General features: G+C 71.6%; 46 protein-coding genes. 19 read left to right on the top strand and 27 right to left on the bottom strand.

The genetic code is table 11. The features are described 5' to 3' along the window. Positions 1–83 precede the first annotated feature (83 nt). Positions 84–872 (top strand): glycine zipper 2TM domain-containing protein, encoded by a 789-nt coding sequence (locus tag JNL41_RS08445; RefSeq protein WP_293473965.1) that lies wholly within the window; start codon positions 84–86, stop codon positions 870–872. Positions 873–915: 43 nt separating this feature from the next. Here JNL41_RS08445 and JNL41_RS08440 read toward each other — a convergent pair whose 3' ends face one another. Both JNL41_RS08440 and JNL41_RS08435 read right to left on the bottom strand, forming a co-directional pair. Then, positions 916–1,857, bottom strand: coding sequence for a site-specific tyrosine recombinase XerD (locus JNL41_RS08440; protein WP_293473963.1), 942 nt, complete (start codon positions 1,855–1,857; stop codon positions 916–918). Further along, positions 1,854–3,047 (bottom strand): hypothetical protein, encoded by a 1,194-nt coding sequence (locus tag JNL41_RS08435; protein ID WP_293473961.1) that lies wholly within the window; start codon positions 3,045–3,047, stop codon positions 1,854–1,856. Before JNL41_RS08435 ends, JNL41_RS08440 begins: the two co-directional genes overlap by 4 nt. Positions 3,048–3,115: 68 nt before the next feature. Between JNL41_RS08435 and JNL41_RS08430 the strand changes: the two genes are divergently transcribed. The 3 genes from JNL41_RS08430 to JNL41_RS08420 are packed head-to-tail and all read left to right on the top strand — an operon-like array spanning position 3,116 to position 6,079. Next, positions 3,116–3,664: a shikimate kinase gene (locus JNL41_RS08430; RefSeq protein WP_293473959.1), complete on the top strand. Its 549-nt coding sequence runs from the start codon at positions 3,116–3,118 to the stop codon at positions 3,662–3,664. Beyond that, the gene (gene aroB, locus JNL41_RS08425; protein WP_293473957.1) at positions 3,661–4,773 is read left to right on the top strand and encodes a 3-dehydroquinate synthase; all 1,113 of its coding nucleotides are present in this window, start codon (positions 3,661–3,663) and stop codon (positions 4,771–4,773) included. The genes JNL41_RS08430 and aroB overlap by 4 nt, the downstream gene beginning before the upstream one ends. A 13-nt stretch (positions 4,774–4,786) precedes the next feature. Beyond that, entirely contained in the window at positions 4,787–6,079 is a 1,293-nt protein-coding gene (locus tag JNL41_RS08420; RefSeq protein WP_293473956.1) for an HlyC/CorC family transporter, read from the top strand. Here the strand turns inward: JNL41_RS08420 and JNL41_RS08415 are convergent. Both JNL41_RS08415 and JNL41_RS08410 read right to left on the bottom strand, forming a co-directional pair. Continuing rightward, positions 6,076–6,327: a DUF3297 family protein gene (locus JNL41_RS08415; RefSeq protein WP_293473954.1), complete on the bottom strand. Its 252-nt coding sequence runs from the start codon at positions 6,325–6,327 to the stop codon at positions 6,076–6,078. The genes JNL41_RS08420 and JNL41_RS08415 overlap by 4 nt on opposite strands. 31 nt (positions 6,328–6,358) lie before the next feature. After that, positions 6,359–6,712 (bottom strand): hypothetical protein, encoded by a 354-nt coding sequence (locus JNL41_RS08410; RefSeq protein ID WP_293473952.1) that lies wholly within the window; start codon positions 6,710–6,712, stop codon positions 6,359–6,361. A gap of 141 nt (positions 6,713–6,853) precedes the next feature. Between JNL41_RS08410 and JNL41_RS08405 the strand changes: the two genes are divergently transcribed. Next, on the top strand, positions 6,854–9,076 hold the full coding sequence (locus tag JNL41_RS08405) for a S9 family peptidase (protein WP_293473950.1): 2,223 nt from the start codon (positions 6,854–6,856) through the stop codon (positions 9,074–9,076). 35 nt (positions 9,077–9,111) lie between these two features. On the opposite strand, the gene JNL41_RS08400 is transcribed toward JNL41_RS08405, so the two are convergent. Continuing rightward, positions 9,112–9,861: a class I SAM-dependent methyltransferase gene (locus JNL41_RS08400; protein WP_293473948.1), complete on the bottom strand. Its 750-nt coding sequence runs from the start codon at positions 9,859–9,861 to the stop codon at positions 9,112–9,114. A 119-nt stretch (positions 9,862–9,980) separates the two neighbouring features. Here JNL41_RS08400 and JNL41_RS08395 point away from each other — a divergent pair, with 119 nt between their 5' ends. Then, complete coding sequence (locus JNL41_RS08395) at positions 9,981–10,808, top strand: hypothetical protein (protein ID WP_293473946.1); 828 nt, start codon at positions 9,981–9,983, stop codon at positions 10,806–10,808. Here the strand turns inward: JNL41_RS08395 and JNL41_RS08390 are convergent. Continuing rightward, positions 10,805–12,202, bottom strand: coding sequence for a PEPxxWA-CTERM sorting domain-containing protein (locus tag JNL41_RS08390; protein WP_293473945.1), 1,398 nt, complete (start codon positions 12,200–12,202; stop codon positions 10,805–10,807). The genes JNL41_RS08395 and JNL41_RS08390 overlap by 4 nt on opposite strands. Before the next feature lie 880 nt (positions 12,203–13,082). On the opposite strand from JNL41_RS08390, the gene JNL41_RS08385 reads away from it, so the two are divergent. Further along, complete coding sequence (locus JNL41_RS08385) at positions 13,083–13,910, top strand: thioesterase family protein (RefSeq protein ID WP_293473943.1); 828 nt, start codon at positions 13,083–13,085, stop codon at positions 13,908–13,910. A gap of 77 nt (positions 13,911–13,987) precedes the next feature. Here JNL41_RS08385 and JNL41_RS08380 read toward each other — a convergent pair whose 3' ends face one another. Beyond that, complete coding sequence (locus tag JNL41_RS08380) at positions 13,988–14,389, bottom strand: glycine zipper 2TM domain-containing protein (protein ID WP_293473941.1); 402 nt, start codon at positions 14,387–14,389, stop codon at positions 13,988–13,990. Positions 14,390–15,175: 786 nt separating this feature from the next. Between JNL41_RS08380 and plsY the strand changes: the two genes are divergently transcribed. The 5 genes from plsY (at position 15,176) to JNL41_RS08355 (ending at position 18,024) form a co-directional block, all read left to right on the top strand. Continuing rightward, positions 15,176–15,829, top strand: coding sequence for a glycerol-3-phosphate 1-O-acyltransferase PlsY (gene plsY, locus JNL41_RS08375; protein ID WP_293473940.1), 654 nt, complete (start codon positions 15,176–15,178; stop codon positions 15,827–15,829). A gap of 151 nt (positions 15,830–15,980) precedes the next feature. Continuing rightward, positions 15,981–16,292 (top strand): hypothetical protein, encoded by a 312-nt coding sequence (locus tag JNL41_RS08370; protein ID WP_293473939.1) that lies wholly within the window; start codon positions 15,981–15,983, stop codon positions 16,290–16,292. An 86-nt stretch (positions 16,293–16,378) separates the two neighbouring features. Further along, complete coding sequence (locus JNL41_RS08365; RefSeq protein WP_293473937.1) at positions 16,379–17,323, top strand: hypothetical protein; 945 nt, start codon at positions 16,379–16,381, stop codon at positions 17,321–17,323. Between the two features lie 97 nt (positions 17,324–17,420). Then, complete coding sequence (locus JNL41_RS08360; RefSeq protein WP_293473935.1) at positions 17,421–17,543, top strand: hypothetical protein; 123 nt, start codon at positions 17,421–17,423, stop codon at positions 17,541–17,543. Between the two features lie 79 nt (positions 17,544–17,622). Then, complete coding sequence (locus JNL41_RS08355; protein ID WP_293473933.1) at positions 17,623–18,024, top strand: YciI family protein; 402 nt, start codon at positions 17,623–17,625, stop codon at positions 18,022–18,024. Between the two features lie 7 nt (positions 18,025–18,031). Here the strand turns inward: JNL41_RS08355 and JNL41_RS08350 are convergent, their stop codons facing one another. From JNL41_RS08350 to JNL41_RS08330, 5 genes are all read right to left on the bottom strand, one after another. Continuing rightward, positions 18,032–18,967: a phytanoyl-CoA dioxygenase family protein gene (locus tag JNL41_RS08350; RefSeq protein WP_293473931.1), complete on the bottom strand. Its 936-nt coding sequence runs from the start codon at positions 18,965–18,967 to the stop codon at positions 18,032–18,034. Positions 18,968–19,240: 273 nt separating this feature from the next. Next, positions 19,241–21,889, bottom strand: a complete 2,649-nt coding sequence (gene metH, locus JNL41_RS08345) for a methionine synthase (RefSeq protein WP_293473929.1) — start codon at positions 21,887–21,889, stop codon at positions 19,241–19,243. A gap of 104 nt (positions 21,890–21,993) precedes the next feature. Further along, a complete protein-coding gene (locus tag JNL41_RS08340; protein ID WP_293473927.1) occupies positions 21,994–23,055 on the bottom strand; it encodes a homocysteine S-methyltransferase family protein in 1,062 nt (353 codons plus the stop codon). Next, positions 23,052–23,987, bottom strand: a complete 936-nt coding sequence (gene metF / locus JNL41_RS08335) for a methylenetetrahydrofolate reductase [NAD(P)H] (protein WP_293473925.1) — start codon at positions 23,985–23,987, stop codon at positions 23,052–23,054. The genes JNL41_RS08340 and metF overlap by 4 nt, the downstream gene beginning before the upstream one ends. Further along, positions 23,984–24,955: a metalloregulator ArsR/SmtB family transcription factor gene (locus tag JNL41_RS08330; protein WP_293473923.1), complete on the bottom strand. Its 972-nt coding sequence runs from the start codon at positions 24,953–24,955 to the stop codon at positions 23,984–23,986. Before JNL41_RS08330 ends, metF begins: the two co-directional genes overlap by 4 nt. A gap of 111 nt (positions 24,956–25,066) precedes the next feature. Between JNL41_RS08330 and JNL41_RS08325 the strand changes: the two genes are divergently transcribed. The 3 genes from JNL41_RS08325 to JNL41_RS08315 all read left to right on the top strand — a co-directional run bounded on the left by JNL41_RS08325 (position 25,067) and on the right by JNL41_RS08315 (position 27,786). Then, on the top strand, positions 25,067–25,804 hold the full coding sequence (locus JNL41_RS08325) for an alpha/beta fold hydrolase (RefSeq protein WP_293473921.1): 738 nt from the start codon (positions 25,067–25,069) through the stop codon (positions 25,802–25,804). A gap of 86 nt (positions 25,805–25,890) precedes the next feature. Then, a complete protein-coding gene (locus tag JNL41_RS08320; protein WP_293473919.1) occupies positions 25,891–26,394 on the top strand; it encodes a hypothetical protein in 504 nt (167 codons plus the stop codon). A 126-nt stretch (positions 26,395–26,520) separates the two neighbouring features. After that, the gene (locus tag JNL41_RS08315; RefSeq protein ID WP_293473917.1) at positions 26,521–27,786 is read left to right on the top strand and encodes an MFS transporter; all 1,266 of its coding nucleotides are present in this window, start codon (positions 26,521–26,523) and stop codon (positions 27,784–27,786) included. Here JNL41_RS08315 and JNL41_RS08310 read toward each other — a convergent pair. From JNL41_RS08310 to ettA, 6 genes are all read right to left on the bottom strand, one after another. Next, complete coding sequence (locus tag JNL41_RS08310; protein WP_293473915.1) at positions 27,763–28,938, bottom strand: calcium-binding protein; 1,176 nt, start codon at positions 28,936–28,938, stop codon at positions 27,763–27,765. The genes JNL41_RS08315 and JNL41_RS08310 overlap by 24 nt on opposite strands. A gap of 64 nt (positions 28,939–29,002) precedes the next feature. Then, positions 29,003–34,246 carry a calcium-binding protein gene (locus JNL41_RS08305; protein WP_293473914.1) on the bottom strand — a complete coding sequence of 1,748 codons (5,244 nt, stop codon included), beginning with the start codon at positions 34,244–34,246 and terminating at the stop codon, positions 29,003–29,005. 112 nt (positions 34,247–34,358) lie between these two features. Continuing rightward, positions 34,359–36,227, bottom strand: a complete 1,869-nt coding sequence (locus JNL41_RS08300; RefSeq protein ID WP_293473912.1) for a calcium-binding protein — start codon at positions 36,225–36,227, stop codon at positions 34,359–34,361. Positions 36,228–36,230: 3 nt separating this feature from the next. Further along, positions 36,231–38,870: a calcium-binding protein gene (locus JNL41_RS08295; RefSeq protein WP_293473910.1), complete on the bottom strand. Its 2,640-nt coding sequence runs from the start codon at positions 38,868–38,870 to the stop codon at positions 36,231–36,233. A gap of 119 nt (positions 38,871–38,989) precedes the next feature. Beyond that, positions 38,990–40,834, bottom strand: coding sequence for a calcium-binding protein (locus JNL41_RS08290; RefSeq protein WP_293473909.1), 1,845 nt, complete (start codon positions 40,832–40,834; stop codon positions 38,990–38,992). Between the two features lie 106 nt (positions 40,835–40,940). Beyond that, positions 40,941–42,605, bottom strand: coding sequence for an energy-dependent translational throttle protein EttA (gene ettA / locus JNL41_RS08285; RefSeq protein ID WP_293473908.1), 1,665 nt, complete (start codon positions 42,603–42,605; stop codon positions 40,941–40,943). Positions 42,606–42,745: 140 nt separating this feature from the next. Between ettA and JNL41_RS08280 the strand changes: the two genes are divergently transcribed. Continuing rightward, the gene (locus JNL41_RS08280) at positions 42,746–45,127 is read left to right on the top strand and encodes a PAS domain S-box protein (protein WP_293473907.1); all 2,382 of its coding nucleotides are present in this window, start codon (positions 42,746–42,748) and stop codon (positions 45,125–45,127) included. Between the two features lie 96 nt (positions 45,128–45,223). Here the strand turns inward: JNL41_RS08280 and JNL41_RS08275 are convergent, their stop codons facing one another. Then, positions 45,224–45,574, bottom strand: coding sequence for a hypothetical protein (locus JNL41_RS08275; RefSeq protein ID WP_293473906.1), 351 nt, complete (start codon positions 45,572–45,574; stop codon positions 45,224–45,226). A gap of 94 nt (positions 45,575–45,668) precedes the next feature. Between JNL41_RS08275 and JNL41_RS08270 the strand changes: the two genes are divergently transcribed. Further along, a complete protein-coding gene (locus tag JNL41_RS08270; RefSeq protein ID WP_293473904.1) occupies positions 45,669–46,265 on the top strand; it encodes a TetR/AcrR family transcriptional regulator in 597 nt (198 codons plus the stop codon). A 1-nt stretch (position 46,266) separates the two neighbouring features. On the opposite strand, the gene JNL41_RS08265 is transcribed toward JNL41_RS08270, so the two are convergent. After that, positions 46,267–47,292, bottom strand: a complete 1,026-nt coding sequence (locus JNL41_RS08265; protein ID WP_293473902.1) for an alkaline phosphatase family protein — start codon at positions 47,290–47,292, stop codon at positions 46,267–46,269. Between the two features lie 152 nt (positions 47,293–47,444). Between JNL41_RS08265 and JNL41_RS08260 the strand changes: the two genes are divergently transcribed. Beyond that, the gene (locus JNL41_RS08260; RefSeq protein ID WP_293473900.1) at positions 47,445–47,627 is read left to right on the top strand and encodes a CsbD family protein; all 183 of its coding nucleotides are present in this window, start codon (positions 47,445–47,447) and stop codon (positions 47,625–47,627) included. Between the two features lie 14 nt (positions 47,628–47,641). On the opposite strand, the gene JNL41_RS08255 is transcribed toward JNL41_RS08260, so the two are convergent. From JNL41_RS08255 to JNL41_RS08245, 3 genes are read right to left on the bottom strand one after another with little or no spacing between them, the layout of a single operon-like run. Then, positions 47,642–48,949, bottom strand: coding sequence for an MFS transporter (locus JNL41_RS08255; protein WP_293473898.1), 1,308 nt, complete (start codon positions 48,947–48,949; stop codon positions 47,642–47,644). Then, positions 48,946–49,806 carry a hypothetical protein gene (locus JNL41_RS08250; RefSeq protein ID WP_293473896.1) on the bottom strand — a complete coding sequence of 287 codons (861 nt, stop codon included), beginning with the start codon at positions 49,804–49,806 and terminating at the stop codon, positions 48,946–48,948. The genes JNL41_RS08255 and JNL41_RS08250 overlap by 4 nt, the downstream gene beginning before the upstream one ends. After that, the gene (locus JNL41_RS08245; protein ID WP_293473894.1) at positions 49,803–50,954 is read right to left on the bottom strand and encodes a DUF3089 domain-containing protein; all 1,152 of its coding nucleotides are present in this window, start codon (positions 50,952–50,954) and stop codon (positions 49,803–49,805) included. Before JNL41_RS08245 ends, JNL41_RS08250 begins: the two co-directional genes overlap by 4 nt. A gap of 137 nt (positions 50,955–51,091) precedes the next feature. Here JNL41_RS08245 and JNL41_RS08240 point away from each other — a divergent pair, with 137 nt between their 5' ends. Next, complete coding sequence (locus JNL41_RS08240; protein WP_293473892.1) at positions 51,092–51,688, top strand: DUF882 domain-containing protein; 597 nt, start codon at positions 51,092–51,094, stop codon at positions 51,686–51,688. A gap of 61 nt (positions 51,689–51,749) precedes the next feature. Here the strand turns inward: JNL41_RS08240 and JNL41_RS08235 are convergent, their stop codons facing one another. The 4 genes from JNL41_RS08235 to JNL41_RS08220 form a co-directional block, all read right to left on the bottom strand. Next, complete coding sequence (locus JNL41_RS08235; RefSeq protein ID WP_293473890.1) at positions 51,750–52,040, bottom strand: hypothetical protein; 291 nt, start codon at positions 52,038–52,040, stop codon at positions 51,750–51,752. A 9-nt stretch (positions 52,041–52,049) separates the two neighbouring features. Next, positions 52,050–53,609, bottom strand: a complete 1,560-nt coding sequence (locus JNL41_RS08230; protein WP_293473888.1) for a L,D-transpeptidase family protein — start codon at positions 53,607–53,609, stop codon at positions 52,050–52,052. Positions 53,610–53,786: 177 nt separating this feature from the next. After that, the gene (locus JNL41_RS08225; protein WP_293473991.1) at positions 53,787–54,812 is read right to left on the bottom strand and encodes a lysine-2,3-aminomutase-like protein; all 1,026 of its coding nucleotides are present in this window, start codon (positions 54,810–54,812) and stop codon (positions 53,787–53,789) included. Positions 54,813–54,929: 117 nt separating this feature from the next. Continuing rightward, positions 54,930–56,141: an acyl-CoA dehydrogenase family protein gene (locus tag JNL41_RS08220; RefSeq protein ID WP_293473886.1), complete on the bottom strand. Its 1,212-nt coding sequence runs from the start codon at positions 56,139–56,141 to the stop codon at positions 54,930–54,932. Positions 56,142–56,421: the final 280 nt, after the last annotated feature.

The raw sequence follows: 56,421 nt of genomic DNA, 5'->3' as shown, positions 1-56,421 counted from the left end.
CCAGCCCCGGACCGCTGTTTCGCGAGGTCGGAACGCTCAAGCCTGCGGATCGTTTGGGCCGACTGAGGGAGACCCGGAGAGACATGATGCTGAAGTCCCTGAACATCGCGATGGCGTCGTCGCTGGCGATCGCCACCGCGGCCACGCCCGCCCTGGCCCAGCAGTACCGGCCGACGGAAGAGTACCAGCGCCAGCAGCGCGAATACGACGCCCAGCGCGACCGCTACGAGGATCAGCGCGGCCAGTACGAGGCGAGCCGCGAAGCCTATCGCGAGTCCCGCCGCGACTACGCCTCGGCGCGCCGCGACTACGACCGCCGCCTGGCCGAGTGGGAACGCGCGCGGACGATCTACGACCGCCGCTACGGCTACGGCGCCTACGCGCGCCTCTACCCGCGTCCCGTCTGGGACACGACCACCTGGACCCGCTATGAGCCGCCGCCCTACGCCGGCTATTACGGCCGCAACACCTCGTCCACGAGCGTCCCGTGTTCGGCGTCGAGCGGCAACACGGTGGCGGGGGGCCTGATCGGCGCCCTGGCCGGCGCGGTCCTGGGCAGCCAGGTGGCCTCGCGCGGCGCCCGCACCGAAGGCGCGGTCCTCGGCGGCGTGGCCGGGGCGGTGATCGGCGGCTCGATCGGCAACGCCAGCGACCGCAGCTACAAGTGCGACGGCCGCGGCCCGTACTTCAGCTACGACGACACCGTGCCGTACCGCGAGGGCCGCCAGCGGTACTCCAGCGCCTACGACTACGGCTACTACAACCGCCAGCGCTGCCGTCTGGCCGCCGCGCCGGTGGACGCCTACGGCCGCGACCTGCGCTACGTCCGGGTCTGCCCGGACGACCAGGGCCGCTACCGCATCACGGGCTGAGTCCGGAGGGGCCGCGAAAGCGGCCCCCCGGATCACCCGTTGCCTACTTCTTTCGGGCCAGCGGGTGCTTCGACTGCACGACCTCGCGCAGGCGGTCCGAGGCGACGTGGGTGTAGATCTGGGTCGTGGCGATGTCGGCGTGGCCGAGCAGCTTCTGCACGACCCGCAGGTCGGCGCCGCCCTCCAGCAGGTGGGTGGCGAAGGCGTGGCGCAGGACGTGCGGGCTCACCCGCTGGGGGTCGATGCCGGCGCCGGCGGCCGCCTCGTCCAGCACCTGCGCGAACCGCCGCGGGGTCAGCCGCCCGGCCTTGCCGCGTGACGGGAACAGCCACGGATTGGCCTTCTCGACCCCCCTCTCGCCCTTGGGCAGGAACCCCGGGCGCGCCGCGAGGTAGGCCTTCACCGCCGCGCGGGCCCTGTCGTTCAACGGCGCGAGCCGCTCCTTGCCGCCCTTGCCCCTGACGATCAGATAGGCCGGGTCGCGCGCCAGCGCCGCGAGCGGCAGGGCCGTCAGTTCCGAGATCCGCAAGCCCGAGGCGTAGGCCAGTTCCACCATGCAGCCGAACCGCAGGCCCTGCGCCCCGTCGCGGGCGCCGGCCGCGGCGATCAGCCGGTCCATCTCCTCGCGCGAGAGCACCCTGGGCAACGGCCGGCCCTTCTTCGGCGCCTCGACGCGCCGGCTGGGGTCGTCGTCGCGCCAGCCCTCGCCCAGCACGAAGCGGTAGAACTGCCGCACCGCCGCGCGCCGGCGCGCCGCCGTGGCCGGCGACAGCCCCCGCGCGCCCAGCGCCGCGAAATAGGCCTCGACGTCCTCGGCGCGCGCCGCCGCCAGGCCGCAGCCCCGCGCCGCCAGGAAGCCGCCGGCATCGGCGAGGTCGCGGGCATAGGCGGTGAGCGTGTTGCGCGCGGCGGCGCGCTCGACGGCCATCATCTCGAGGAAGGCGTCGGCCCAGTTCTCCCCTTGGCCGGCGGCGCCTGCGGTCATTTCAGGCCCGCCAGGCCTTCCAGCACGAAGAGCCGCGCGTCGTCGAGCAGGCCGGCGCGGGCCAGCGTCCGCACGATCCGCACGCGGTCGCCGACAGCCGGTCCCGCCGCGCCGGCGTCGGCGCAGGTCCACAGCGCCAGCAGCGCCGCCTCGCCCATGCGCCGCGTGTCGGAGGCCGCGTCCAGCGCCGCGTTGCGGCCGGCCGGCGCCTTGCCGTCCGGGACCGCGAAGCCGGCGATTCTCGCCCGGTCGGGCCCCGGCAGGTCGTTGGCGAGCGACGCGACCATCAGCGCCGCGGCCTGCAGCCGCGCCCGCTGCTTCGGCTCGGCCGCCGCGGCCGCCGCGGAGATCAGCGCCGAGACGCCCGCCTCCGGCGGCATCCCCTCGCGCACGGCCGCGCCCAGGCCGCCGATCTCGGTGTCGACGAGGCTGGTGTCGAACGTCGGCGTCGCGGGCTCGGCGCCCGACAGCGCCGCAGCCACCACCGGGCCGGGCTTCGCCGCCGCCAGGTCCAGGTTCAGCGACCGCGAGAGCGCAAGGTCCAGCCCGTTGCGCGCCGACGCCGCGCCGGGTGTCGCGCCCGACAGCTTCGCCGCCATCAGCCGGCCGAAGACCGCGTCGCGCGCCTGCGTCTGCGCCAGGTCGAAGGTGAGCTGGGCCTGCGCCCCCTGCCCGGCCTCGGCCTGGCAGAAGGCGCGAAGGCGCAGCCAGTACACCTCGCCGCGGTTCGTCCCGAGCCCGTCGGCGATGCCGCACGCGCGCGCCGCGTCGCCGGCCAGCAGGGCCGTCTCGGCCGCCGCACGCGCCAGCTCGGCGTTCCGCTCCAGCCCCGGCGCCCGCTCCATCAGGCGCGTGGCCGCCGCGACGTCGCCCAGGGCGATCAGCGCCGCCGCCCGCTGGCCGGCCAGCGCCTCGTCGCCCGACGAGCCCTCGGGTCCCCTTGCGCCGGTGGCCAGGATGCGCCGCGCCAGGTTCGCGGCCGCGGGCGACAGCGGCTTGGCGGCCAGCATCGGCAGCACGATGCGGGCGGTCTCGACGGGCGTCCCGGTCCAGAGCTCCGCAGGCATCCCGGTGTCGCGGCCGGGCGTGGAGAAAGCGTCGGGCGCGGCCAGTTGCACGACCTGCACCTGAGCGGCGGCGGGGGCCGCGGCGAGCGCGAGGACGCTCGCGAAGAGGGCGAAACGCAACATGGCGGTCACCTTACCCATGGCCTCCGATTGGCGCGAGCACACAGGCTCGTGTAAAGCCTCACCCGTTCATGGACCGCTACGAACCGCTTCGACGTCGCACTATCGCGCTTGTGGGCCTCATGGGCGTCGGCAAGTCGAGCGTCGGCCGTCGCCTCGCCAACACGCTGGGCCTGCCGTTCCGCGACGCCGACACCGAGGTCGAGGCCGCCGCCGGGCGCTCGATCTCCGAGATCTTCGCGGAACTGGGCGAGGCCACCTTCCGCGACGGCGAACGCCGCGTGATCGCCCGCCTGCTGGACGGCCCGCCGCATGTGATGGCCACCGGCGGCGGCGCCTTCATGAACGGCGAGACCCGGGCGCTCATCAAGGCCCGCGCCGTCTCGGTCTGGCTGAAGACCGACCTGGAGATCCTGGCCCGGCGCGTCGGCCGCAAGGACACCCGGCCGCTGCTCACCGGCAAGGACCCGATGGAGGTGCTGAAGGCCCAGGCCGAGGCGCGCTATCCGGCCTACGCCGAGGCCGACGTCACGGTCGAGACCGGCGATGCGGCGCATCACATTACCGTGGGCCAGGTGATCGAGGCGCTCTCGGCGCACCTTGGCGAGCCCGCCGAATGAGCCGCGCGATCTCCGTGGGACTGGGGGAGCGCGCCTACGACGTGCTCGTGGGCGAGGGCCTGCTGGAGCAGGCCGGCCGCCTGATCGCCCCGTTGCAGAAGCGCGGCCGCACCGCCGTCGTCTCCGACGAGACGGTCTGGGCGCTGCACGGGCCGCGTCTGACCGCCGCCCTGGCCGTTGCCGGCATCGAGGCGCTGCCGGTGATCGTGCCGCCCGGCGAGCAGACCAAGAGCTTCGAGGGTCTGGCCGACGTCAGCGACCGCCTGCTGGCGCTGGAGCTCGACCGGGGGGACATCGTCACTGCCTTCGGCGGCGGCGTGGTGGGCGATCTGACGGGCTTCGCGGCCGCGATCTACAAGCGCGGCATCGACTTCGTGCAGATCCCGACGACCCTGCTGGCCCAGGTTGACAGCTCGGTCGGCGGCAAGACCGCCATCGACACCCCGCGCGGCAAGAACCTGGTCGGCGCCTTCCACCAGCCGCGCCTGGTGCTGGCCGACCTCTCGGTGCTCGCCACCCTGGACGACCGCGAGATGCGCGCCGGCTACGCCGAGGTCATCAAGTACGGCCTGCTGGGCGACCGCGCCTTCTTCGAGTGGCTGGAGGCGAACGGGGCCGCCGTGCTGGCGCGCGAGCCGTCGGCGCTGAGCCATGCCGTGGCGCGTTCCGTCGAGATGAAGGCCGAGATCGTCGCCGAGGACGAAAAAGAGCAGGGCCGCCGCGCGCTGCTGAACCTCGGCCACACCTTCGCGCACGCGCTGGAGGCCGAGACCGGCTACGGCGCCGCCCTGCTGCACGGCGAGGCGGTCGGCGTCGGCATGGCGCTGGCCTTCCGGTTCTCCGCAGGCCTTGGCCTGACCGACGGCCAGGACGCCGGCCGCGCCGGGCGCGCCATCGCCGCCTCGGGCCTGCCGACCACGCTGGCCGACATCCCGGGCCATCCGTTCGACGCCGCCCGCCTGGTGGCCCACATGGCGCAGGACAAGAAGGCCGAGGCCGGCCGCCTGACGTTCATCCTTGCCCGCGCCCTGGGCGACGCCTTCGTCGCCAAGGACGTGGACGCCGGCGCGGTGCGCCAATTCCTGGTCGCGGAAGGTGCGGCCGCTTGAGGACCAGACCCTGATGCTCGTCGCGCTGCTCGCGACCCTCGCCCCCTCGCTGATCATCCTGCTGACCATGTCGGCGCTGCTGTCGGCGTCCGAGACCTCGATGACGGCGGCCAGCCGCGGACGTCTGCACCAGTTGGAGCGCGACGGCGACCCCGCCGCGCGCCGGATCAACCGCCTCCTGACCAACCAGGAGACGATGATCGGGGCCATCCTGCTCGCCAACAATGTCATCAACATCGGCGCCTCGGCGCTCACCACCAGCGTCCTGTCGGCCGCCTTCCCCGGCGTCTGGGGCGCGCTCATCGCGACGGCCGTCATGACCGTGCTGGTGGTGGTCTTCTCCGAGATCCTGCCCAAGACGCTGGCCATCGCCCGCGCCGACGACGTGGCGCGCACGCTGTCGATCCCGACCTACTGGACCGTGCGCATCTTCGGCCCGCTGGCCGACGGCGCGCAGTGGATCGTGCGCCAGACGCTCCGGCCCTTCGGCATCCGGCTCGACGCCGGGACCGACGTGCTGGCCGCGCACGAGGAGATCCGCGGGGCGGTCGAGTACCACCACTCGGAAGGCCTGGTGGAGACCCGCGACCGTTACATGCTGGGCGGCGTCCTGGACCTCAGCGAGATGGACGTCTCCGAGGTGATGATCCACCGCCGCTCGATGGCCACGCTGGACGGCGGCCTCGCGCCCCGCGAGATGCTGCGCCAGGCCCTGGACTCCAACCACACCCGCGTCCCGGTCTACCGCGACGAGCCGGACAACATCGTCGGCGTCCTGCACCTGAAGGACCTGCTGAACGCCCTCGTCGAGTCCGACGGCGACATCGAGAGGATCGACATCCCCGACATCCTGCGCGAGCCCTGGTTCATCCCCGAGACGACCTCGCTGAAGGACCAGCTCGCCGCCTTCCTGAAACGGCAGAACCACTTCGCGCTCGTCGTCGACGAGTACGGGGCGCTACAGGGGCTCGTCACCCTCGAGGACATCCTCGAGGAGATCGTGGGCGAGATCGAGGACGAGCACGACGTCACCGCGGTCGGCGTGAAGCCCCTGCCCGACGGCGCGGTCATGGTGGAAGGTTCGGTGACGATCCGCGACCTCAACCGCGCGATGAACTGGGATCTGCCCGACGACGAGGCGGTGACGGTCGCCGGCCTGCTGATCCACGAGGCGCAGGCCATCCCGGAGGTCGGCCAGACCTACACCTTCCACCGCCACCGTTTCAGCGTCGTCGCGCGCAAGGGGGCCCGCGTCACCTCGCTGCGCGTCGAGCCCCTGCCGCCTGCGGACGACGACGAGGATTAGCCTTCGCGGAAGTAGGGCTCGACCGGGCCCTGCAGCTTCATGGTCAGCGGGTTGCCGTGGCGGTCCTTGGAGGCGCCCACCGACAGGCGGACCCAGCCTTCGCTGACGCAGTATTCCTCGACGTTGGTCTTGTCCTGGCCCTTGAAGCGCACGCCCACGTTCCGGGCGAGGACGGCCTCGTCGTAATAGGGGCTGTTCGGGTCGACGCTGAGCCGGTCGGGCAGGGTCGGAAGGGTGTCTTCGCTCATGGGCGGGAGGTCGCACGCCGCGCCGCCCAATTCAAGGCTTGGCGCCCGCCGCGTCGGCCTGGGCTTTCTCCAGCGAAACCGCGAGCTTGGCCATGACCTCGGGCGTCAGCGCCCGGCCGTGGTCGGGATCGATCGACAGGCCCTGGATGCTGACGCCGTCGAACAGCGTGCCGACCTCAGGGTCGCGCATCCGCGCGGACATGCCGGGGAAATGCCTGTCCAGCCAGGCCAGGGTCACCGGATCCTCCATCAGCGTGTGGATCGGCGTCTCCAGCGTGTACGTCGCGTGCGGCCTGGCGGCCGGCGCGGGCGCGGGCGCCTCGGGCTGGGCCGACGCCGTCGGCGCGAGGGCCAGCAGGCCGAGCGCGAAGATCGTGATGCGCATGACGTCTCCTCCCATGACGCAGTCTGCCCGAGGCGCCGCCGACGGCGATTGCACGCTCCGTTTCAGCCCTGGCGCATGGTGACCGGCGGCCGTCACAGCGCCTGCATTGCCAAGCGCGTCGGTTCCCTGTTCAACGCCGCCATGAAGCTTCCTGCCGCCGCACTCGCGGCCCTGATCGCCGCGACACCCGCCATGGCCGCCCCCGCCCTTCCCTCGCGCCTTCCCCCGCAACGGGTCTTCGAAAGCCCCGACCTTTCCGGGCCCCGCGCCCGCGGGGTGAAGCTGTCGCCCGACGGCAAGGCGGTGACCTACATCAAGACCCGCGCCGACGACCTGCTGGTCACCGACCTCTGGATCGCCGACGTGGCGGGCGGCGCGCCGCGCATGCTGCTCGACGGCAGGACACTGGCCCCCGAAGTCCGTGAGCTCTCCGAGGCCGAGAAGGCGCGCCGGGAACGGGCCGGCGTCGCCACCCGCGGCGTGGTCGACTACGCCTGGGACGCCCAAGGGAAACTCATCCTGGCCCCGGTCGAGGGCGATCTCTGGGTCTACGACGTGGCCGCCCGGCAGGCGCGCCAGCTCACCAGGTCCGCGGCCGACGAGATCGACGCCAAGATCTCGCCGAAGGGCGGCTTCGTCTCCTTCGTGCGCGACGACAACCTGTTCATCGTCCCGGCCGCCGGCGGCGCCGAGCGCGCCCTGACCGAAGGCGGGACGGAGCTGAAAAGCTGGGGCACGGCCGAGTTCATCGCCCAGGAGGAGATGGACCGCTCCACCGGCTACTGGTGGAGCCCCGACGACCGCGCCGTCGCCGTGGCCTTCGTCGACCAGACAGGCGTCGACGTCGTGCCGCGGCCCGAGGTGAACGCCACCGGCGCGCTCGTCGTCCCGCAGCGCTATCCGCGCCCCGGCCGCCCGAACGCCAGGGTAGACCTCTACGTCCAGCCGCTTTCGGGCGCGCGCGTCAGGGTGGACCTGGGCGCCGACGCCGACGTCTACCTGGCCCGCGTCGCCTGGGCGAAGGACGGCCGGACGCTCTACGTCCAGCGCCAGAGCCGCGACCAGCGCCGCCTCGACCTGCTGGCCGTCGATCCGGCGACCGGCGCATCGAAGGTGATCCTCACCGAGACGAGCCCGCACTGGGTCGACCTCTCCAACGACTTCAGGCCTCTGAAGGACGGGACCTTCCTCTGGTCGTCCGAGCGCTCGGGCTTCCTGCACCTCTACCTCTACGGCGCCGACGGCAAGCCGATCCGCCAGGTGACCCAGGGCGACTGGCCCGTGCAGGAGATCGCCGGCGTCGACGAGGCCGCGGGCCGCGTGCTGTTCCTCGCCCACAAGGACAACCCGGTCGAAAGCCGCCTCTATTCGGTTTCGTACAAGACGCCCGGCGAGCCGAAGGCCCTGACCTCCGCCGGCGGCTCGTGGAGCGTCACCGTCGCCGACAAGGGCGGCGCCTTCGCCGGAACTTACGAGGATCCCCGGACCCCGCCGCAGACGGCGCTCTACAAGGCGGATGGGACGCGCGTGCGGTGGATCGAAGAGAACGCGCTGAAGGCGGGCCACCCGTTCTGGCCCTACGCCGAGCGGCTGCGCGTCCCCGAGTTCGGGACCGTCAAGGCCGCGGACGGCCAGGACCTGTGGTGGGAGCTGCGCACCCCGCCCGGCTTCGATCCGGCGAGGAGGTATCCGGTGATCGTCCAGGTCTATGGCGGCCCCGGCAGCGCCCGCGTGGCCAGGAACTGGCATACCCCGGAAGACCAGATCCTGCTCGACGCCGGCTACATCCTGTTCCGGCTCGACAACCGCGGCACGCCGAACCGCTCGGTCGCCTTCAAGACTGCCATCGACCGGCGCATGGGCCAGCTCGAGGTCGACGACCAGATCGCCGGGGCGAGATACCTGCAGTCGCTACCCTACGTGGACGCGGCCAACATCGGCGTCACCGGCTGGTCCTACGGCGGCTACATGACGCTGCTGATGCTCACGGCGAAGGACAGCCCCTTCAAGGCCGGCGTCGCCGGGGCCCCGGTCACCGACTGGGCGCTCTACGACACCCACTACACCGAGCGCTACATGGGCACGCCCGCCGACAACCCGAAGGGATATGCGGCGACCGAGCTCGTGGCCCGCATGCCGCAGATCGGGCCGGGCTCGCTGCTGGTGATGCACGGCATGGCCGACGACAACGTCACCTTCGACCACACGACGCGGATCCTGTTCGCGCTCCAGGCCGCGGGCACGCCGTTCGAGACCATGGTCTATCCCGGCCTGCGCCACCGCGGCGGCTGGACGCCGAACAACCGCATGCACCGCGCGATGCAGGCGCTGGACTTCTTCGACCGCAAGCTGAAGGGGCGCTGAGGCCCGCCGTTCAGCCTGCGGTCGCGGGGCCGGGCCTACTTCGGCTTCCGGAACTTCATCACGAACTGGTCGGTCTTCCCGCGGATGGACGCGTCGAACACGCCAGCCGTGTGGGGGTCGGCGGCGTCCTTGAGCAGCGGGCTCTCGGCTTCGAGCCTGAAACCGGCGGCCTCGACCTCCTGCTTCACGATCGAGGGCTCGATGCGATGCACCTTCATCGCCGCCTCCAGCCCCGAGCCGGGCGCTGCGACGTGGTCGACGATCAGGTAGACGCCGCCCGGCTTCAGCGACTTGAACACCTCGGCGTTGACCTTCGCGGCCGTGTCCTTGGGGAACGGCGTCAGGTGCAGGTCGTGGTAGTTCTGGACGGTCAGCACCATGTCCAGGCCGTCGGGCAGGTCCAGGGTCCCGAGCGAGCCCGTGACCGCCTTCACGTTGGGATAGGCGGCCGCGACCTTCTTCTGGTCCTCGCCGTAGCTCGCCTGGAACCGCACGAACTCGTCGGGCTGGTAGGCGTAGACCACGCCGGCCGGGCCCACCGCGAGCGACAGGATGCGGGTGAAGTAGCCGCCGCCCATGATCAGGTCGGCCACCTTGTCGCCGCTCTTCAGGCCGGCCCAGGCCAGGAGTTCGCCCGGCTTGCGCGCGGCGTCTCGCTTGACGTCATCGGCGCGGCCCTTGTCGGCCAGCGCCGCGGCGATGTTGCCGGGCAGCGCCGCCCAGGCCGCGCCGGCCGTTCCGACCGCTGCGGCGGCCAGCATCGAGATCCAAAGCTTGCGGGTCATGCCCGGCCTCCCTCGTGAGTCATGGCGACGGTCTAGCATCCGCGACGGTTCGGCCTCTAGCGGCCTGCGATCAACGGCCGTATCGTGGAGCTGCGTGTCAGTCGATCTGGAGCCTTCGCGTGATCAGGATGATCATCGGGGGCGCGGTGGCTGCTGCGCTCCTCCCGAACCTTGCCTCGGCCGCCCCGGCCAGACCCGTCGCGGCGCGCGCGCCGGCGCTGGCCTGGGTCATCACGCCCACCGACGCGGGCTGCCGGGTCGACCTGGACCTGCTCGCGCGCTCAGGCGCCAGCACGCCGGTGGCGCTCGTCTCCGACGGGCAGGTGACGAGCCTGCGGTTCTTCAAGGACAACCTGCCGACCCGCGCCTTCCTGCCGATCCGCATCGACAGGCAGCGGTTCTCGAACCTGATGCTGCGCGGCGACGGCAGTTCGGGCGAACTGGTGCTGTCAGAGGAGACCGAGGCCGCCATGCGGCGCGGCGGGACGCTGGGCATCGCCTGGCTGACCGAGGAGCCGCTCACCGCCTCGCTCTCGGGCTCTGAGCAGGGGATGGTCGACCTGAAGGTCTGCGGCGCCCAGATCGCGGTGCGGCACAAGGAGCGCGTCGCCGCCGACCAGGCCGCGCGCGACCGCGCCGAGGCCGAGGCGCGCGCCAGGCGCCTGAACGACGCGCAACTCGCCGCGATCCAGGCGCAGACCGCCGCCGCCGACGCCCAGCGCCGCCAGGTCGAGGAGACCGCCGAACGCCAACGCCGCGCCGAGGCCGAAGCGCGCGAACGCGCCTACGCCGAGGAGCGCCAGCGCGCCTACGAAGAGGAACGCCGGCGCGCCTACGAAGCCGCGCGTCGCGAAGAGGAAGACGATCGCCGCTGGAGTCCCGCGCCCGCCTACCCGGTGCAGCCGCGGCCGTACTATCCGCCGCGCTACGGCTACGAGCGGTATTAGCGGACCGAGGCGGCGAACCGGCGCCGGCGGATCGCGTAGCCCACCGCGCCGAAGCCCAGGATCATCATCGTCCAGGTCGCAGGCTCGGGGACAGCCGCCGACGGGCCGGGCGTGCCGGGCGTCGTCTGGTCGCCGCCGCCGGTGTCGCCACCGCCGCCGCCACCGCCCGTGTCGCCATCACCCGTGTCGCCGCCACCCGTGCCGCCACCGCCGGTGTTCCCGCCACCCGTGCCGGGAGGCGTCAGGTCGAACGGATTGTTCGTGCCGCCGCCACCACCGCCGCCCGTGGGCGTGCCCGGGACCGTGGGTTCGGTCGGCGGACCGCCCGTGGGCGGAAGCGGACCGGTCGGGTCCACGCTGGGGGGAAGCGGGGTCGTCGGGTTGAAGGGGTCTCCGCCGCCCGTGGTCGGGCCGGTGGTGTCGCCGCCGCCCGTGCCGCCGCCGGCATCTCCGCCTGCGCCACCGCCCGTGCCGCCGCCAGTACCGCCCGCGCCGCCAGCGCCACCCGCGCCGCCGCCGCCTGCACCACCGCCGCCGCCGAGGCCAACGCCCGGATCGAGGTCGCCGCTGGGATCGAAGCTGGGATCGACCACGGTCGTGCCGCCGTCGCCGGTCGGCGGAGCCGGGTCGCCGGCCGTCGGCGCAGGATCGCCCCCGGTCCCGCCACCGCTCGCGCCCTCGTCGCCGCCGTCGCCGACGCCACCGCCGCCCGAGCCGCCGCCGAAGCCGCCGCCGGGCGAGGTCGCCCCGCCGTCGCCGCCCCCGGCGCCGCCGCCAGCACCGCCACCGCCGCCGCCGGCCGTCGTCCCGCCGTCGTCACCGACCGTGGGGCCGCCCGCGTCGGGAGTCACGTCGCCGCCGGTGGGCTGGTCCGGGTTCGCCGGGCCTTCGTTGTGGAACAGGTTCAGACGACCGCCGTCGAGGGCGCCGTTGCCTTCCATCAGGGTCGGCGACGCCAGCGCGGTCGCGCCGAACATCATGAACATCACCGGCCCGTGCCGGCGCAGCTTGTGGTGCCAAGTCTCGCCCGGGCAGACCTCGGGGCGCAGCGCCGGGTGCCAGGGGGCCAGCGGGCAGATCTCGCCGTCGGGGCCCAGCACCTTGCCGGGCCACATCCAGCTCCACAGCCAGGAGAAGTGCCACCAGCGGCGCACGCCGCGGTCGGCCACGTTCGGCCACATCCAGCCGAACAGGATCGCCATCAGGCCGTGACGCCGGCCGTAGTTCTCGTCGTGGACGGCGGTGGGCCACAGCCAGCCGAGCAGCGTGCTCCAGGCCAGCAGGCCCGTGCGCTCGTCGCGCTGCTCCTTGGCCTCCGGCCACAGCCAGGCCAGGAGGCTGGTCGCCAGGCCTGCGCGCCGGCGGCCGCGGCCGTCGTCGATCGCGACCGTCACGGCTGCGTCCCCCCAAGGGCGACCGGATGTTTCAAAATCAGCCAAGAAACCGCGCTTACCGACTGTTGCCTACAACTGGACGCCGCATCCACGGGGGACCCGCCGCCTACGGTAGAGGTGCCACAAAGTTGCCGGACTGTCGTCAAGCCAGGCCGACGCGCGACGCCTTGCCGCGGTTCGGCGCGCCAGGATTGTTGCGGGCCGGAAATGCGAAAATGACCGCCCGCGCCGCCGGCGCGTCGGTCGTCTCCACCCGTATTCGCGTGGCCAAAGCCGCGCATGAGCCTGCTCCTGGTCGACCGCGCAGGGGACCGCGGCATGGTTTCATCTTCACCCTGGGACGCCGGGGGATACGTCTCAAGGCCATTCAATTTGCAGGAGAAATACTCCCGATAAGGGAAAATCCCTGCGAAACGCGCAATTCTCTGCAAGTACGAGGCCACCTTGGCCTTGGATGCACGCCGCGTCGCAACACGGTCTGAAGAGGGCTTCGCAGGTGAGGCCCGACTCGCGCAGCGCCGGCGCGGGTGCCGGGCGGCCGGCACGAAAAAGGGCCCCGAAGGGCCCTCATCCGTCGCTTGGTCGGCGGGCTCAGATGCCCAGGCCGGCCGTGGCGAGGGAGGCGATCAGACCGAGACCCAGCAGCAGGGCGGGGGCGATACGGTCGAAGGCGGTTTCGATGCGCGAGAAGGTCATTGATGTCTCCGTCAGCTTCTTCTTGTGAGGCGCCGGGGAAGCGGCGCTGTCCGTCTGGACACTGTTTAGATAGCACCATCTGAACGCTGCATAGATCAGCGATTTCACAGAGCCGCCATGCGTTTCTGTAGGGCGACGTCCGGTCCCTTCCGTGACGCCGCGGAGAGGCTGTAGACAGGCGCCCATGACCACGACGACCGAGACCCTGCAGATGCCGCTCACCCCCGTCGGCCCCGGCCGGTGGACGACGCTGGCCGGCCCCGAGTGGCGCAACCCCGGCGGCGGTCTCTGGGGCGGCTATGCCATCGGCCTCTGCATCCGGGTGATCGAATCCGAGCCCGGAGCGGTCGGCGAGGCCCTGTCGCTCACCCTGACCTATGCCGCCGCCCTGCCCGCCGGCGAACTCGACATCCGCACCCGACGCCTGCGCCAGGGCGGCTCGATCGGCGTGTGGGAAGTGGAGCTGCGCCCGGCCGGATCCGAGGAGGTCGGCGTCCACGCCATGGTCACCATGGCCAGGCGGCCGCAGACGCCGGCCTTCGCCTTCGCGTCCATGCCCGACGCGCCGGACCCGGACAGCCTGCCCAGTCCGTTGATGGTCGGCGCCTCCCAGCACTTCGGGGCCCAGGCGCTGGAGCGGCGCACGCTCGACACCTTCCCGCCCCGGCCGACCGGCGATTCGCGCACCCTGGCGTGGGTCCGCTCGCGCCGCGGCCCACTCGACAAGTCGCTGCTGGGGATGATCACCGACAACTCCGCGCCGCGCGCCTTCTACGCGCTCGGCCCCACGGTGATGACGACGACGCTGTCGCTCACCGTCTACCTGCACGCCACCGTGGCCGAGGTCGCCGAGGTGGGGCACGACTTCATCCTGGTCGAGTGCGAGGGCCGGGTCGGCGCCGGCGGCGCGTCGGACGAGCGCTCGAGCTACTGGCGGCGCGACGGCAAGCTGCTGGCCACCAGCGAACAGCTCTGCTGGTATCGCGAACACCGCCGCGAGCCGCCGGAGTAAGCGGCTCCGCCGCCTCGCTTCGTGGCCACCGGCCTTCCGCCCACAAGAAAGGGCCCCGAAGGGCCCTCTCTCCGCCTCTAGCGGCCGTAAGGGTAGCCGCTATTGCCGTAGCCGTCGTAGCGGCTGTTCCCGTAGTAGGGCTGGTAGCTGCGGCCGTTGCCGTAGTGGCCGCGGTCGTAGTTCCGGTAGCGGGTGTCGCGGCCGTAGTAGGGCTGGTTGGTCCGGTACGAGTAGCCGTTCCGGTAGTGGCGGCGGTCGTTGTCGCGGCCCGCGGCGGCCCCGAGGGCCGCGCCGGCCACGGCGCCGATCGCCACCGCCTCGCCCTTGCCGTCGCCGATGGCGGCGCCGGCGACACCGCCGATCAGGGCGCCGAGGAGGGCGCTTTCAGTCTTGGACGCGGCCGCGGCCTGACCCGCCGGGAGCGCCACGGCGCCCGCCACGGTCAGGGCCAGAACGGCCTTGGCGAAAGTCTTGGTCATGGCTCGTCTCCTTCAAGATGTTGGAGACACCCTAACGGCCCGCCCCTGAACGCCCCCGGAGCCGGTCGTTCATCTTCGCGACAGCCTGCGGCCACGGTCGGGACAAACGAAAAAGGGCCCCGAAAGGGACCCTCTGCCGTATTCGCGAGAGAATGAGGTCGGCCGCGAGGCCGGAGGAGTTGAGCGCCTCAGGCGACGCCCACCATGCCCACCGCCGCGAAGCCGCACACCAGGCCGAACATCGCCGTCAGCAGCAGGGCTGGGACGATCCGATCGACGTGGCTCCGGATCTGCGAGAGGCTCATAACTTGACCTTCAGTCTGGGGAGAAACCCGTGGGGAGCGGGCCGTCCGTGTGGACAAGCATCAGATAGCATCGCCGATGAAGATGAAGGATCGGTGAGTTCGCATGATGGCTCTGCATTTTCGCAATCGATGCGGGCCGGCCACATCTTCGCCTCCCAGGAGAGCGCGCTCCACCGTCCGGCGGGCCGCGTGCAGCCGTTCGCGGGCCGGCGAGGCCGCCGGGCGCTAGTGTGCTGGATCTGAAGTTCGCCTGCTTCCGGGTCGGAGCACCGAGCGAACTTCAGATCCAAAAAGCACACTAGAAACAGATGTTTCCCTAGTGTCCTTATCGATTCCGAAGTTCGACTGAGTTCGCCTCAGGCGCCTGCGAACTTCGGAATCGGGACACTAGGCTGCAGCGGCGAAATGTGGACTGGTCCGGGCTCGGAACTGCGTCCCGTCTTCGCGGACGTGCTGCGGGGGGCGTCGAGGCAAGTCAGGCATGGTCTTCTGGATCGCGAGCATCGCCGGCCTGGCCGTCGCCTACCTGCTGGGTTCGCTGCCCACCGGCTACATCGCCGGGCGGCTGCTCAGGGGCGCGGACATCCGCGAACTGGGCTCGGGCTCCACGGGCGCGACCAACGTCCTGCGCACCCTGGGCCCGCGGGCCGGCGCGACCGTGCTGGCGATCGACGTCCTGAAGGGCGCGGCGGCGATCCGCTTCGCCCTCTGGTTCTGGCCCTGGCTCTCGGCCCGGGCCGCCCCCGCGCCACCGCTCGACCCGCACGCGGCGCTGCCCTGGGCGGTCTGCCTGGCCGGGCTCGCGGCGCTCGTCGGCCACGCCCGGCCCGTGTGGCTGGGGTTCAGGGGCGGCAAGTCCGTCGCGACGGGCCTCGGCGTCCTCCTGGCGATGTCGTGGCCGGCGGGCGTCGGCGGCCTCGCCGTCTTCGCCGTCGCCGTGGCGGCCTTCCGGATCGTGTCGCTGGGCTCGATCCTGGCGGCGGCGACCGCCGTCGGCGTCGTCTGCGTCCTGCAGAACCCGCTGCCCTACCGGCTGATGGCGATCGCCGGCGGCGCCTACGTCGTCGTCCTGCACCGCGCCAACATCCTGCGGCTGCTGGCCGGGACCGAGCCGCGACTGGGCCGACGCGCCTAGGGCATCCGCCCCCGGACCGGCCCCACGCGCCGGCGAGTCGGGATCGCCGGCGCGGCGGACCGCGTCTTTCCGGCTTGGCCCTCGCGCCGGTGACGGCCATGATGCCACCGGGCTCCGGTTCCGGCGCCATTGTGACCGCCCGAGGGAGACGATGCTCTCGCTGATCCTGGCGACCCTGCTCCAGGCCGGCGCGCCCGCCGACCCGGCCTCGCCGCCGGCGGCGCCCGGGCAGACGGTCACCGTGGCCCCGGTCACCTCCGAAGGCCAGGCGATCACCTATGGGGTCGTCGAAGGCAAGGGCCAGCCGAAGCCGAAGAAGGTGTGCTTCAACGACGCCCAGAGCGGCTCGAAGATCCCCGTGAAGCGCTGCATGGACCGCAAGGAGTTCGAGCAGCAGAAGAACGACGCCCGCGATCATCTCTACCGGATCCAGAGCGACGTCCGCTCGCCCGGCGACGACTGAGTCGGCGATGGACGATCGCGCGCCTCATCGCCTAGCTTGACCGGAAGGGGCGCCTTCGCGCCGTGACGCAGATGGGGGTTTGCGCCATGACGACCGCGCGCAGGAAGACGTCCAACGCGATGCCGCTGATGGTGTTCGGCGCGGTGTCCGTGGTCGCGCTCGGCGGCGTCGGGATCTGGATCTTCTCGGACGTAGGCCGCGCCCGGAAGGAGGCCGAGGCCGCCGCCAGGGTCGTGCCCGCCATGCCGGACGGGAAGCTGCAGTTGGTCAGCTCGACCATGCAGGAGGCGGACTACATCTCGCTCGACGACCTGAAGCGCGGCGAGGACGGGTCCGTCTCGGTCACCCTGGTCAGGATCGGCCGCAAGGTCGATTCCATCGAGGGCGGCGCCGCGATGGTGACCCGCCGCGAAAGCGTCGACTGCGCCAGCCGACGCATCTTCGAAGGCCGCATCGGCATCTTCGACGTCGACGGCAGGCTCACGGGCGCCACCAACGGCTATTCCGGCGACCGCGGCCGGCCGGCCGACAGCGGCGACTACGAGATCCCGGCCGTTTGCGACGGCAAGAAGGGCCGCGTCGTCCAGGGCTTCCGCGTCGCCCAACGGGAGGTCCAGGCCCTGCCCGACGACGTCGCGGCGCGGGCAGAGACCCGTCCGGACGACGCGGAGGCCTGGGCCTGGCTCTGCGCCGCCGGGACGCGCAACCGCTGGCGGGACCGGACGCCCGACGACTGCGCGCATGCCCTGAAGCTGCGGCCGGACGATCATGCCACGCGGATCGACCGCGCCTTCATCCTCATGAAGATCGGCCGCGCGTCCGAGTCCGACGCGGAATTCGCCCGCGTGCTCGCCGACGATCCGCGCAACGCCACCGCCCTCTACGGGCGCAGCCTCAGCCACGCGCTGCGCGGCGACGAGGCCGCGGCCCGGAAGGACCGAGGCGCCGCCATGGACATCGAGGAAGACGTCCCCAACTGGATCGCCCGCACCTACAACCTCCAGGTCAGCCACCACTACCGGGTGCGGTGACCGGAGACGCGGCCGCAAGCTCGACCGCAGGCTTGATCTCGATCAAGTGGCCCCCGCCGCGGCGGGTCCACCTTGCGGTCATCCGAAGGAGCCCCGCGTGACCGCAGACAACGCCCCCGTCCTCATCGTCGTCATAGGCATGTTCGTGTCGCTCATGGCCGCCCTGGGCGCGGTCCAGTTCTGGAGCAACCTGCCCCACAAGACCGACCGCCGCCCCTGACCCGGACGGCCGCCGATTTGTCGGGGGGCCGCCGCCTTGTCCGTCCTAAGGTCGTTCGCGAACGATCGAAGGACCGCGCATGCTCTACGCCCTGCTGGCCTACCACGAGGAACACGTCATCCAGGGCCTCAGCGAGGCCGACGACGCGGCGCTGATGCGCGACCTGCACGCCGTCCACGGCCGCTGGGAGGCCGAAGGCGTGCTGGGCCCCGCGGCGCGCCTGGGCGCCACGACGCGGGCGAAGACCGTGCGCGGGCCCGGCCGCGGCCTGGTCACGGACGGCCCGTTCACCGAGACCAAGGAGGCGCTGCTGGGCTTCTACGTCATAGAGGCCGACAGCCTGGAGGACGCCGCCGAGAAGGCCCGCGACCTGAACGCCGCCAACCCCAGCGCCGCCTACGAGGTGCGCCCGATCGTCCTCTACCGCCCCGGCGCGCCCTTCCCGTTGACCGACACGGGCCTGGAGCACGTGCGGCCCTGAGCGCCGATCAGCCGACCGGCTTCACCTGCGCCTCGCGCCTCTCCGACGTCCGCGCGATGACCTCGGCCAGCAGCGCCGCGCCGCCCAGGCTGCCCTCCGCGTCGTCCAGCACGCCCAGCGACCATTCCGGCGGCACGGTCTCGGGCCCGGCGCCGGCCGGCAGCGGCGGGGTATAGTAGCCCAGCGCATAGTTGCTCATGGCGTAGCCCACGAGGGCGGCCAGTTGCGGATCCAGCTTGCGGGCCTCCTCCGGCGGGCACGAGAGGTACATGTTCTCCTCCTGCCGCAGCCATCCCAGCGAGTAGGTGATGTTGAGGCCCCATCGGTCGTGATCGGCGTCGTTCGCGCCGCCCGAGTGGAACACCGTGCCGGTGTAGATCAGCACCGAGCCCTTCCGCATCTCGGCGCGGCCGATCTCCTGCGGCTCGGCCTTGCGGTCGTCGGGCCAGACCTGCGAGCCGGGACAGACCTGGGTCGCCCCGTTCGCCGCGGTGAAGTCGGTGAGCGCCCAGATGGTGTTGAGCTGCGGCTCGATCCCCGGCATCTGCCGGCCCCAGGCCCAGCGGTCGCGGTGGATCGCCTGCGCCGTCTGCCCGGGCATGATCCGGATGAGCTGCGCCAGATGCAGTTGGTAGCGGTGGCAGTTTGGCTTCAGAAGCGCCTCGGCCAGCGCCAGCACCCGGGGGTCCATCACCAGGGGCCGGGTCCTCGGCGAACGGGCCACGAGGGCGCCGGTCCGCGTCGTGCGCGCGCCGGTGAAGCTGTCCTTGCCCGCCGGCGTGGCTTCGACGTAGGGCGTGAGCTCCGCGACCAGGGCATCGACGTCGGCGGCCGGGAGCGCATCGTCGAGGATCAGCGCGCCGTCACGTTCGAGCACCGCCATGATCTCGGCGCTCGGCGCATCGGCGCTCAGGTGGACCAGTTCGGGCATCGGCGTAGGCATCGCGGCACTCCTCCCCCCGCCACCTTGCGCCTTCCGAGGTCCGGCGCCTACCTCAGGAAGCTCGGCACGAAATAGGCCGCCAGCAGCAGGCCGAGCAGGATGATCATCAGCCGGCCGACCAGCTTGTTGCGCGCTTCGGGGGTCATCAGGCGGGCTCTTCCATCATGGCCGCACCCTGCCCGGTCCGGCCGCCAAGGTCCATTTGCCCGACGCGGAACGCCGGATTTCGTGAGCGATCATCGCCGGGACATATCCTTCTCCGCCCGCGACGGCCTATGCGGGCTCGTAGTTGAGGATGGGGGCGAGCCAGCGTTCGGCGGTGCGCAGGTCCCAGCCCTTGCGGCGGGCGTAGTCGTCGACCTGGTCGCGTTCGATGCGGCCGACGCCGAAGTAGTGCGCCTCCGGGTGGGCGAAGTAGAGGCCCGAGACGGCGGCGGGCGGCGTCATGGCGAAGCTCTCGGTGAGCTCGATGCCCGAGGCGGAGGTGGCGTCCAGCAATCGGAACAGCGTCGCCTTCTCGGTATGGTCGGGCTGGGCCGGGTAGCCCGGGGCCGGGCGGATGCCGCGGTAGTGCTCGCCGATCAGGGCGTCGATGTCGAAGGGCTCGTCGGGCGCGTAGCCCCAGAGTTCGGTGCGGACCTTGCGGTGCAGCGCCTCGGCGAACGCCTCGGCCAGCCGGTCGGCCAGCGCCGTGAACAGGATCGCCGAGTAGTCGTCGCCGGCATCCTTGAACGCCTTGGCCTGCGCCAGCTCGCCGTGGCCGGCGGTGACCGCAAAGCCGCCGATATAGTCGGGCTTCGTGCCCACCGGCGCCACGAAGTCGCCCAGGGCCACGTTGGCGCCGTCGCCCGACTTCAGCATCTGCTGGCGCAGCGTGTGCAGGCGGGCGAGTTCGGTCTCGCGGGCCTCGTCGGCATAGACCACCACGTCGTCGCCGTCGGTGTTGGCCGGCCAGAAGCCGACCACGCCGCGGGCCTCCAGCAGGCCTTCCTGGAGGATGCGGTCCAGCATCCGCTGGGCGTCGGCGTAGAGGTCGCTCGCGGCCTTGCCGACCACGTCGTCCTCGAGGATCGCCGGGAAGCGGCCCACCAACTCCCAGCTCGCGAAGAACGGCGTCCAGTCGATGTGGCGGCGCAGCTCCGGCAGGTCGTAGGGCGCGAAGCTGCGCGTCCCCAGAAACGACGGCTTCGGCGGGTCGTAGGTCGTCCAGTCGGGCGTGAAGGCATTGTCGCGCGCCTCCTGGAGCGTGGCCCGCGCCCGGTTGCCCTGCCCGCGCGCGAACTGCTCGCGCACCTTGACGTAGTCGGCCTCGGTGGCGGCCAGGAACTTCGGCTTCTCGGTGGACGACAACAGGTTCGAGACCACGCCCACGGCGCGGCTCGCGTCCAGAACATAGGTGGTCGACCCGGCCGGATAGCGCGGCGAGATCTTCACCGCCGTGTGGGTCTTCGACGTCGTCGCGCCGCCGATCAGCAGCGGCATCTTCATGCCGCGACGCTCCATCTCGGAGGCCACGTAGACCATCTCGTCCAAGCTGGGCGTGATGAGCCCGGAGAGCCCCACGATGTCGACGCCGTGCTTCTCGGCTTCGTCCAGGATGCGGTCGGCCGGGACCATGACGCCGAGGTCGATGACCTCGTAGTTGTTGCACTGCAGGACCACGCCCACGATGTTCTTGCCGATGTCGTGGACGTCGCCCTTGACGGTGGCCATCAGGACCTTGCCGGCGGACTGGCGCTCAGCCCCGTCCTTCTCGGCCTCCATGAACGGCATCAGGTAGGCGACCGCCTGCTTCATCACGCGGGCCGACTTCACCACCTGCGGCAGGAACATCTTCCCCGCGCCGAACAGGTCGCCGACCACGTTCATGCCGGCCATGAGCGGGCCTTCGATCACGTGCAGCGGCCGCGCGGCGGCGGCGCGGGCCTCCTCGGTGTCGGCCTCGATGAACTCGGTGATGCCGTGGACCAGGGCATGGGAAAGCCGGCCCTCGACCGGCTGCGCGCGCCACTCCAGGCTGGGCCCCTTCGCCTCGCCCTTCTGGCCCTTGTACTTCGGCGCCAGGTCGACGAGCCGCTCGGTGTTGGACACGTTCGTCCGCTGCGGCCGATTGAGGATCACGTCCTCCACCGCCTCGCGCAGCTCGGCGTCGATGTCGTCGTAGACCGGCAGGTCGCCGGCGTTGACGATGCCCATGTCCATGCCGGCGGCGATCGCGTGGTAGAGGAACACCGAGTGGATCGCGCGGCGCACCGGCTCGTTGCCGCGGAACGAGAAGCTGACGTTCGAGACGCCGCCCGAGATGCGGGCGTAGGGGCAGGCCTGCTTGATCCGCCGCGTCGCCTCGACGAAGTCGACGGCGTAGTTGTCGTGCTCCTCGATCCCGGTCGCCACCGCGAAGATGTTGGGGTCGAAGATGATGTCCTCGGGCGGGAAGCCCACCTGCTCCACCAGGACGTCGTAGGCGCGCTTGCAGATCTCGACCTTGCGGTCGGCGGTGTCGGCCTGGCCCACCTCGTCGAAGGCCATGACCACCACGGCGGCGCCATAGCGCAGGCAGGCGCGCGCCTGCTCCAGGAACTTCGCCTCGCCCTCCTTCAGCGAGATCGAGTTCACGATCGCCTTGCCCTGGACGCACTTCAGGCCGGCCTCGATCACCTCCCACTTGGAGCTGTCGATCATCACGGGCACGCGGGCGATGTCGGGCTCGGCGGCCAGCAGGTTCAGGTAGGTGCGCATGGCCGCCACCGAATCCAGCAGGCCCTCGTCCATGTTGACGTCGATGACCTGGGCGCCGGCCTCGACCTGCTGGCGCGCGACCGACAGCGCCTCGGGGTACTGCCCGTCGGCGATCAGCTTGCGGAATTTCGCCGAGCCCGTGACGTTCGTCCGCTCGCCGACGTTGATGAAGACCGGTCTCATTTCGTCCTACTTACCGCCGGTCACCCCCGCGAATGTGGGGACCCAGACTGTTTCTTCGCAAAGGCCGCAAGCCCAGGTCCCCGCCTGCGCGGGGATGAGCGGGTCTACGCCAGCTCGAACGGCTCCAGGCCGGCCAGGCGCATGGCCTTCGGCCGGTCCGGCACGGCGCGGGGCCTCAGGCCCCTCACCTCGTCGGCGACGTGGCGGATGTGGTCCGGCGTCGTGCCGCAGCAGCCGCCCAGGATGTTGACCAGGCCGTGCTCGGCCCACTCGTGCAGCATGTGGCCGGTCTGGTCGGGCGTCTCGTCGTACTCGCCCATGGCGTTGGGCAGGCCGGCGTTGGGGTAGGCCGAGACCAGGGTGTCGGCCACCCGCGCCAGCTCGGCGATGTGCGGCCGCATCAGCTCGGCGCCCAGGGCGCAGTTCAGCCCCACCGCAAAGGGCCTGGCGTGGCGCACCGAGTTCCAGAACGCCTCGACGGTCTGGCCGGAGAGCGTGCGGCCGGAACGGTCGGTGATGGTGCCCGATATCCAGATCGGCAGCGGCTCGTAGCCCTCGTCCTCGAGGTCGAGCACCGCCTTGATCGCGGCCTTGCAGTTCAGGGTGTCGGTGATCGTCTCGATCAGGAACAGGTCGACGCCGCCCTCGTGCAGGGCCCGCACCTGCTCCGAATACGCCGCGTAGACCTGGTCGAACGTCACCTTGCGCGCGCCCGGATCGTTCACGTCCGAACTCATCGACAGCATCACCGGAAGCGGCCCGACGGAGCCCGCCACGAACCGCGGCTTCTCCGGCTCCTTCGCCGTCCAGCGGTCGGCCACCTCGCGGGCGATGCGCGCGCCCTCCAGGTTGATGTCGCGCACGGCGGCTTCCATGCCGTACTCGGCCTGGCCGATAGTCGTCGCCGAGAAGGTGTTGGTCTCGGAGATGTCGGCGCCGGCGGCGAAGTACTGATCGTGCAGGTCGGCGATGATGTCGGGCCGGGTCACGCACAGCAGATCGTTGTCGCCCTTCAACTGGCCGGGCGCGTCGGCGTAGCGGTCGCCGCGGTAGTCGGCCTCGGCGAGGCCCCGCTTCTGGATCATCACCCCCCACGCCCCGTCGAGGATGAGCACGCGCGCCCGGGCGGCGGCCTTGAGGGCCGCGATGCGTTCCTGCCGGGTCATGCCGCGGCCTCCTTGGGTTCGGCGGGGAGCGTCTCGCGCACGCCCAGGACGCGGCAGATCGCGTAGGTCAGGTCGGCGCGGTTCAGCGTGTAGAAGTGGAAGTCGGTGAAGCCTTCCTCCGCGAGCTTGGCGCACATCTCGGCGGCCACCGAGGCGGCGACGAGCTTGCGGGTCTCGGGGTCGGCGTCCAGGCCTTCGAAGTGGTTGGCCAGCCAGGCAGGGATGGCCACCCCGATCCGGCCCGACATGTTGCGCAGGCCCTCGAAGCTCGAGACCGGCATGATCCCGGGCAGGATCGGCACGTCGATGCCGGCCTTCCGGATCCGATCCACGAACCGCAGGTAGCCGTCGATGTCGAAGAAGAAGTTCGAGATCGCCCGCGTCGCGCCCGCGTCCACCTTGGCCTTCAGAACTGCTATGTCGTGGTCGAGCGACGGGCTCTCCGGGTGGATCTGCGGATAGACCCCCACGCTCACGTCGAACGGCGCGATGGCCTTGATGCCCGCCGTGAGCTCGGTGGCGTTCTGATAGCCGTCGGCGCGCGGCGTGTAGGCGCCGCCCAGCGCGCCCGGCGGGTCGCCGCGGAGCGCCACGATGTGGCGGATGCCGGCGTCCCAGTAGTCGCGGATCACCTCGTCCACCTCGGCGCGGCTGGCCTCGACGCACGTCAGGTGCGCGGCGGGCTTCAGCGTCGTCTCCTTCAGGATGCGCACCACCGTGCGGTGGGTCCGCTCACGCGTCGAGCCGCCCGCGCCGTAGGTGACCGACACGAACTCGGGGTTCAGCGGCTCCAGGCGGCGGATCGCCTCCCACAGGCCCTCCTCGCTCTTCGGGCCCTTGGGCGGCGAGAACTCGAACGAGATGCGCGGACGCGGCCCCTCGCCGGCGCCGGCGCGCGCGACGGGCCCAAGCGCGGTATCGGCGGGACTCATGCCGCGCTCCTCAGGGCGGTGGGCGCGCGCTGGGCGGCCCAGATCTTCACGGTCAGCCCGTCGGCCTGGTTGGGCGGCAGGGCGGTGAGGGCCGCGGCGGGCAGGTCGGCCTCGGCCAGCCAGCGCGCCATCTCGTCGTCGGCGAAGCCCAGGCGGCGGTGCTGGTGCTGCTCGCGCAGGAACTCGTGCTTGTGCGGGGCGAAGTCGACGATGATCAGCTTGCCGCCGGGGGCCACGATGCGGCCCGCCTCCTTCACCGCCGCCGCCGGGTCGCCCAGGTAGTGCAGCACCTGGTGGACCACCACCAGGTCGGCGGCCTCGTCCGGCAGACGGGTGTCGAAGATGTCGCCGTGGCGCAGGTCGACATGGCTGAGGCCCGCCTCCGCGACCTGCTTGCGCGCGATGTTGAGCATCTGCTGGCTGAGATCGAGGCCGATCGCGTGATCGGCCTGCGGCGCGAGCAGCGTCAGCATCCGGCCCGTGCCCGAACCCAGGTCGACGAGCCGGCGAACGCGGTGCGCGCCAGCGGCCGCGACCACCTGGGCCTCGACGTCGGCGTCCGAGACGTAGAGCGAGCGCAGCCGGTCCCACTGGGCGGCGTTCTCGGCGAAATAGGCCTGGGCCGCTTCCGACCGCTCGGCCTGCACGTCGTCCAGCTTGCGCCGGTCGCGGGCCAGGACGGGGTCGTCCGGATTGATCCGCGCCAGCACCTCGCCGATCACCTCCTGCTCGCGGCCCGCGCCGGACAGGCGGTAGAAGACCCACGCGCCGTCGGGGAACCGTTCCACGAGCCCGGCCTCGGCCAGGAGCTTGAGGTGGCGCGAGACGCGCGGCTGGCTCTGGTCCAGCACGCGGCACAGCTCCAGCACCGCCAGCTCTTCCCGTTCCAGCAGCGCCAGGATACGCAGGCGCGTCGGCTCGCCCGCCGCGCGCAGCACATCGACCGTCTGTTTCGCCGAAAGCTTCATCGCACATAAAGATATCTTTATATGTGATGCCGTCAAGCCCGCGCACCGCCGGAGCCGGCCGCGACGCCCGCCCACCTTCCGCGTTTGCGTCCCCCGCGCTAGGTCTCGGGCATGGAGCGAGAGCCGATCCGCACCCGCCTGGGCGTCGTGCCCGTGACCGGCCGGCTGGGCGCGTTCGACCTCTCGCGGCCGCTGGTGTTCGTGATCCGCGGCGCCTATCCCGACCCGGAACTGATGCATCGGTTGCCGGACCTGCTGCCCGAGGCCGACGTGGCGCTGGTCGACCTGCCGGGCATGCACTCGCCGTTCTTCGCGGAGCCGGGCGTCGAGGCCTTCGCGCGGGGCTACGACGAGGTCCTGGCCACGCGCTTTCCAGGCCGCCGGACCGTCGCGCTCGGCCTCTCGACCGGAGCGCTGGCGGCGCTCGCGATGCAGGGCCCCGAGCGCCTCGTGCTGATGGAGCCGCCGCTGGAGACCGGCGCGCTCTGGCCGTTCCTGCCACGGCTGGCGGGCGAGGTCCGGCGCACGGCGCGGCGCGAGGCGAAGGCCTGGGTCGAGGCCGTCTTCGGCGTGACGGCCGAGGGCGTCGAGGGGCGCGACTACCGCCCGCTCCTCACCGCCTGCCGCAAGCCGGGCGTGGTGATGGTCGGCGGCGTTCCGCTCGATCCGCCGCGCGACCTGGAGCGGCCGCCCAGCTACGTCACCGCCGACGCGATCGGCCTCGTCATCCGCCACCCGACGCTGAAGCTCGCCGTGATCGGCGGCGCGGGCCACAACATCATCGCCGAGGGCGGCCCGGCGATCCTCGACGCCGTCCGCCAGAACCTGGCCGCGATGGCGGCCGGTTGAGCGGGACGCCGAGGGAACCCGCCATCAGGTCCGCCCTTCACGCCACCGGCTCCGTCCTGTAGCGGGATCGCCCCGGAGGGAAGGCCATGCGCCGCATACTGATCGTCGGGAATTCGGGAGGCGGCAAGTCGACACTCGCACGTCGGCTCGGCGAGAAGCTCGGCCTGCCTGTCGTCCACCTCGACGTCCTCTTCTGGAAGCCGGGCTGGGTCGAGAGCGATCGCGACGAGTATCGCGCCAAGGTCGTCGCGGCCCTGGCCGCGCCGGACTGGATCTGCGACGGAAACTTCACCAGCACCTTTGGCCTGCGCATGTCGCTCAGCGACACGATCATCTGGATCGACCGGCCGCGCTGGCTATGCCTGTTCCGCGCCATCAGGCGGGCGGTCACCTACCGGCGCGGCGGGCGGCCCGACATGGCCGAGGGCTGCGACGAGAAGATCGATTTCGACTTCTACGGTTTCATCCTGACCTATGACCGCAAGGTGCGTCCGAAGCTGGAAGCCGCCCTGGCCGAGCACGGTGGCCACGCCCGGCTGGTCCGCCTGACGACCGATCGCGAGACCGCCGCCTTCCTCGCGCAAGCTTGACTTCAGCGCGGCCTTCGCGGAGTAACGCCGCTCGGTGAGCCCGCGCGGCGGCCTTCAAATCGGCTCACCCCGCCCCTGCTTTCACGCAGGCAATGGCCGCATGGCCGCCGCTCACCTCGGCTTCGCATGTTCTCCTTCAAATCCCCGCTCTGGCGCGAGCGAGACTTCCTGCGGCTCTGGGCCGCTCAGTCGGTGTCCGACTTCGGCGCCCGCATCACCCGCGAGGGCCTGCCGATCATGGCCGTCGTCGTCCTGGCCGCAGCGCCGGCCGAACTCGGCGTGCTGGCCGCGCTCTCCAGCGCCGCCGGCCTGCTCGTAGGCCTCACCGCCGGCGACTACGTCGACCACACGCCGCGCCGCCGCATCCTGATCTGGACCGATGCGCTGCGCGCCGCGGTGCTGCTCAGCGTGCCGTTGGCGGCGTGGCTGGGCCTGCTCTCCATCTGGCAGGTCTACGTCGTGGCCGCCATGGTCGCCGCGGCCAGTGTGCTCTTCGCCATCGCCGATCACGCCTACCTGCCCAGCCTGGTGGGCAAGCCGCTGGTGCTGGACGCCAACGCCAAGATCTCGGCGACCGAGTCGGTGGCGGAGATGGGCGGCCCCGCCCTGGCCGGCGTCCTCTTCCAGGTGCTGACCGCCCCCTTCGCCCTGGCCGTCAACGCCGCGACCTACGTCGTCTCGGCGCTGTTCCTGGCGCGCATCCGGACGCCGGAAGCCGTCCCCGACGCCGGGCGGCGGCGTGGCTGGCGGAGCGGCCTCGTCACCGGCGCCGTGACGTCGTGGCAGGAGGCGCGCGTGCGGGTGCTGCTGGTCATGACCGCCACCGGCGGCCTCTTCGGCGGCTTCTTCAGCGCGCTCTACATCGCCTACGTGCTGCGCGACCTCGGGCTGGGAACGGCGCTGATGGGCCTGGGCATCGCCGCCGGCGGCGTCGGCGCGATGATCGGCTCGGTGCTGGCGCAGCCGATGGCCCGCTGGCTTGGCGTGGGCCCCGCGATCTCGATCACCGGCGCGCTCTCGGCGCTGGGCACGATGCTGATCCTGCTCGCGCCGGCCGACCGCAACGGCGCCTTCGCGGCCCTGGTGATCTCGCAGATCCTCGGCGACGCGTTCGGCGTAATCCCGCTGATTCTGGCCGCCAGCCTGCGCCAGAGCGTGCTGCCGAACAGCCTGCTGGGCCGGGCCGGGGCGACGTTCCGGGCGGTCTCCGGCGGCGGCGCGGTGATCGGCGCCCTGGCCGGCGGCGTCCTGGGCGGCGTCTTCGGGATTCGCGCGACGCTGTTCGCGGCGATCGCCGGCCTGCTCATCGGCCCCGCCTACGGTCTTGCCGCCCCGGCGCTCAGGCGCGTGCGTGAGATGCCGCTGGGTTCAGATGATCCAGCCGGCGGGTAGCGACGAGAGCTGCACGCCGACCAGCACCATGCGGTTGCCGCCGCCGAAGTCGATCACGGTGTCGGCGTCCACCTGCGCCAGCGTGTAGGCGCCGCCGCCGTCCACCAGCACGCGGTCGCCCTCGCCGGCGTTGAAGGCGATGACCCGGTCGAGGCCCGCCGTCGCCGTGGCGATGAAGAGGTCGGCGCCCAGGCCGCCGTCGATCGTGTCCTGGCCCAGGTCGCCGGCCATGACGTCGTCGCCGTCGTCGCCACGGATGATGTCGTCGCCCTGGCCGCCGCGCACGGTGTCGTTGCCCTGGCCGCCGCCCACGGTGTCGTTGCCGAGATTGCCATAGGCGAGGTCGTTGCCGGTTCCGCCGAAGATGATGTCCTCGTCCTTGCCGCCGACCACCCAGTCGTTCCCCTCGCCCCCGTCGAGGGTGTCGGCGCCCATGTTGCCGTTGATGTCGTCGAAGCCGGTCCCGCCCGTGATGAAGTCGGCCCCGTCGTCGCCGCGCAGGTAGTTGCTGCCGCTGGTGTCGCTGATCGAGTCGTTCTCGATCCCGCCGAACACCTGGTCGTCGCCCTGCCCGCCGATCAGCGTGTCGTCCCCGCCGCCGCCGACGACCGTGTCGTCGCCGCTGCCCCCGTCGTAGACGTCCGGCCCGTTCAGGAAGGTGCGCGCGTCGCCGCCCGACGAGCCGTTCTCCCGAAGGCCGCCGTCCAGCGTGCCGGACGAGAAGCTGGCGCGGGTGATGTCGTTCTGGCTCGCGCCCGCCAGCTTCACGGCGTGACCGCCGATCTTCGAGAACAGGAAGATGTCGGAGCCGACCTGGATCGCGGCGTACTCGAAGCCTCGGGCGTACGACGCCAGCGCCTGGCTGTACGCGCCCTCGTAGGTGTCGTCGCCGGCCTTGAACAGCGCCCCGGCCGTCGGCGGATTGCCGCCCGCCACCAGCAGGCGGTCGGTGCTGCTCCAGTCGGTGATGACGTCGAGGTTGGCGACGTCCATCAGACCCGCGGCGTCCGGGCTGTCGGACCCGCTCAGCAGAAAGAGGTCCGCCCCGGCGCCGCCGGTGAGCGTATCGGCCCCCAGACCGCCGGCCATGGTGTCCCCGCCGGAGGTCCCGACAAGGACGTCGTTGGTGTCGCCGCCGGTGAACGCAGGCATCCGCCGCCCTTTCACATCCGGCGCGCAGGCTGGACCGAGGGCGGCGTCGCCGTCAATCCGTCGGTCAGGCCCCGAATATCCAGCCTTCGGGCAGCGTCGACAACTGCACGCCCACCAGGATCATCTGGCCGCCGCCTTCCATGTCGATGATCACGTCGCCGCCGTCCTGGCGCACCGTGTAGACGGTGCCCGGGTCGACCTGCACCCGGTCGCCCTCCGACGCGATGAACCCGATCACCCGGTCGATCCCGGCGTCCCCGAAGGTATGCAGGATGTCGGCGCCGAGGCCGCCGTCCATGGTGTCGTTGCCGCGGTCGCCGGAGAGGAAGTCGTCGCCGTCGTCGCCACGCACCATGTCCGACCCCTGGCCGCCGCGCACGGTGTCGTTGCCCAGCCCTCCGGAGATCACGTCGTCGCCGATGTTGCCGTAGACGAGGTCTCCGCCGTGGTCGCCGAAGATGATGTCGTTGTCCTTGCCGCCGACGACCCAGTCGTCGCCGTCGCCGCCGGTGATGGTGTCGGCGCCCATGTTGCCGTTGATGTCGTCGAAGTCGCCGCCGCCCAGCAGGCGGTCGTCGCCCTCCTCGCCGCGCAGGTAGCTGATCCCGGCGCCGCCGACGACCGTGTCGCTGTCGGTCCCGGCCATGATGGTGTCGGCGCCGTCGCCGCCATACAGCACGTCCTCGCCGGCGCCGCCCATGATCGAGTCGTCGCCGCCGCCGCCGCCGCTGTAGGCCTGCGAGCCGTCGCCGAGGTTGCGGACGTCGTTCTCCATGCCGCCGACTTCTTCGGCCGTGCGGAACTGCTCGCCGCCACCGCCACCGCCACCTCCACCTCCACCTCCACCGCCGCCTCCGCCGCCTCCGCCGCCTCCACCGCCCGCAGGCGGCGGGGGGGTCGGGGGCGGATCGTCGGCCGGAGGCGCAGGCGGGGCCGGGCCCAGGATGTTCGCCGCGCTGATGTCGGCCAGGGTGCGGCCCTGGATGTTCACGATGTCGTTGGCGACGCCGTTGTCGTTGAAGCTGTCCGTGAAGACGAGGAGGTTCGTCCCCACCTGCACAACCACGTAGTCGATGAGGCCCGCGGCGATCTGGCTGTTGGCAAAGGCGCGCGCCTCGTCGCCCGTCGCGACCGCGATCTCGATGTAATTGGACGCCGCCCCGCCGTTCCCGCCGAAGTCCAGGCGGTCCTGCGACGACCAGTCGAAGATGGTGTCGACATTGCCGAACAGGCTGTCGCCCGGGTTGAACGCGAAGAGGTCCGCGCCGGCGCCCCCGCCGCCGAACAGGTCGTCCGCCCCGGCCCCGCCGACCAGCGTATCGCCGCCGCCGTCGCCCCCGCTCAGCGTGTCGCGACCCGCGCCGCCGCCCAGCAGGTCTGCGCCGAAGCCGCCGTCGAGGCGGTCGTCCCCGTCGTTCCCCACGGCGATGTCGTCGCCGTCGCCGCCCCGCACCGAATCGTCGCCCGCCCCGGCGGCGATCACGTCGTTGCCGGACCCAGCGTCCACCATGTCGGCGCCCGCGCCGCCGTTCACCGAGTCGGCGCCGCGCCCGCCCGACAGCGAGTCCGCGCCGTCGGCTCCGTCCAGCGAATCGGCGCCGACCCCACCCGCCAGGGTCTCCGCGCCGGCCGTCCCGGCGGTCGTCTGGCCGGGCGGCGCGCTGCCGTTCGAGGGGTAACCGGACAAGTTTTCCGCCGTCAGCGCGCCAGGCGCCACGTTCTGGAAGACCACCAGGTCGCGGAAGGCGCCGCCGGTCTTGATCTGCAGGATCGTGTCCGACCCCGATGTCACCAGCCGCGCGAGGCCCGCGCCGAACGGGTTGCTCTCATGGTCCCAGCCGGTGAGGACGGTGTCGAAGTAGCCCGCCAGGTCCAGGCGGTCGCCGCCGGCCCCGGCCTGGAGGTCGGCGATGACGATGCGCCCCGGCGTCTCCTCGGCCGGGTCGAACGTCACCGTGTCGACGCCCGCGCCCAGGGTGGCCGTGACGTTGGCCGCGCCGTTGACCGTGACCCGGTCGTTCCCGGCGCCGCCGTTCAGCGTGTAGGCGCCCGTTCCCAGCACGACGAAGCGGTCGGCGTCGTCGCCGCCGTTCGCGATCGCGCTGCCGCCGGTGCGGCTCAGGGTGAGGAGGTCGGAGCCTGCGCCCCCCTCCAGTGTCGCACCCGTGGCCGACCCGAAGGCGTTGAGGCTGTCGTCGCCGGCGTCGCCGAACAGGCCCGCGCCGCCCCGGGTCGAGACGATGTCGTTGCCGTCGCCGCCATGCACGACGTCGTTGCCGAGGCCGCCGTCCAGGATGTCGTTGCCCGCACCGCCGTCCAGCGTGTCGTTGCCGGCCTCGCCGTAAAGCGCGTCGAAGCCGTCGAGCCCCGTGATGCTGTCGTCACCCGAACCGCCACGCAGGTTGCCGTCGGGGCCCGACGTGCCGGTGATCGTCTCACCGGGGGGAGCCGCGCCGTTGGGCATGAAGCCCATGATCGAGACGTTGGCCATCTGGGCTGGCGTGAGGTTCGAGAACCGCGCGAGCGTGACGAAGCTGTCCGCGCCGCCGTTGCGGTCGATCTGCAGCAGCGTGTCCGCGCCCGAGGCCTGCAGGCGCAGGTGGCCGGTCGTGAACGGGTTGTCGCCGCCCCAGTTCGACAACAGGTCGATCAGGCTGTCGCCGTGGCCCACGATGTCCGACGCCGGGTCGAAGTCGGTGACCATCACCACGCCGGGCGTGCTGTTGACGATGAAGAACCTCAGCGAGTCAGCGCCGGAGCCCAGGGTGATCGTGGGCGACCGGGTCGATCCCGCGAGGGTGACGACGTCGTTGCCGGCGCCCATGTCGATCTGGCCCGAGACGGCCCCGATGAGGGTCAGGGCATCGGCCCCGTCGCCGCCCGTGACCGTGACGTTCACGCCGACCGTTCGCCCGTCGACGCCGAGCGAGTCATCGCCCGCGCCTGCGTCGAGGGTCACGTTCGCGACCGCGACCGCGTTGACGGGAGGCGAGACGGACAGGACGTCGTTGCCGTCGCCGCCGCTCAGGCTCGCATTGCCGCCGCCGACCGCCTGAACGGCGTCGTTGCCGTCGCCGCCCACGACCGTATCGTTGGCGCCGGCGCCGCTGAGGTTGTCGTCGCCGTCCTCGCCCGTCAGCAGGCCGCTTCCGGTGATCTGGTCGTTTCCAACGCCTCCCGAGAGCGTGTTCGTCCCGAGCGAGTCCTCGAGGATGTCGTCGGCGCCGACGCCGGAGAGCGAGTCGTTGCCTTGTCCGTCGCTGATGCGATCGTTGCCGACGCCGCCGGTCAGCGTATCGGCCCCGCTCGTGCCGCTCAGGGTGTTCGGCGCGTTCGCGTCCGGGGCTAGCGTGCCGAAGACGTCGGCGCTGCGGATGTCGCTGAGCCCGCGGTTCAGGAGAAGCACGGCGTCGTCGGCCGAGCCGTCGTCGCCCTGGGTGTCGGCGAACACGTAGGTGTCCGTTCCGACCTGCACGGCCACGTAGTTGGCCCCGCCCCCGCCGATCCGATCGTTCGCCAACGCCAGCGCGGCTTCGTAGCTGGCGGCCGTGCCCTCAAGGTACGTCCCGCCCGTCCCCGTGAACGACAGGCGGTCGCCCGCCTGGACGTCGCTGCCGCCCTGCCAGTCGGTGATGACGTCGATCGAGCCGGGGCTCACGCCGCTGTCGCCGGCGCCGATCACGAAGGTGTCGACGCCGCTGCCGCCGGTCATGCGGTCTGCGCCGGCGCCGCCGGTCAGGAAGTCGTTGCCGTCGCCGCCGTTCAGCGTGTCGCCGCCACCGAGCCCGAAAAGCTGGTCGAAGCCCTCGGCCCCGGTCGCGCTGTCTGCGCCGGCCCCGCCGGTCAGGGTGTCGTTCGACAGGCCGCCGGCGAGCGTCACGCCCGCGGGCGGCGCCGGCGGTGCGTTCGCGATGTTCGCCGAGGAGATGTCGGCCAGGGTGCGGTTGGGCAGCACGACGACGTCGTCTGCGACGCCGTTGTCGGCGCCGGTATCGGCGAAGACGGCAAGGTCTGCGCCGATCTGCACGACCACGAAGTCCACGGCGCCGGCGGCGATCTGGGCGTCGGCGAGCGCTCTTGCGGCGTCGTATGACGACGCCGTCAGCTCGAGGTAGTTCGCGCCGGTCGCATTGGCGCCGAACGACAGCGCGTCCTCGGTTCCCCAGTCCCAGACGATGTCGAGCAGCCCTGGCGTGAAGCCGCTGTCTCCGCGCGCGACGACGAAGACGTCGCCGCCCGCGCCGCCGCGCATCTGGTCCGCGCCGGCGCCGCCGGAGATGGTGTCGCCGAGCGCGCCGCCGTCGATGGCGTCGGCGCCGTCGCCGCCCGCCAGCGAGTCGGTCCCGTCGCCGCCCGTCAGGTTGTCGGCGCCGCTTCCGCCGGCGACGGTGTCCGCCCCGTCGCCGCCGCTAACGGTGTCGTTGCCCGTTCCGCCGATCAGCGTGTCGGCGCCGCCGGCGCCGTTTATCACGTCGTTGCCCGCCCCGCCGTCCAGGGTGTCGGGGCCCGAGCCGCCGTTCAGCGTGCCGGAGTCGGTGTCGGCGGGTATCGGCGCAGGTCCGCCGCCCACGATGTTGCCGAAGTCGATGTCGGCCAACGTCCGGCCGGCCAGGCGGACCGCCTGGTCGGGCTCGACGCCGTCCTCGTTGCTGTCGGCGAAGACGAGGACCTCGCCGTCGATCTGCACGGCGACGAAGTTCTTGCCGGCGGCGATCTGGGCCGCCGCGAGCTGGTAGGCTTCGGCCCCCGTCCCCGAACCGGCGACGAGTTCGACATAGTCCTGTGCGGTCGCGCCGAGGTGGAAGACCAGGCGGTCCTCGGAGGCCCAGTCTGTGATGGAGTCCGCGCCCGATATCTCCGGCAGGAGGTCCTTCGCCTCGAACACGAACCGGTCGGCGCCCGCGCCGCCCGACATGGTGTCCCGGCCCGCGCCGCCCGCCAGGACGTCGTCGCCCGAGCCGCCGCTCAGGATGTCGTACCCGACCCCACCCGAAAGCGTGTCGGCGCCGGCCGCGCCGTAGAGGCCGTCCTCGCCCGTGCTTCCGGCGTTGCTGTCGCCCCCGGCGCCGCCCAGCAGCAGCACCGAGGTGTCGCCGAAGATCGGGAGTTCGGCCACGCCGCCGGTGGCCAGGGTCAGCGTCTTCAGGCTGAGGGCCGAGGTGAGCGTGAAGGTCTGCCCCGCCTCGTCGACCGTCACGCCGAGGGTGGCCCCGCGCTCGCCGGCCTGGCTGAAGATCAGGTTGTCCGCAGCGGGATTGTACGCGGCCGCCTGAGCCGGCGTCATCGTCTCAAAGAAGTATGTGGCCACTGTACGCCCCCCACGCACGCAGCCGCCGTAGCCCTGACAGCCGCAGCTACCCTAGGGTGACCGTTAGGAAATCAGCAACCCTTTCGCCGCTCGGGCGAACGCGCCTCGCGCGTCAGGCGCCGAAGATCCATCCCGGGGTCTGGCTCGACATCGCCACGCCCACCAGGATCACCTTTCCGCCGCCGACCATGTCGACGACGGTGTCGGCGCCCACCTGGGTCACAGTGTACTGCGTCCCGGGGTCGAGCTGAACGCGGTCGCCCTGGGCCAGGTTGAAGTCGACCACGCGGTCGATGCCGGCGTCGCCGAACGAATGGAACACGTCGGCGCCCGCGCCCCCGACCATGGTGTCGTCGCCCTTGTCGCCCGAGACGAAGTCGTCGCCAGTGTCGCCGTAGACGATGTCGGCGCCCTGGCCCCCGCGGACGATGTCGTTCCCCGCGCCGCCGACGCAGGTGTCGTCGCCGAGGTTGCCGTAGACGAGGTCGTAGCCGGCGTCGCCGAACAGCAGGTCGTTGTCCTTGCCGCCCACGCAGTAGTCGTCGCCGACCCCGGTCGAGATGGTGTCGGCGCCCATGTTGCCGTTGGCGTCGTCGAAGCCTTCGGCGCCCACGATGTAGTCGTCGCCCTCGTCGCCGCGCAGGTAGCTGCCGCCGAAGATGTCCTGGTTGATCCCCGGCTGCTGCAGGAAGGCATAGATCTGGTCGTTGCCCAGGCCGCCGTAGATCGTGTCGATCCCGCTGCTGCCCATTAGCAGGTCGTCGCCCGAGAAGCCGCGGATCAGGTCGGCGCCGACGAAGCCGCCGAGCCGGTCGTTGCCGGCGAGGATCGTCGAGAGGGCCTCCAGGTTCGCGTTGGTCTGCACCCAGCGCCCGAACTGCACCGCCGAGATCGGCTGGCCAGCGAAGAGCTGGGTCGAGAAGCCGTCCTGCACATAGATGAGCTGGGTGACCGATCCGCCCAAGACCTGCGCGTTGGAGTCGTAGACGAAGCCCGTGCCGACGAGGTCCAGCAGCGGGATGTAGAACTCGCCCGTGAAGGTGAAGCCCTCGATGCGCAGGTGCGTCGGCGTCGCGGCCTCGATGTCGGCGCCCAGCAGGCCGGCGAGCCGCATCGCGTCCATGTCGCCCCGGATCTCCGCACTCGTCGCGAAGGTCCCGATCGGAACGGGGGGCGGGAGGGTCGGCGGCGCGGGCGAGGCCGGAGCCGTCGGCGGAGTCGGAGGGCCGGTGGGCGGGGGACTTGTCGGCGGCGGATCCGTCGGCGGCGGGGCGGGCGGAGTCGGGGGCGGAGTCGGAGGCGGGCCGGCCCCGACGGGCGACGGACCGGCCGTTCCGATGTTGGCTTCCGAGATGTCGTCCAGCGTCGCGCCGCCGAGGAACACCGCGTCCTCGGCCGCGCCGCCGTCGTTCGCGGAGTCGACGTAGAGGATGACGCCCTGCGGCGTCTCGACGGCCACGTACTTCGCGCCGCCGTCGATGAGCTGGTTGGCCCGCTCCAGCCCGGAGTCCGGCGCGGCGATGCCCACGAACAGGCCCGGCCCGCGGGTGAACAGCAACCGGTCCGCACCGGACCAGTCGCCGACGGTGTCGGGGGTCGCGACCGCGGAGTCGCCGGTCCCGAACACGAAGGAGTCCACGCCGTCGCCGCCGGCGAGCGTGTCCCGCCCCTTGCCGCCGCGGATCTGGTTGGCGCCGCTGTCGCCCTGGATCACGTCGCCGAAGGCGCTGCCCTCGACGTTCTCGACGCCCGTGAACCGGTCGTCGCCGTCGCCGGTGGAACCCGTCCCGGTCGCCATGAACACCAGCACGCCGGCGCCGGCGTCCGCATAGGAAATCCAGTCGACGCCGGGCCCGCCGTCCAGTCGATCCGCCCCGGGGCCGCCGATCAGCGTGTCGTTCCCGGCCCCGCCGCTCAGGGTGTCCGCCTCGGCGGAGCCGGTCAGGAGGTTGTCCCCGTCGTCGCCCGTCAGAACCGGCATGCGCTACGCTCCGAAGATCCAGCCGGCCGTCAGCGACGACATCGAGACGCCCACGAGGATCATCTTCCCGCCGCCGACCATGTCGATCACGGTGTCGGCGCCCACCTGGGTCACGACGTACTGGGTCCCGGGATCGAGTTGCACGCGGTCGCCCTGGGCGCGGCTGAAGTCGAGGACGCGGTCGATGCCGGCGTCGCCGAACGAGTGGAACGCGTCGGCGCCGTCGCCGCCGGTCATGGTGTCGTCGCCTTTGTCGCCCGAGACGAAGTCGTCGCCCGCGCCGCCGCGCACGACGTCGTTGTCCTGGCCGCCGCGGATGGTGTCGGCGCCATCCCCGCCCTCGCAGGTGTCGTTCCCGAGGTTGCCGTAGACGAGGTCGTTCCCGGCGTCGCCGTAGAGCAAGTCGTTGTCCTTGCCGCCGACCACCCAGTCGTTGCCCGGGCCGCCGCCGGCGGTGTCGGCGCCCATGTTGCCGTTGATGTCGTCGAAGCCCGAGCCGCCGTAGATGTTGTCGTCGCCCTCGTCGCCGCGCATGTAGGTCGTGGTCGGCGGGTCGAAGGTGAAGTCGTAGCGGCCGGGCCGGGCCACCGCGTAGAGCACGTCGTTGCCGGCGCCGCCGTAGAGTTCGTCGTAGCCGCCTGAGCCGCCCAGCGTGTCGTTCCCGGCAAAGCCGCGGATCAGGTCCGAGCCGATGAAGCCCACCACGTCGTCGTTGCCGGCGAACAGGGTCGTGAACGCCTCGGTCGTGGCGTCGTCGAAGATCCAGTCGAACGCCTGTATCGCCGACACGCTGATGTCGCGCAGGAAGAAGCCCAGGTCCGGATTGATGTCGGCGTCGAACCGGTTGAGCGTCCCGCCCAGCATCCCGAACAGGGTGTTGTCGCGGATGTCGTAGGCGAAGTCGCGACCGAAGAACTCGACCCGCAGCACGTCGCCCTGGGCGAAGAAGTGGCTGGCGGTGGCGTCGTTGACGCGGCCGCCCTGCAGGTCGGACATGTGGATGCGGTCCATCACGCCCTTCACGCTGCCGTAGGCCCCGTAGCGGACGTCGCCGCCGAGCGTCGTCACCGGTCCTGGGGCGGCGGTGACGGCCTTGCTCGGGACCGGCTCGAGGCTCGCGAAGGCCACGCTGGACGGCGCGATGAAATGGGCGAAGTCGACCTGCGAGAGGCTCGCGCCGCGCAGGGTGACGCGCGCGTCGACGGTGTTGCGGCCGAACGGATCGGCCACGATCGCCACCCCCGGCCCCGCGGCGTCGTTGATCGCGTAGGCGACGATGTCGGCGGCGCCGCTGGCGATCCGGCTGGTGGCGTCCGCCAGGGTGGCGCCAGCGTCGAGCTCGACGTAGTTCGACGGCGCGCCCGCCAGCGACGTGCCGAAGGTGATCCGGTCGAAGACCTGCCAGTCGTAGATGGAATCCGTCGCCGCGGTGAACGCCGCCGTCCCCTGCCGGCCCCAGATCGCGAACAGATCCGCCCCGTCGCCGCCGTACAGGCGATCGTCGCCCGTGCCGCCCATCATCGTGTCGTCGCCGGGACCGCCCCAGATCGAGTCGTCGGTGGTCGCGCCGGCCAGGACGTCGCCGCCCGACGTGCCGATCACGGCGCGCGCGTTGTTGGCGAAGATCAGGTTCGCCTCGCCCTGCAGGCCCGAGCCGAAGATCTTCTCTACGTTCCCCGACGGCCCGCCCGTCACCACCTGCACGCGGCCGTCGGCGAAGAAGCCGACGAAGATGTTCGTGGGATTGACCGTGATGTTGAAGAAGAAGAGGTCGTTGACCGCCCGGTTGTAGCCCAGCGCGACGTCGGCGCTGACGTTGTCGAAGACGAGCGTGCCGGTCGAGGGGGTCCCGGTCGAGGGCGGGCCGGGGCCGCCGCCGCCGGTCCCGCCGCCGCTTCCGGGCGGCGTGAAGCCGACGATGTTCCCGGGCCCGATCATGTCCAGGTTCTTGTTCGCCAGCCTGATCGCGTCGTCGGCCGTCCCGTTGTCGTTGCGGGTGTCGGCGAAGACGAAGACGTCGTCGCCGACGCGGGCGGCGACCACGTCCATGGCGCCGCTGGCGATCTGCTGGTTGGCCGCGCTCAGCGCCTCGGCATAGGTCGACGCCGTCAGCTCGGTGTAGTCGCCGCCGCTCATCGGCGTGGAGAAGACCAGCTTCTCGAACCCCGGCGTCCAGTCGGCGATGACGTCGATCTGGCCTGCGACCACGCCGCTGTCGCCCGGCGCGAACACGAAGGCGTCGATGTCGGCGCCCCCGGTCATCGTATCGGCCCCCGCGCCGCCGTTCAGCGTGTCCTCGAAGGCGCCGCCGTCCAGGATGTCGCCGCCGCCCAGGCCGTTCAGCACGTCGCGCCCGCTGCCGCCGTAGAGCCGGTCGGCCGCCGATCCGCCCGAGACGACGTCGTCGGACTCGCCGGCGAGCCTCAGCCGCGAATTGTCCGGCAGCGTGAAGAGCGCGCCCGACGCCCCGCCGCCCAGGTTCACGCTGGAGCCGGTCGAGACGATCCGGATCATGAACGACCCGAGCACCTCGATGTTGGTCGCCGTCGCCCCGTTGATGCCGGTGAACAGCAGGTCGTCTGTCCCGGCGCGGAATCCCTGCGCTTCGGGCGTCGTGATGCTGGAAAACTGATACGTGGCCACGCCGCACCCCAAGCCGCGAAACACTCTCGCCGCTCCCCCGGCGGGACCTTAGGGCCAGTTCCGGAACAAGCTCAACCGTTTCGATCCGCCGGCGCGGATTGCGCCCATGGCGCGAGCGGTCAGGCCCCGAAGATCCACCCCGGCGACAGGCTGATCAGCGGCACGCCGACCAGCACCATGCGGCCCCCGCCGGCCATGCTGATCACCGTGTCCATGCCCTCCTGCGCGAGGGTGTAGCTCGTGCCGGGGTCCACCTGGACCCGATCGCCCTCCGCGAAGTTGAAGTCCAGCACGCGGTCCAGGTTGGCGTCGCCGAAGGTATGGAAGATGTCGGCGCCCGCGCCGCCGCTCATCGTGTCGTCGCCCTTGTCGCCCGAGACGAAGTCGTCGCCGTTGCCGCCCCGGACGATGTCGTTGTCCTGCCCGCCGCGCACGATGTCGTTCCCGTCGCCGCCCTCGCAGGTGTCGGCGCCGATGTTGCCGTAGACGAAGTCGCCGCCGGCGTCGCCGAACAGCAGGTCGTTGTCCTTGCCGCCGACGCAGTAGTCGTCGCCGGCCCCGGTCGAGATCGTGTCGTCGCCCTGGTTGCCGTTGGCGTCGTCGAACCCGTCGCCGCCCGCGATCCAGTCCGCGCCCTCCTCGCCGCGGAGATAGGTCGATCCCACCGCGCCCTGGACCGCGCCGGGCGTGTTGTAGGCGTAGATGATGTCGTCGCCCGAGCCGCCCCACAGGGTATCGCCGCCGCCGCGGCCGACGATGAAGTCGGCGCCGCCGTAGGCGCGGATCAGGTCGGCGCCGGCGCTGCCCGAGAGCGTGTCGTCGTTGATCAGGATCGTGGAGAACGCGGCCTGGTTGTTGTCGTTGTCGACCCAGAAGCCGAACGACGTGGTCCGGATGCCCGGCGTGGGGACGTTGAGCGCGAAGCTGGTCTGCGGGCCGGTGGTGTTGCTGAACCTGAAGAAGCCCACCTGGCCCTCGGTCAGCACGCCATGCGCGTCGTAGACGAAGCCCGAGCCGCCGAACACGAGACCCGCGGCGGGCGAGTTCAGCCGGTAGACGAGGCCGGTCGCCTCGGCGGGCGTCACGCCCTTGAAGCCGCCGAAATGCAGGTCGTCCATGTTCCCGGTCACGGCGCCGTCCTGGCCGCGGAAGTTCGCCGACGCCGGCGGCGCGGCCGGACCGACGGGCGCCGGCGTCGCCGCGGTGGCGATCAGCGGCGGCGGCGCGTCGGCCGAGACGGGCGACGGCGGTCGCGGGGCCGTCAGCAGCGCCATCTTCACGAAGTTCGAGCTGTCGATAGCCGCGAGGCTGGTGTTCCGCAGGGTGATGACGACGGAGAGGGCGTTGATGTTGAAGGGATCGGCCCGGACGGTGACCGTCGACCCCACCTGGGTCGCGACGATGTTGGCCCGCCCGGCCGCCAGCTCGCCCTGAGCGAACAACGCTGCGGCGTTCTCGGTCGCGAACATTCCTTCGACGTAGTCCGCGGCGCCGATCGAGACCACGGCGAACGCGGGCAGCCCGATCCGGTCGATCGACTCGAAATCCGTGATCACGTCGCCGCCGTCGCTGATGAAGAGGTCCGCCCCGGGGCCCCCGCTGAGCGTGTCCGAGCCGCCGCCGCCTTCGAGCGTGTCGTCGCCAGGGCCGCCGAAAATCACGTCGCCGGCGAAGGTGAGCGGCGACAACGTGCCTGTGGCGTTGCCACCCTTGATCACATCGTTGCCCGTCGTCCCGATGACGATTCCCGGCGCGTCGGCTGGCCGCAGCGAGTTCACGCGGCTCGAAAACGCGGGGCCGAAGGTCAGGCTCTTGCCCGCGACAGTCAGCGTCACGTTGTCGCCTGCGTAGGCCACGGAAACCACCGACAGCGACGGCAGCGCGGTCGCGACCAGCAACTGGTCGGACGCGGTGAACCCTGCCGCCTGACCCTGCGACATCACCTCGAACGCATAAGTGGACACCGGAACACCCCCCGAGCCCGGCGCAACGAGCGCCGGGTCCCCCGAGGAGCAGCTAAGGCGATTTCGCCCGGACGCTCAACCGCTTGGCGATTGGTGGCGAACTCTCCTACCGCGCGAACTTCTGGAACTTGATGCGGTGGGGGATGAGGCTGTCGGCGCCCAGGCGGCGCTTCTTGTCCTCTTCGTAGGCCTCGAAGTTGCCCTCGAACCACTCGACCTGGCTGTCGCCCTCGAAGGCCAGGATGTGCGTGGCCAGGCGGTCCAGGAAGAAGCGGTCGTGGCTGATCACCACGGCGCAGCCCGGAAAGTCCTCCAGCGCCGATTCCAGCGCCCCCAGCGTTTCCACGTCGAGGTCGTTGGTCGGTTCGTCGAGCATCAGGACGTTGCCGCCGGCCAGCAGCGTCTTGGCCAGGTGGACGCGGTTGCGCTCGCCGCCCGAGAGCAGCCCCACCTTCTTCTGCTGGTCGCCGCCCTTGAAGTTGAAGCTGCCGACGTAGGCGCGGCTGGGGATCTCGCGCGCGCCCACCTTGACCACGTCGAGGCCGCCCGAGATCTCCTCCCAGACGTTCTTGCTGGGATCGAGGTTGTCACGGCTCTGGTCGACGTAGGCCAGCTTGACGGTGTCGCCCAGGCGCACCGAGCCCTGGTCGGCCGCTTCCTGCCCCGTGATGATCTTGAAGAGCGTGGTCTTGCCCGCCCCGTTCGGCCCGATCACGCCCACGATGCCGCCCGGCGGCAGCTTGAACGACAGGTTCTTGAAGAGGAGCTTGTCGCCATACTCCTTCTCCAGGTTGTCCGCCTCGATCACGACATTGCCCAGGCGCGGGCCCGGCGGGATCTGGATCTGGGCGAAGGTCTGCTTGGCGCGGTCGGCCTCGTTCTGCAGCTCCTCGAAGGCGGCCAGGCGGGCCTTGGACTTGCTGCGTCGCGCCGACGGCGACGAGCGCACCCACTCCAGCTCGCGCTCGATCGTGCGCTTCTTGCCAGCCTCTTCGCGCTCTTCCTGCGCGATCCGCTTGGTCTTCTGCTCCAGCCACGACGAGTAGTTGCCCTCGTAGGGCAGCCCCTTGCCGCGATCGAGCTCCAGCGTCCACTTCGTCACCTGGTCCAGGAAGTAGCGGTCGTGGGTCACCAGGATCACGCAGCCCGGGAAGGCCTCGAGGTGGTGCTGCAGCCAGGCCACGCTCTCGGCGTCGAGGTGGTTGGTGGGCTCGTCCAGCAGCAGCATGTCGGGCTTGGCCAGCAGCAGGCGCGCCAGCGCCACGCGGCGGCGCTCGCCGCCCGACAGCTTGTCCACCGGCCAGTCGTTCGGCGGACAGCGCAGCGCGTCCATCGCCATCTCGATGCGGCTGTCGATGTCCCAGAGGTCGCCCGCGTCGAGCTTCTCCTGGAGCGCCGTCATCTGCTCCATCAGCTCGTCGGAATAGTCCTCGCCCAGCCTGGCGGCGACCGCGTTGTACTCGTCGAAGATCTTCTTCTCCTCGCACCACGAGATGACGTTGCCCCAGACGTCCAGCTTCTCGTCGAGCTGCGGCTCCTGCTCCAGGTAGCCGCGCTTGATCCCGTCGGCGGCGAACGCCTCGCCCGAGAAGTCCTTGTCGATCCCCGACATGATCTTCAGCAGCGTCGACTTGCCCGACCCGTTCACGCCGACGACGCCGATCTTCGCGTCGGGGTAGAAGCTGAGCCAGATGTTCTCGAAGAGCTTCTTGGCGCTGCCTGGGAAGGCCTTGGTCAGGCCCTGCATCTGGAAAATATACTGTTGCGCCATGGGGCGTCGGGCTCGCTATAGATCGTGTGGCGGGGAAGTCGGGGCGGGAGATAGCGGCGGGCCGGCCTCGGCGCAACGCGGAACCCGAAACGCATCCGCGCGTTGGCCCCCTCAGCGGGGGTGTGCGGGGACCTGGGCCGGTGAGGGTGGACGACGTGCGCGACGCGTCCGGCAATGGGCCGGCTGGCGACAGCCGGGACGACCGTGCGTTGCCCTACCTGATCGACGCGGTCAGCGACTACGCGATCTACATGCTGGACGCGCAGGGCTGCGTCACGAGCTGGAACACCGGCGCACGGCGCCTGAAGGGCTACACGGCGCGCGAGATCCGCGGGCGGCATTTCTCGCAGTTCTTCACGCCCGAGGACCGGGCCTCCGGCGCGCCGGAGCAGTTGCTGCAGGCCGCCGGCCGCGACGGCCGCGTCGAGACCCAGGGCTGGCAGGTCCGCAAGGACGGCTCGCGCTTCTGGGCGCTGGGCACGATCAACGCGGTGCTGGACGAGACCGGCCGCCTGATCGGCTACGCGCACGTCACCCGCGACATGACCGTCCAGCGCCAGGCCGTCGACGCGCTGGCGCAGAGCGAGCGGCGCTTCCGGCTGCTGGTCGAGGGCGTGGTCGACTACGCCATCTTCATGCTCGACCCGAACGGCGTCGTCACCAACTGGAACCGCGGCGCCGAGCGCATCAAGGGCTATGCCGCCGACGAGATCGTCGGCCGCCACTTCTCGAACTTCTACACGCCCGAGGACCGCGCCGCCGGCGTTCCGGCCCGGGCGCTGGAGACGGCGCTGCGCGACGGCCGCTTCGACGCCGAGGGCTGGCGGCTGCGCAAGGACGGCTCCCGCTTCTGGGCCTCCGTCGTCATCGACCCGATCCATGACGAGGACGGCCGCCTGGTCGGCTTCGCCAAGGTCACCCGCGACGTCACCGAGCGGCGCGCGGCGGAGGAACGGCTGGCCGCGAGCGAGCGGCAGTTCCGTACCCTGGTGTCCGGCGTGGTCGACTACGCGATCTTCATGCTGGACCCCAACGGCGTCGTCTCGAACTGGAACGCCGGCGCCCAGCACATCAAGGGCTACGCCGCCGACGAGATCGTCGGCCGCCACTTCTCGGCCTTCTACACCGACGACGACCGGGCGGCGGGCCTGCCCGCGCGCGCGCTGAAGACCGCCGCCGAGCAGGGCCGCTACGACGCCGAGGGCTGGCGGCAGCGTAAGGACGGCGCCCTCTTCTGGGCCTCGGTGATCATCGACGCCATCCGCGACGAGGACGGCGCCCTCATCGGTTTCGCGAAGATCACCCGCGACATCACCGAGAAGCGGCAGGCCCAGCTCGACCTGCAACGGGCCCGCGACCAGCTCGCGCAGAGCCAGAAGATGGAGGCGCTGGGCAAGCTGACGGGCGGCGTGGCGCACGACTTCAACAACCTGCTCATGGTGGTCTCCGGCCAGGCGCAACTGCTCCGCCGCAAGGTGGGCGACGACCCCCGCGCGATCCGCGCGCTGGACGCCATCGAGGCCGCGGCCCAGCGCGGCGAGGACCTGACCCGCCACCTGCTGACCTTCTCGCGTCGCCAGCGGCTGACGCCGACCGCCACCTCGCTCAGCGACCGCGCCCATGGCCTGCGCGAGCTCATCTCGGCGAGCCTGCCGGCCAGCATCGACCTCGACATCGCGCTGCCCGACAGCCTGTGGACCGTGACGGTCGACCCCAGCGAGTTCGAACTCGCCGTGCTGAACCTCGCGGTGAACGCGCGCGACGCCATGCCGGGCGGCGGCCGTCTCTCGCTGACCGCCGAGAACAGGACCTGCGACGGCGCGGGGCCCGAGGCGCTGGCGGGCGACTTCGTGGCGTTCACCGTGGCCGATACCGGCAGCGGCATCGCCCCGGATATCCTGCCGAAGATCTTCGACCCCTTCTTCACCACCAAGGACGTCGACAAGGGCACGGGCCTCGGCCTCTCGCAGGTGTTCGGCTTTGCGCGCCAGTCGGGCGGCCTCGTCAGCGTCGACACCGAACTGGGGGCGGGCACGCGCTTCACGCTCTACCTGCCGCGCGCCGAGGCCGGGGCGACGCAGAGGGCCGAGCAGGACGACGGCCCCGCGCCGCTGGCCGGCAGCGCGCGCATCCTGCTGGTGGAGGACAATCCCGACGTGGCCGACGTGGCGGCGCGGATGCTGGAGGAGCTGGGCCACGAGGTCGTCGTCGCCGGCGGCGGCCAGGCCGGCCTGAAGGCGCTGGCCGAGGGCGCGGCCGTCGACCTGGTGTTCAGCGACATCGTCATGGCGGGCGAGATCGACGGGCTCGACATGGCGCGCCGCATCCGCGCCGCCCATCCCGACTGCCCCATCCTGCTGGCCACGGGCTATTCGGAAGCCGCCGAGCGGATCGGCGACGAGTTCCCGATCCTGCGCAAGCCCTACCGCCTGCCCGAGCTGAACCGCGCCCTGGCCGGACTGCTGAAGCCGAAGGTCGTCAGCCTGGCGTCGGCCCGCAAGGCCCGGTCGCCGAAGTCCTGATCCAGGCAGAAAGCCGCGGGGGAAGGCGTGCGCCCGCCCCCGCGAGGTGTCCCCAGGCCGGCCGGACAAAGGAGGCCGGGCCCCGGGGGAGGAAACTCACTTGGCCGCGGTCACGACCTCGGCGGCGCCGGCGTTGCAGGCGCGGATCTGGCCGGCGGTCAGTTCGCGCGGCCCGGTCCTGTAGGCGCTGACGGCGCCCAGCACGGCCACCACCTTGCGGCACTCGCGCACCGGCCCGTCGAGGTTGGCCTTGCGCTGCGCCACGCCGTTGCAGGCGTCGCCGTCGCAGGTCCACCGCACGCCGTCGATCGTCTCGGTCCGCGGAACCGAGGCGGCGCTGGCCAGCGTGGCCTCGCCACGGAACGCGGCAGGCGTCGCGGCGAAGGCCGATCCGCCCACGAACACCGCCGCGGCGGCGGCCGCAAACACACACCAGGAACTTTGCATTCTCGTGATCCTTTCGGTAGAAAAGGGCACGACCGGTCGCTAACGGAAAAAGAGCACGACCGTTCACTTTCTGTCAAGCAGGGAGGCTTGACCGTTGCGCAAGGGCGAAGCGACCCGTGGCCGGATCATCGACTCCGCGGCGCGCCTCGCGGCGGTGCGGGGCCTGACGGCGGTCAGCCTGGGCGACGTCGCCGAGGTCGTCGGCCTCTCCAAGAGCGGCCTGTTCAAGCACTTCGAGTCGAAGGACGACATGCGGATGGCCGTCGTCGAGACGGTCATGGAGCGCTTCGGAGAGTTCGTCTGGAAGCCCGCCGAGACCCGGCCGCCCGGCCGCGGGCGGCTGGAGGCGGTCTTCGAACGCTGGCTCCACTGGTGCGAAAGCGAGTGGGCGGAAAGCGGCTGCCCGATCATGCAACTGACCATCGAACTCGACGACCAGCCGGGTCCCACGCGCGACTACCTGCACAAGGGCCTGGGCGTGTTCCGCGGCGCCCTGGTCCGGGAGTTCCAGGCGCTGCGCGACCCGCCGCTGACGGAAGCCGAGGCGAAGGCCGCCTACTTCCAGATGCGCAGCTTCATCCTGGGGCTGTCCGAGGCCCGCCGGATGATGGGCGACGCCGACGCCGAGCGCTCGGCCCGCGCCGCCTTCGAGGCCCTGCTCGACCGGACGGCCCGCCCCGCCGACGCCTGAGCTAGCGGAAGATCTCCAGCGGCGCGCCGGCCCGCGGGTCGAACGCCGCCACGTCGAGCCCCAGCGCCTTCAGCGCCGTCGCCGCGATCTGGCTCTGCGACGCGCAACCCACCGGCGCCGCGCCCGCCCGCACGCCGGGCCCGATCGCCGCGATCCAGATCGCGTCTGAGCCGGGCGCCTTGGGCCCATGGTGCTTCCACGCGTCCGGCGCCTGTGTCCCGCGGCCGTGGTCGGTGGTGACGATCAGCGTGGTTTTGCCCGCATACGCGGGGTCCGCCTGGAGCGTGCGCCAAAGCTCGGCCACGAACCCGTCGGCCCGGCGCGCGGCCCACAGCATCTGGTCGTAGCGCCCGTCATGGGCGAAGTCGTCGGTCTCGTCGTAGGCCACGTACAGCACCCGCGGCTTGCGGACCTTCAGCGCCTCCATCGCCCAGGCCTGAGTGAAACCGTCCAGCCGTGCGGTCGGCCACAGCCGCGGCGCATCGCGCTGCAGCGCCGCGATCGGGCCCGCCGTCCCGCCGCCCGCCCAGCCGGCGTTGACCCTCACGCCGCTGCGCGGCGGGATGATCTGGTCGAACACGTCCCAGGAAGCGGCGACCTCGACCTTGCCGCGGAACTCCGGCCGGCGGTTCAGCCACTCCAGGAAGGTGACGTTGGCGTTCGAGCCGTGCGCGTTCGACCCGATGGCCGGGTCGGGCCGCCCGGTCAGGATCTCGTTGTAGCCGGGATAGGAGAACCAGCGGTCGTTCGCCACCGCCGCGCAGCCGCCGTGATCGCGGTCGCCCAGAAGCACGCCCTGCTTCGCCACCGGGCCGGTCAGGAAGGGCATGAGCGCCGCACGCCGGTCGGGCGGATCGAGGAAGTCCTTGCGGATCAGCGCCCGCTCGGTCGTGAACGTCTTGTCGTCGGCCCGCGCCGGGTCCGCCCCGCGGAACACCTCCGTCCACGGCAACCCGTCCAGGGTCACCAGCACCAGGCGGCGATCCACGTCCGCCGCGGCGGCCGGCGTCGCGATCGCCGCGGCCATGGCCATCGCCGCCGCCCGTCTCAGCCCGTCCCCAAGCACCGCACGCTCCTGCCGACCCTCACCGAGTTGATCACGCACACCGGCGTTCCGGAACCTCCGTCGTGCTGTGGCGTAGTGTTTCCCGGACGCGTAACAACCTGAGGAGTGAGAGCATGCACAAGGACGAAGCCAAGGGCGCCGCCAAGGACGTCGCCGGTTCCATCAAGGAGGCCGTCGGCAAGGCCACCGACAATCCGAACCTTGCCGCCGAGGGCGCCGCCGAGCGGCTCGAAGGCAAGATCCAGAAGGGCGTCGGCGCCCTCAAGGACGCGGCGCGGGACGCGCTGAAGAAGTAGCCCGCAACCGGAGCCTACGCCTCGGCGTCGATCTCCTCGAAGCTCTTGCCGCGCGTCTCCCGCGCGGCAAGGGCGGCGGTGCCGGTGAGCAGGGCCGCGCCCGCGACATAGATCGCGATCGGCGTCCCCGACCCGTAGGCCGCCAGCAGCGCGGCGGCGATGAGCGGCGCCAGCGAGCCCGCGAAGATCGACGTCACCTGATAGCTCAGAGAGGCGCCGGAGTAGCGGATCCGGGTCGGGAACATCTCGGCCAGGAACGCCGCCTGCGGCCCATACATCGCCCCGTGGAAGAAGAGCGCCCCGACGCAGGCCAGCGCGATCATCGCCGGATCGGCCGTGTCGAGCAGCCGGAAGAAGGCGAACGCCCAGAGCATCATCCCGAACGCCCCGAAGGCGTAGACCGGCCGCCGCCCGATCCAGTCCGACAGCGCCCCGAAGCTCGGGATCAGCACGCAATGGATCGCCGAGGCGACCAGGATCGCATTGAGTGCGGTCGCCCTCGGCAGGCCGAGCTTGGTGGTGACGTAGGTGATCGAGAAGACCGTGACGACGTAGTAGCTGATGTTCTCGGCGAACTTCAGTCCCGCCCCGATCAGGAGTTCCTTCGGCCGCCTGCGGATGGCCTCCAGGGCCGGCGCCTTCTCGATCGCGGCCTGCTCCTGCGCCACCGCCTTGAACGCCGGACTCTCCTCGACGGTCGTGCGGATCCACCAGCCGACGCCGATCAGCACCGCCGAGATCAGGAACGGCACGCGCCAGCCCCAGGCCAGGAAGTCGGCCTCGCTCTGCAGCCCCGACATCAGCGCCAGCACCCCCGACGCCATCAGGCTGCCCAGCGCCACGCCCGCCTGCGGCCAACTGGCCCAGAACCCCCGCCGCGCGGCGTCGCCGTGCTCGGCCACGATCAGAACCGCCCCGCCCCACTCGCCCCCGACCGCGAAGCCCTGCACCAGCCGCAGCAGGATGAGCAGCCCCGGCGCCAGCAGCCCCACCTGGCCGTAGGTCGGCAGGCACCCGATGAGCACCGTCGCGGCGCCCATCATGACCAGGCTCAGCATCAGGAGCCGCTTGCGGCCGATGCGGTCGCCGAAGTGTCCGAACACCACCCCGCCCAGCGGCCGCGCCACGAAGCCCAGCGCATAGGTCGCGAACGCCAGCATGGTCCCCACCAGCGGATCCTCCGCCGGGAAGAACAGCTTGTTGAACACCAGCGCCGCGGCCGTGCCGTAGAGGAAGAAGTCGTACCACTCGATGGTGGTGCCGATGATGCTGGCGCCGACCACCCGTCGCAGGGTGGCGGGATCGGACGTCGGTTGCGTCATTCGGCTTTCGCCCCCTGTTGCGCCGGCTCCAGGTCGGCGTAGCGGCCGAAGTCGGCGGGCAGGCCGACGTGCCGGTAGTGGTCCAGCCAGAGCCAGTAGCGAGGCGGGTGATAGAGCGCCTCGGGCGTCGCGGGGTCCGCGAACAGCCCGCCCGCGAGATCCTCGCGGACGAAGAAGGCGTTGGCGCCGGTGAGGTTGGTGGCGACGAGCCGGTAGCCCATGCGGCCCGCCACCTCGCAGATCGCCTTCAGGCTCGAGCCCGCGAAGTCGCCGCCGCGCCAGAAGCGCCGCGGATCGTAGACCGGCTGCTTGCTGAGGTCGGGGCGGAACTTGGCGTTGTACTCGATGACGACGACCTTGGGCCGAAGCTCCAGGGCCGCGAGCACATGGATGTCGTTGCCGTCGATGTCGATCGAGAAGAGGTCGACGTCATGCGGCTGCTCGAGCTGGCGCAGCACCGGCCCGATGTTCTCCGCCGTCACCGTGCCGAACGCCAGGAACAGCCGCCGGTCGACGAGCGAGGCGAACCTCTCCTGGATCGGCCCCTGCTGCGCCGGATCGCCCTCGATCCAGACGCCGGTCCAGCCCTTGTGCAGCAGGTAGAGGGTGTTGCACTCGAGTCCGTTCTCGACCCCGATCTCGACGAACCGGCCCGGGCCGACGCCGAGCCGGCGGAAGATCTCCTCCAGGATCCCGTCTTCGTCGCTCTGGCTGTAGACCTTGAACCCGTGCGGCTCGAGCCGCCGCGGATCGGCGCGCAGCGGGGCGAGGATCCGCTCGATCTCCTCGCGGGCCAGGTAGCCCGCGTTGCGCCGCGCGCTGGCGTTCAGCCCCTCGAGTTCGGCCGCCGCGTTCACTTCGCGCCCTTGACCCACGCCCGCCCCTGCGCGGCCGCCAGGTCGATCAGGTCGCCCATGGCCACCGGCACGTCCAGCGAGTGCGTGCCCCAGTCGGGCTGGAGCTTGCCGTCGGCCAGGTGGTCGCCCGTCAGCTCGTCGGTGCGCGGATCCCTGGGGTCGGCGTTGACCCGCCAGGCCAGGTACGACCCCTGCGCGCCGCTGACGCACCTGGCGCTCACCAGCCCGGGCACGCGGACATAGCGGGTCGCGATCGGCCGCATCGGGGTGACCCAGGGCTTCGGCGGGGCCGCGGTCGGATGCATGGCCGTCGCGCCGAACACCGGATGCATCGTCACGAGGCCGCCGCCCAGCGCCGCGGGATTGGCGCAGGCCACCGTCATCCCGGGCTGGGCGGTGCGGCCGAAACGGCTGTTGTCCGGCGGCGGCGCGCTCTCGCGGAAGCTGACGTAGCTCACGACACAGCCGGTCTGGGTGCGCGTGCGGCAGACCGGCGTGGCCTTGAAGTCGCCGCCCACGTCCTTGCCGGCGGGAACCAGCACGTTCGTCCCGATCAGGTAGGCGGCGATCATCTGCTTCTGGACGGGCCTGCCGTCGATCTCCTCGGCGATCAGCCGCTTCAGGACGCCCGCGCCCTGGCTGTGACCGTAGAGGATGACGCCGCGGCCCTTGTTGTCGTGCTTCAGGTAGTGGTTCCAGGCGTCCAGCACGTCGCGGTAGGCCAGTTCGCGGTCCGTCGCCATCGGCCTGCCCGCCGTCGCGGCCCGGAGCGCCGGGATCGTGATCTGGCGATAGATCGGCGCATAGATCCTGCAGGCGCTCGCAAACCGGGCGAGCTGGCGCGAGACGGTCCCGATCTCCTCCGGGCCGACGGTCATGTCGCTGTTCGGCGTCGGGTCCGCGCTCGCGGTCGGATAGACGTAGAAGCAGTCGATCGGCGCGTCCGGGTCGCCCTTGAACGGCTCGGCGCGATAGGTCCCGTCGGCGTGTACCACCGTCGCCGTGAGGTCGATGGCGCAGGCGTCGCCCGCGCGGTCCGGCCGGCACAGCCATGCCTCGGCCTGGGCGTAGTCGTTCGGGGCCGGCTGGCTCCACGCCGGTCCCGCCAGCAGCATCGTCGCCGCAAGCGCGCTCAACACCATCCGCATGACCGCCGGCCTCCCGTCCGGACTCTCGACGGTCCGGTACGGCGACCATCCAGGGCCGGGCGCCCGAAAGCAAGGCATGCGGCGACCGGCTGTCGCATGCGGGCCGTTGTGGGGTTGACGTTAACGAGTCCCCCGCCATGTTGCCGCCGTCCATTTTCGACGGCCTGGAAAGCAACGCCTTGCCCAACCTCGTCCGCCGCAGAGAGCTGCTGACCTTCGGCGCCGCCGCCGGCCTCGCCGCCATCGCCGCCCCCGCCTGGGCCCAGACGCTCGACATCTGGGAGCCGCGACGCGCGGTGCTCGACAACCTGCACACGGGCGAGCGGTTCAGCGAGGTCTACTACGCCAACGGCAGCTACCTGCCCGACGCCCTGGCCGAGGCGACCCGCGTGATGCGCGACTGGCGCACGGGCGACGAGCACTTCATCGACCCCAGCCTGTTCGACGCCCTGCACGCCATCGGCGGCAAGCTCGAGACGGCCCAGCCTTTCCAGGTCATCTCCGGCTACCGCTCGCCCCGGACCAACGCCATGCTGCGCAGCCGCTCGAGCGGGGTCGCCGAGCACAGCCAGCACACCATCGGCAAGGCCATCGACGTGCGCCTGGAGGGCGTGGAGCTGTCGCGCCTGCGCGACGCGGCGGTCGCGCTGGGCGCCGGCGGCGTCGGCTACTACCCGGTTTCCAACTTCGTCCACGTCGACACCGGCCGCGTCCGCCAGTGGCGGGGCGCCTGAACCCCAAACCCTGAACGTGATGGCCGGCCCTGTGCCGGCCGTGACGTACCGAGAGCGGAGGCTAGTTCGTCGGCGGGCCTTCCGGGGGCGGCTCGGGTTCGACCGTCGTCATGCCGGTGGCTGCGGCGTCGTCCTGGATCTGCTGTTCCTCCGGCGTCGGCGGCGGGGCGGGCGGCGGGGCTTCAGGCGCGGCCACGGGCGCTTCGGCGGCCTTGGGCGCCGCGGCCGCAGGGGCCACCGGCGGCGGCGGGGCCTTGGCCGGCTCCTGGTCGAACTTCAGCGCCCGGCTCGCCGCCAGCGCGAGCAGGACCGCCACGCAGGCGCCCGCGATCCACAGCACCGTCCTGAACATCTGGCCCCCTCAGGTCCTCTTCGCGTCCGGCTTCTGGACCGGCTTCGGCGCCGGCTTCGGCGGATCGGCCGCCAGCACGCCCACCCGCTGCAACAACTGGCGGTCCCAGTTGTAGGGGTCGGAGCGGAAGTGCATCTGCCCGTCCGTCCCCGCGAACGCCGTCCAGTAGAAGATGTAGACCGGCACCGTCGCGGAGAGCCGCGCGCGCACGGTCTTGTCGCCTTCGAGCTGGGTGTCGATCGCCTCGGGCGTCCAGGTGGCGTCGCCTTCCAGCAGCGCCTCGGCCAGCGCCCGCGGCTTCTCCAGCCGCACGCAGCCATGGCTGGCCTGGCGCGCGAACAGGTCGAAGCCGCCCTTCGACGGCGTGTCGTGCAGGTAGACGGCGAACGGGTTGTCGAAGTCGAACTTGAAGCGGCCCAGCGCGCTCTGGTCGCCCGACGCCTGCTGTAGCCGCGGCTGTCCGCCCTCGACCGGGATGATCCGGTAGCCGTTGCGCGCCAGGTAGCCCGGGTTCGCCTTCTCCTTCGGCCACAGTTCGCGCGCCGCTATGCCCGAAGGCACGTTCCAGGGCGGGTTGATGACCACCGAGTGGATCGCCGAGGCCAGCATCGGCGTCTCGTCGCCCGGCCGGCCCGAGACCGCCTTCATCGACAGCACCGGCTTGTCGTCGCGGAACAGGGTCACGATCGCGGCGCCCGAGTTCACCTGCACCCGCGTCGCCGGCATGACCGACGGCATCCAGCGCCAGCGCTCCATGTTGGCGACGATCTGCAGGATGCGCTGCCCGACCGGCTGGTTGAGGTAGGCGAGCGTGCCGTTGCCGACCACGCCGTCGGGCTTGAGGCCATAGCGCCGCTGGGCGCGGATCACCGCCTCCTTCAGCGGCTTGTCGAAGACGGCCGCGCCGGTCGCCGGCGACAGCGGATCCTCGGCGGCGAGGCGGGCGCGAAGGTCGGCCACGCGGGCGTCCTTGGAGCCGAGCTCGAGCTTCCCGCCCTCGGCGACCTTCTTCCAGCCGCCCGCCGCGGCGATCTCGCGATAGCGGGCCAGGCCGCGCTTGAGCGCCGCATAGCCGGAGTAGCGGGGCGGCAGGCTGTCGAGCCAGGCCTGCAGCCGCCCCTCCGCGAGGGCCTTCGCCAGGTCCGGCGCAGGATCGTAGGGCGCGGGCCGCACCTGCCAGAGCTCGGGGAACTGCTCGGGATCCATCCGCCCGATCTTCACGTCGTGGGCGTAGCGGACGAGGCCGTCGGTCAGCGCCGCCGTCTGCGCCGGCGTCAGCGGCTGGCCCTCGGTCAGCCCCGCGGGCAGGTAGTCCTTCGGCTGGAGGCCCTGCAGGTCGGCGGCGGCCAGCGCCTTCAGCGCGACCTGCTGCTGTGCCGCGCCGAGCGGCGGGATCTCGACGGGCGGCGGAGGCGGCGGCGGGACGACGGTTGCGGGCGCGACCGGCAGCACCGGCGGCTGGGCGGGCGCGGCCTTCGGAGCCACGGCGGGCGCCGGGGCCTGCGCGGCGAGCACGGGCTCACCCAGCGCCAACGGCGCCAGTGCGGCCAAGGTCAGGTAGCGCCCCAAGCGTCCGCCTCGCGACCCGTACATCCTGGCGTCTGCCCCCTTCTCTCACGGCCGGAATCATCGACGTGAACCCGTGACCCCGAGATGAACGCACAGGTGGGCTCTGCGGACAGGCGTGTCGATGTCGCGGCGCGCGATGACAGTCGCACTGTCACTTCGCGGCAACATTTGCGCCTGTCAGGCGACTCGGTAGGGGTGGACCCGGCCGTTCGGATCGGTCACTTCGCCGTCGCCGACGTAGCAGGGCCCGACCGGCGACTTCCCGTGCCCGCCGGGGATGTCGAGGATGTAGGTCGGCTGGCAGAGACCCGAGACACGGCCGCGCAGATCCCGCATCAGCGCCTGCCCCTCCGCGATCGTGCTGCGGAAGTGTCCGGTGCCCGGCGCGAGATCCGGATGGTGCAGGTAATAGGGCTTGATCCGCAGCTCCACGAACCGTCGCATCAGCGCCTCCAGCACCGCGGCGTCGTCGTTCACGCCCTTCAGCAGCACCGTCTGGCTCACCATCGGGACGCCCGCGTCGAGGATGCGGGCGCAGGCGGCCGCCGCCTCGGGCGTCAGCTCGTCCGGGTGGTTGGCGTGCAGCCCCACCCAGGTGGTCTTGCCGGGCGCCTTCAGGGCCTCCACCAGTTCGGGCGTCACCCGCGCCGGATCGACCGCCGGAACGCGGGTGTGGAAGCGCACGATCTTCACGTGATCGATCTTCGCCAGCCGCGCCGTCAGGTCCGCCAGCCGGCGGGGCGACAGGATCAGCGGATCGCCGCCGGTGACGATCGCCTCCCAGATCTCGGGCCGCCCCGCGATGTAGGCCATCGCCGCGTCGAGCTGGGCGGCGCTCAGCGGGCGGATGCCGTCGGGGCCCACCATCTCGCGCCGGAAACAGAACCGGCAGTAGACCGCGCACGCGTGGTTGGCCTTCAGCAGCACGCGGTCCGGATAGCGGTGGACCACGCCCTCCACCGGACTGAAGGCGTCGTCGCCGATCGGGTCGGCCCGTTCCTCCGGCGCCTGCACGAGTTCGTCCGCCGTCGGCACGAACTGGCGCGCCATGCCGTCGTTGCCGGGGATCGCCGCCGCCATCGCGGGCGTGATCGCCACCGCGTAGCGCGCCGCGACGGCCTCCAGCGCTGCGATCCGTTCGGGCGCGGCCAGCCCCGCGCCGACGAGGTCGGCCGGCGTGCGGAGGGTGCGGGCGGCGGGCATGGCGCGCGACATAGATGGACAAGCCCTCCATCGCAACGCCGCGCGATGCCGCTGGCCCCTCCGGCGCTCCGGTCCGTCCGGGGCCGGGAAGCCGAAGGTCTATCCCCGAGGAGGCCCCTAGGCGCTGTGCGTCGTGTCCGGCAGGCCCAGGATGCGCTTGCTGACGATGTTGAACTGCACTTCCTGGCTGCCGCCGTAGATCGACATCGCCTTGCCCCAGAGCCAGGCGCGCACCGCCTCGATCTCGTCGTGGGCGAAGTCCTTGCCGTCCCAGCCCAGGCCCTGCGAGCCCATCAGCTCCAGCGTCAGCTCGGCGCGGGTCTGGGCGACCCAGGTGGCCGAGTTCTTCAGCACCGACGGGGCGTTGCCGGGGCTGTTGTTGCCCTTGGCCTCGGCGGCGGCGCGGGCCAGCGTGAGCCCGTGGGCGCGCGCGTCCATCTCGTGCTTCACCAGCCGCGAGCGGAAGTCGGCGTCGGCCAGCCGGCCGGCGTCGTCCGTGCCGATGTAGTCCTTGGCGATCAGGTTCAGCGGCTTGGGCGGCCGGCCGCCCATCACCGAGCCGGTCTGGCTGGCGCGCTCGTGCTGCAGCAGGCGCTTGCCGACGGTCCAGCCCACGTTGAGCTGCCCCAGCAGCGCCTCCTTCGGCGCCGTCGCGTCGGTCAGGAAGGTCTCGCAGAACGGCGAGGCGCCCGAGATCAGCCCGATGGGCCGCGTCTCAATCCCCGGCTGGTGCATGTCGACCAGGAAGAAGCTGATGCCCTCGTGCTTCTTCGCCGACGGGTCGGTGCGCGCCAGCAGGCCGCACCAGTCGGAGTGCTGGGCCCCGCTCGTCCACGTCTTCTGGCCGTTGAACACCCACTTGTCGCCGGCGTCCTCGGCCTTCATCTGCAGGCTGGCCAGGTCCGACCCGGCGTTGGGCTCGGAGTAGCCCACGCACCATTGCACCTCGCCCCTGACGATCGGCGGCAGGTGCCTGGCCTTCTGCTCCTCGGTGCCGTAGTCCATGATCGTCGGGCCGATCATGGTGACGCCCATCCCGAACATCAGCGGGTTGAAGGCGCCCAGCTTCGACATCTCCTGGCCCAGCACGCGCGACTGCGCGACCGAGAGGCCGCCGCCGCCGTACTGCGTCGGCCACGTGGGCGTGCCCCAGCCCTTCTCGCCCATGGCCTTGCGCCACTTGGCGAGATCGGGATCGTTCACCCGCGCCTCGGCCGAGCTCAGCGCCGCGGCCTTGCCCTTCAGCGCGGCGGGGAAGTTGGCCTCCAGCCAGCTCCGCGCCTCGGCCCGGAAGGCCTCCAGATCGGTGTCGGCGCCGAAGTCGGCCATGGGAACGCTCCTCAGTCGTATAGGGCGCGAACCTTAGGCCGCGCGGTTGTCGGTGCAAGCTAGGCTGGCTGACGCCACGGGAGAGAAGAGCCTATGAAGGCCCATGAACCCCTGGATCCATCTCGACACGGCGCAGGTCCCCGGCGGCGGCGAACTGCGGCTCATGCAGCGGGGACAGGACTATTCGATCATGTCGGGCGGGATCGAGCTGATGAACAGCCGGCTCTACGGCTCGGAGGTCGCGCTGTGCGACCTTGCCGTCGCGAGGCTGCCGCCGACC

The organism is Phenylobacterium sp. (assembly GCF_016793285.1).
Taxonomy (GTDB): domain Bacteria; phylum Pseudomonadota; class Alphaproteobacteria; order Caulobacterales; family Caulobacteraceae; genus Phenylobacterium.
This window is presented reverse-complemented; position numbering and strand designations above follow the sequence as displayed.

What these genes read in the sequence shown, in the direction of transcription:
- JNL41_RS08405 (WP_293473950.1), top strand. Translation starts at nt 6,854, where the DNA reads ATGAAGCTTCCTGCCGCCGCACTCGCGGCCCTGATCGCCGCGACACCC.
- JNL41_RS08385 (WP_293473943.1), top strand. Translation starts at nt 13,083, where the DNA reads ATGACCACGACGACCGAGACCCTGCAGATGCCGCTCACCCCCGTCGGC.
- JNL41_RS08310 (WP_293473915.1), bottom strand. Translation starts at nt 28,938, where the DNA reads ATGCCTGCGTTCACCGGCGGCGACACCAACGACGTCCTTGTCGGGACC.
- JNL41_RS08365 (WP_293473937.1), top strand. Translation starts at nt 16,379, where the DNA reads ATGACGACCGCGCGCAGGAAGACGTCCAACGCGATGCCGCTGATGGTG.
- JNL41_RS08235 (WP_293473890.1), bottom strand. Translation starts at nt 52,040, where the DNA reads ATGTTCAGGACGGTGCTGTGGATCGCGGGCGCCTGCGTGGCGGTCCTG.
- JNL41_RS08440 (WP_293473963.1), bottom strand. Translation starts at nt 1,857, where the DNA reads ATGACCGCAGGCGCCGCCGGCCAAGGGGAGAACTGGGCCGACGCCTTC.
- JNL41_RS08240 (WP_293473892.1), top strand. Translation starts at nt 51,092, where the DNA reads ATGTTGCCGCCGTCCATTTTCGACGGCCTGGAAAGCAACGCCTTGCCC.
- JNL41_RS08415 (WP_293473954.1), bottom strand. Translation starts at nt 6,327, where the DNA reads ATGAGCGAAGACACCCTTCCGACCCTGCCCGACCGGCTCAGCGTCGAC.
- JNL41_RS08410 (WP_293473952.1), bottom strand. Translation starts at nt 6,712, where the DNA reads ATGCGCATCACGATCTTCGCGCTCGGCCTGCTGGCCCTCGCGCCGACG.
- JNL41_RS08220 (WP_293473886.1), bottom strand. Translation starts at nt 56,141, where the DNA reads ATGGCCGACTTCGGCGCCGACACCGATCTGGAGGCCTTCCGGGCCGAG.
- JNL41_RS08350 (WP_293473931.1), bottom strand. Translation starts at nt 18,967, where the DNA reads ATGCCTACGCCGATGCCCGAACTGGTCCACCTGAGCGCCGATGCGCCG.
- metF (WP_293473925.1), bottom strand. Translation starts at nt 23,987, where the DNA reads ATGAGTCCCGCCGATACCGCGCTTGGGCCCGTCGCGCGCGCCGGCGCC.
- JNL41_RS08315 (WP_293473917.1), top strand. Translation starts at nt 26,521, where the DNA reads ATGTTCTCCTTCAAATCCCCGCTCTGGCGCGAGCGAGACTTCCTGCGG.
- JNL41_RS08255 (WP_293473898.1), bottom strand. Translation starts at nt 48,949, where the DNA reads ATGACGCAACCGACGTCCGATCCCGCCACCCTGCGACGGGTGGTCGGC.
- JNL41_RS08420 (WP_293473956.1), top strand. Translation starts at nt 4,787, where the DNA reads ATGCTCGTCGCGCTGCTCGCGACCCTCGCCCCCTCGCTGATCATCCTG.
- JNL41_RS08265 (WP_293473902.1), bottom strand. Translation starts at nt 47,292, where the DNA reads ATGGCCGCGGCGATCGCGACGCCGGCCGCCGCGGCGGACGTGGATCGC.
- JNL41_RS08340 (WP_293473927.1), bottom strand. Translation starts at nt 23,055, where the DNA reads ATGACCCGGCAGGAACGCATCGCGGCCCTCAAGGCCGCCGCCCGGGCG.
- JNL41_RS08245 (WP_293473894.1), bottom strand. Translation starts at nt 50,954, where the DNA reads ATGCGGATGGTGTTGAGCGCGCTTGCGGCGACGATGCTGCTGGCGGGA.
- JNL41_RS08300 (WP_293473912.1), bottom strand. Translation starts at nt 36,227, where the DNA reads ATGCCGGTTCTGACGGGCGACGACGGGGACAACCTCCTGACCGGCTCC.
- JNL41_RS08330 (WP_293473923.1), bottom strand. Translation starts at nt 24,955, where the DNA reads ATGAAGCTTTCGGCGAAACAGACGGTCGATGTGCTGCGCGCGGCGGGC.
- metH (WP_293473929.1), bottom strand. Translation starts at nt 21,889, where the DNA reads ATGAGACCGGTCTTCATCAACGTCGGCGAGCGGACGAACGTCACGGGC.
- ettA (WP_293473908.1), bottom strand. Translation starts at nt 42,605, where the DNA reads ATGGCGCAACAGTATATTTTCCAGATGCAGGGCCTGACCAAGGCCTTC.
- JNL41_RS08435 (WP_293473961.1), bottom strand. Translation starts at nt 3,047, where the DNA reads ATGTTGCGTTTCGCCCTCTTCGCGAGCGTCCTCGCGCTCGCCGCGGCC.
- JNL41_RS08430 (WP_293473959.1), top strand. Translation starts at nt 3,116, where the DNA reads ATGGACCGCTACGAACCGCTTCGACGTCGCACTATCGCGCTTGTGGGC.
- JNL41_RS08380 (WP_293473941.1), bottom strand. Translation starts at nt 14,389, where the DNA reads ATGACCAAGACTTTCGCCAAGGCCGTTCTGGCCCTGACCGTGGCGGGC.
- aroB (WP_293473957.1), top strand. Translation starts at nt 3,661, where the DNA reads ATGAGCCGCGCGATCTCCGTGGGACTGGGGGAGCGCGCCTACGACGTG.
- JNL41_RS08370 (WP_293473939.1), top strand. Translation starts at nt 15,981, where the DNA reads ATGCTCTCGCTGATCCTGGCGACCCTGCTCCAGGCCGGCGCGCCCGCC.
- JNL41_RS08355 (WP_293473933.1), top strand. Translation starts at nt 17,623, where the DNA reads ATGCTCTACGCCCTGCTGGCCTACCACGAGGAACACGTCATCCAGGGC.
- JNL41_RS08325 (WP_293473921.1), top strand. Translation starts at nt 25,067, where the DNA reads ATGGAGCGAGAGCCGATCCGCACCCGCCTGGGCGTCGTGCCCGTGACC.
- JNL41_RS08445 (WP_293473965.1), top strand. Translation starts at nt 84, where the DNA reads ATGATGCTGAAGTCCCTGAACATCGCGATGGCGTCGTCGCTGGCGATC.
- JNL41_RS08260 (WP_293473900.1), top strand. Translation starts at nt 47,445, where the DNA reads ATGCACAAGGACGAAGCCAAGGGCGCCGCCAAGGACGTCGCCGGTTCC.
- JNL41_RS08320 (WP_293473919.1), top strand. Translation starts at nt 25,891, where the DNA reads ATGCGCCGCATACTGATCGTCGGGAATTCGGGAGGCGGCAAGTCGACA.
- JNL41_RS08225 (WP_293473991.1), bottom strand. Translation starts at nt 54,812, where the DNA reads ATGCCCGCCGCCCGCACCCTCCGCACGCCGGCCGACCTCGTCGGCGCG.
- JNL41_RS08275 (WP_293473906.1), bottom strand. Translation starts at nt 45,574, where the DNA reads ATGCAAAGTTCCTGGTGTGTGTTTGCGGCCGCCGCCGCGGCGGTGTTC.
- plsY (WP_293473940.1), top strand. Translation starts at nt 15,176, where the DNA reads ATGGTCTTCTGGATCGCGAGCATCGCCGGCCTGGCCGTCGCCTACCTG.
- JNL41_RS08400 (WP_293473948.1), bottom strand. Translation starts at nt 9,861, where the DNA reads ATGACCCGCAAGCTTTGGATCTCGATGCTGGCCGCCGCAGCGGTCGGA.